Origin of the sequence: Microbacterium sp. NPDC064978 (genome assembly GCF_044543605.1) — a bacterium.
Classification (GTDB): Bacteria; Actinomycetota; Actinomycetes; order Actinomycetales; family Microbacteriaceae; genus Microbacterium; species Microbacterium meiriae.
Window position 1 is genome coordinate 112,195 of the sequence record NZ_JBITWF010000001.1, and the last position, 56,548, is coordinate 168,742.

At 69.7% G+C, this 56,548-nt stretch carries 49 protein-coding genes and 1 other RNA gene (2 of these 50 running past the window's edge); 26 read left to right on the forward strand and 24 right to left on the reverse strand.

Going from position 1 to position 56,548, the window contains the following annotated elements:
* Together ACIGJI_RS00565 and rnpB are read left to right on the forward strand one after the other, a co-directional pair.
* Positions 1-1,636 carry the 3' portion of a bifunctional 3'-5' exonuclease/DNA polymerase gene (locus ACIGJI_RS00565; protein ID WP_363443746.1) on the forward strand. Its footprint begins 65 nt before the window's first position, so only the last 1,636 of its 1,701 coding nucleotides appear in the window; its start codon lies beyond the left edge, outside the window; its stop codon occupies positions 1,634-1,636.
* A gap of 24 nt (positions 1,637-1,660) precedes the next feature.
* Positions 1,661-2,017, forward strand: an RNA gene (gene rnpB, locus ACIGJI_RS00570) — RNase P RNA component class A.
* 133 nt (positions 2,018-2,150) lie between these two features.
* Here rnpB and ppgK read toward each other — a convergent pair.
* Positions 2,151-2,897, reverse strand: coding sequence for a polyphosphate--glucose phosphotransferase (gene ppgK, locus ACIGJI_RS00575; RefSeq protein ID WP_025103605.1), 747 nt, complete (start codon positions 2,895-2,897; stop codon positions 2,151-2,153).
* Between the two features lie 81 nt (positions 2,898-2,978).
* Here ppgK and ACIGJI_RS00580 point away from each other — a divergent pair, with 81 nt between their 5' ends.
* Genes ACIGJI_RS00580 through ACIGJI_RS00595 form a run of 4 tightly spaced genes read left to right on the forward strand, consistent with a single transcriptional unit; the run spans position 2,979 to position 8,510 of the window.
* Entirely contained in the window at positions 2,979-3,218 is a 240-nt protein-coding gene (locus ACIGJI_RS00580; protein ID WP_363443749.1) for an SPOR domain-containing protein, read from the forward strand.
* Positions 3,219-3,220: 2 nt separating this feature from the next.
* Positions 3,221-4,558, forward strand: a complete 1,338-nt coding sequence (gene glnA / locus ACIGJI_RS00585) for a type I glutamate--ammonia ligase (RefSeq protein ID WP_025103603.1) — start codon at positions 3,221-3,223, stop codon at positions 4,556-4,558.
* A gap of 7 nt (positions 4,559-4,565) precedes the next feature.
* Positions 4,566-7,541: a bifunctional [glutamine synthetase] adenylyltransferase/[glutamine synthetase]-adenylyl-L-tyrosine phosphorylase gene (locus tag ACIGJI_RS00590; protein WP_363443752.1), complete on the forward strand. Its 2,976-nt coding sequence runs from the start codon at positions 4,566-4,568 to the stop codon at positions 7,539-7,541.
* A gap of 48 nt (positions 7,542-7,589) precedes the next feature.
* Positions 7,590-8,510 carry a diacylglycerol kinase family protein gene (locus tag ACIGJI_RS00595; protein WP_187661590.1) on the forward strand — a complete coding sequence of 307 codons (921 nt, stop codon included), beginning with the start codon at positions 7,590-7,592 and terminating at the stop codon, positions 8,508-8,510.
* On the opposite strand, the gene ACIGJI_RS00600 is transcribed toward ACIGJI_RS00595, so the two are convergent.
* Both ACIGJI_RS00600 and ACIGJI_RS00605 read right to left on the reverse strand, forming a co-directional pair.
* Entirely contained in the window at positions 8,511-9,659 is a 1,149-nt protein-coding gene (locus tag ACIGJI_RS00600) for an AI-2E family transporter (protein ID WP_363443755.1), read from the reverse strand. It abuts the gene before it with no gap.
* Between the two features lie 103 nt (positions 9,660-9,762).
* The gene (locus tag ACIGJI_RS00605; RefSeq protein ID WP_363443758.1) at positions 9,763-11,118 is read right to left on the reverse strand and encodes a serine/threonine-protein kinase; all 1,356 of its coding nucleotides are present in this window, start codon (positions 11,116-11,118) and stop codon (positions 9,763-9,765) included.
* A 136-nt stretch (positions 11,119-11,254) separates the two neighbouring features.
* Between ACIGJI_RS00605 and ACIGJI_RS00610 the strand changes: the two genes are divergently transcribed.
* Positions 11,255-11,647 carry a VOC family protein gene (locus ACIGJI_RS00610; RefSeq protein WP_363443761.1) on the forward strand — a complete coding sequence of 131 codons (393 nt, stop codon included), beginning with the start codon at positions 11,255-11,257 and terminating at the stop codon, positions 11,645-11,647.
* 65 nt (positions 11,648-11,712) lie between these two features.
* Here the strand turns inward: ACIGJI_RS00610 and ACIGJI_RS00615 are convergent, their stop codons facing one another.
* The 7 genes from ACIGJI_RS00615 to glnA (ACIGJI_RS00645) all read right to left on the reverse strand — a co-directional run bounded on the left by ACIGJI_RS00615 (position 11,713) and on the right by glnA (ACIGJI_RS00645) (position 16,831).
* Complete coding sequence (locus tag ACIGJI_RS00615; RefSeq protein ID WP_363443764.1) at positions 11,713-12,198, reverse strand: hypothetical protein; 486 nt, start codon at positions 12,196-12,198, stop codon at positions 11,713-11,715.
* A gap of 90 nt (positions 12,199-12,288) precedes the next feature.
* A complete protein-coding gene (locus tag ACIGJI_RS00620) occupies positions 12,289-12,573 on the reverse strand; it encodes a WXG100 family type VII secretion target (protein ID WP_363443767.1) in 285 nt (94 codons plus the stop codon).
* Positions 12,570-13,055 (reverse strand): hypothetical protein, encoded by a 486-nt coding sequence (locus ACIGJI_RS00625; protein WP_366243615.1) that lies wholly within the window; start codon positions 13,053-13,055, stop codon positions 12,570-12,572. Before ACIGJI_RS00625 ends, ACIGJI_RS00620 begins: the two co-directional genes overlap by 4 nt.
* Positions 13,056-13,132: 77 nt before the next feature.
* Complete coding sequence (locus ACIGJI_RS00630; RefSeq protein WP_363443773.1) at positions 13,133-13,630, reverse strand: hypothetical protein; 498 nt, start codon at positions 13,628-13,630, stop codon at positions 13,133-13,135.
* 76 nt (positions 13,631-13,706) lie between these two features.
* Positions 13,707-14,912 (reverse strand): putative T7SS-secreted protein, encoded by a 1,206-nt coding sequence (locus ACIGJI_RS00635; RefSeq protein WP_363443775.1) that lies wholly within the window; start codon positions 14,910-14,912, stop codon positions 13,707-13,709.
* Positions 14,912-15,202 carry a hypothetical protein gene (locus tag ACIGJI_RS00640; protein ID WP_363443778.1) on the reverse strand — a complete coding sequence of 97 codons (291 nt, stop codon included), beginning with the start codon at positions 15,200-15,202 and terminating at the stop codon, positions 14,912-14,914. Before ACIGJI_RS00640 ends, ACIGJI_RS00635 begins: the two co-directional genes overlap by 1 nt.
* Positions 15,203-15,406: 204 nt before the next feature.
* The gene (glnA, locus tag ACIGJI_RS00645; RefSeq protein ID WP_187661580.1) at positions 15,407-16,831 is read right to left on the reverse strand and encodes a type I glutamate--ammonia ligase; all 1,425 of its coding nucleotides are present in this window, start codon (positions 16,829-16,831) and stop codon (positions 15,407-15,409) included.
* A gap of 147 nt (positions 16,832-16,978) precedes the next feature.
* Here glnA (ACIGJI_RS00645) and ACIGJI_RS00650 point away from each other — a divergent pair, with 147 nt between their 5' ends.
* Complete coding sequence (locus ACIGJI_RS00650; RefSeq protein ID WP_232089029.1) at positions 16,979-17,374, forward strand: RDD family protein; 396 nt, start codon at positions 16,979-16,981, stop codon at positions 17,372-17,374.
* Positions 17,375-17,377: 3 nt separating this feature from the next.
* Here ACIGJI_RS00650 and ACIGJI_RS00655 read toward each other — a convergent pair whose 3' ends face one another.
* Positions 17,378-17,866, reverse strand: a complete 489-nt coding sequence (locus tag ACIGJI_RS00655; RefSeq protein ID WP_363443781.1) for an ATP-dependent zinc protease — start codon at positions 17,864-17,866, stop codon at positions 17,378-17,380.
* Positions 17,867-17,884: 18 nt separating this feature from the next.
* Between ACIGJI_RS00655 and ACIGJI_RS00660 the strand changes: the two genes are divergently transcribed.
* On the forward strand, positions 17,885-19,072 hold the full coding sequence (locus ACIGJI_RS00660; protein WP_060923121.1) for a RimK family alpha-L-glutamate ligase: 1,188 nt from the start codon (positions 17,885-17,887) through the stop codon (positions 19,070-19,072).
* A 57-nt stretch (positions 19,073-19,129) separates the two neighbouring features.
* Here ACIGJI_RS00660 and ACIGJI_RS00665 read toward each other — a convergent pair whose 3' ends face one another.
* On the reverse strand, positions 19,130-19,840 hold the full coding sequence (locus ACIGJI_RS00665) for a DUF4191 family protein (RefSeq protein ID WP_187661578.1): 711 nt from the start codon (positions 19,838-19,840) through the stop codon (positions 19,130-19,132).
* 294 nt (positions 19,841-20,134) lie between these two features.
* Here ACIGJI_RS00665 and ACIGJI_RS00670 point away from each other — a divergent pair, with 294 nt between their 5' ends.
* The gene (locus ACIGJI_RS00670; RefSeq protein WP_366243618.1) at positions 20,135-21,424 is read left to right on the forward strand and encodes a hypothetical protein; all 1,290 of its coding nucleotides are present in this window, start codon (positions 20,135-20,137) and stop codon (positions 21,422-21,424) included.
* Positions 21,425-21,437: 13 nt separating this feature from the next.
* On the opposite strand, the gene sucB is transcribed toward ACIGJI_RS00670, so the two are convergent.
* From sucB to ACIGJI_RS00685, 3 genes are all read right to left on the reverse strand, one after another.
* Positions 21,438-23,213, reverse strand: a complete 1,776-nt coding sequence (gene sucB / locus ACIGJI_RS00675) for a 2-oxoglutarate dehydrogenase, E2 component, dihydrolipoamide succinyltransferase (protein WP_363443787.1) — start codon at positions 23,211-23,213, stop codon at positions 21,438-21,440.
* A gap of 66 nt (positions 23,214-23,279) precedes the next feature.
* Positions 23,280-24,653: a dihydrolipoyl dehydrogenase gene (gene lpdA / locus ACIGJI_RS00680; RefSeq protein ID WP_363443790.1), complete on the reverse strand. Its 1,374-nt coding sequence runs from the start codon at positions 24,651-24,653 to the stop codon at positions 23,280-23,282.
* Positions 24,654-24,658: 5 nt separating this feature from the next.
* Entirely contained in the window at positions 24,659-26,137 is a 1,479-nt protein-coding gene (locus ACIGJI_RS00685) for a leucyl aminopeptidase (RefSeq protein WP_363443793.1), read from the reverse strand.
* 114 nt (positions 26,138-26,251) lie between these two features.
* Between ACIGJI_RS00685 and ACIGJI_RS00690 the strand changes: the two genes are divergently transcribed.
* The 3 genes from ACIGJI_RS00690 to ACIGJI_RS00700 all read left to right on the forward strand — a co-directional run bounded on the left by ACIGJI_RS00690 (position 26,252) and on the right by ACIGJI_RS00700 (position 29,291).
* The gene (locus tag ACIGJI_RS00690; protein ID WP_187661573.1) at positions 26,252-27,193 is read left to right on the forward strand and encodes a proteasome assembly chaperone family protein; all 942 of its coding nucleotides are present in this window, start codon (positions 26,252-26,254) and stop codon (positions 27,191-27,193) included.
* 215 nt (positions 27,194-27,408) lie between these two features.
* Positions 27,409-28,599, forward strand: a complete 1,191-nt coding sequence (locus ACIGJI_RS00695; RefSeq protein ID WP_363444569.1) for an RNA polymerase sigma factor — start codon at positions 27,409-27,411, stop codon at positions 28,597-28,599.
* Positions 28,599-29,291: a coenzyme F420-0:L-glutamate ligase gene (locus tag ACIGJI_RS00700; protein WP_187661571.1), complete on the forward strand. Its 693-nt coding sequence runs from the start codon at positions 28,599-28,601 to the stop codon at positions 29,289-29,291. Before ACIGJI_RS00695 ends, ACIGJI_RS00700 begins: the two co-directional genes overlap by 1 nt.
* Before the next feature lie 151 nt (positions 29,292-29,442).
* Here the strand turns inward: ACIGJI_RS00700 and ACIGJI_RS00705 are convergent, their stop codons facing one another.
* Positions 29,443-30,459 (reverse strand): sugar-transfer associated ATP-grasp domain-containing protein, encoded by a 1,017-nt coding sequence (locus ACIGJI_RS00705; protein WP_025103580.1) that lies wholly within the window; start codon positions 30,457-30,459, stop codon positions 29,443-29,445.
* An 84-nt stretch (positions 30,460-30,543) separates the two neighbouring features.
* On the opposite strand from ACIGJI_RS00705, the gene ACIGJI_RS00710 reads away from it, so the two are divergent.
* Both ACIGJI_RS00710 and ACIGJI_RS00715 read left to right on the forward strand, forming a co-directional pair.
* Complete coding sequence (locus tag ACIGJI_RS00710; RefSeq protein WP_232089028.1) at positions 30,544-31,248, forward strand: alanine racemase; 705 nt, start codon at positions 30,544-30,546, stop codon at positions 31,246-31,248.
* A gap of 11 nt (positions 31,249-31,259) precedes the next feature.
* Positions 31,260-32,297 carry an alanine racemase gene (locus tag ACIGJI_RS00715; RefSeq protein ID WP_363443798.1) on the forward strand — a complete coding sequence of 346 codons (1,038 nt, stop codon included), beginning with the start codon at positions 31,260-31,262 and terminating at the stop codon, positions 32,295-32,297.
* Between the two features lie 26 nt (positions 32,298-32,323).
* On the opposite strand, the gene ACIGJI_RS00720 is transcribed toward ACIGJI_RS00715, so the two are convergent.
* Entirely contained in the window at positions 32,324-32,542 is a 219-nt protein-coding gene (locus ACIGJI_RS00720) for a hypothetical protein (protein WP_187661569.1), read from the reverse strand.
* 181 nt (positions 32,543-32,723) lie between these two features.
* Here ACIGJI_RS00720 and ACIGJI_RS00725 point away from each other — a divergent pair, with 181 nt between their 5' ends.
* Positions 32,724-34,835, forward strand: coding sequence for a type IIA DNA topoisomerase subunit B (locus ACIGJI_RS00725; RefSeq protein ID WP_396667006.1), 2,112 nt, complete (start codon positions 32,724-32,726; stop codon positions 34,833-34,835).
* Between the two features lie 60 nt (positions 34,836-34,895).
* Here the strand turns inward: ACIGJI_RS00725 and ACIGJI_RS00730 are convergent, their stop codons facing one another.
* Positions 34,896-37,337 (reverse strand): DNA topoisomerase (ATP-hydrolyzing) subunit A, encoded by a 2,442-nt coding sequence (locus ACIGJI_RS00730; RefSeq protein WP_268776260.1) that lies wholly within the window; start codon positions 37,335-37,337, stop codon positions 34,896-34,898.
* A gap of 44 nt (positions 37,338-37,381) precedes the next feature.
* Between ACIGJI_RS00730 and ACIGJI_RS00735 the strand changes: the two genes are divergently transcribed.
* Positions 37,382-38,503 carry an alkaline phosphatase family protein gene (locus ACIGJI_RS00735; protein ID WP_187661567.1) on the forward strand — a complete coding sequence of 374 codons (1,122 nt, stop codon included), beginning with the start codon at positions 37,382-37,384 and terminating at the stop codon, positions 38,501-38,503.
* A gap of 16 nt (positions 38,504-38,519) precedes the next feature.
* Here the strand turns inward: ACIGJI_RS00735 and sepH are convergent, their stop codons facing one another.
* Positions 38,520-39,566: a septation protein SepH gene (gene sepH, locus ACIGJI_RS00740; protein ID WP_187661566.1), complete on the reverse strand. Its 1,047-nt coding sequence runs from the start codon at positions 39,564-39,566 to the stop codon at positions 38,520-38,522.
* Positions 39,567-39,765: 199 nt separating this feature from the next.
* Between sepH and ACIGJI_RS00745 the strand changes: the two genes are divergently transcribed.
* A complete protein-coding gene (locus tag ACIGJI_RS00745; RefSeq protein ID WP_060921810.1) occupies positions 39,766-40,059 on the forward strand; it encodes a DUF4193 domain-containing protein in 294 nt (97 codons plus the stop codon).
* Positions 40,060-40,131: 72 nt separating this feature from the next.
* Here ACIGJI_RS00745 and ACIGJI_RS00750 read toward each other — a convergent pair whose 3' ends face one another.
* Positions 40,132-40,596: a DUF3093 family protein gene (locus tag ACIGJI_RS00750; RefSeq protein ID WP_187661565.1), complete on the reverse strand. Its 465-nt coding sequence runs from the start codon at positions 40,594-40,596 to the stop codon at positions 40,132-40,134.
* A 12-nt stretch (positions 40,597-40,608) separates the two neighbouring features.
* Here ACIGJI_RS00750 and dut point away from each other — a divergent pair, with 12 nt between their 5' ends.
* From dut to dxs, 5 genes are all read left to right on the forward strand, one after another.
* On the forward strand, positions 40,609-41,079 hold the full coding sequence (gene dut, locus ACIGJI_RS00755; RefSeq protein WP_187661564.1) for a dUTP diphosphatase: 471 nt from the start codon (positions 40,609-40,611) through the stop codon (positions 41,077-41,079).
* The gene (locus ACIGJI_RS00760; protein WP_060921813.1) at positions 41,076-41,663 is read left to right on the forward strand and encodes a DUF3710 domain-containing protein; all 588 of its coding nucleotides are present in this window, start codon (positions 41,076-41,078) and stop codon (positions 41,661-41,663) included. The genes dut and ACIGJI_RS00760 overlap by 4 nt, the downstream gene beginning before the upstream one ends.
* Positions 41,660-42,394 carry a DUF3159 domain-containing protein gene (locus tag ACIGJI_RS00765; protein ID WP_187661562.1) on the forward strand — a complete coding sequence of 245 codons (735 nt, stop codon included), beginning with the start codon at positions 41,660-41,662 and terminating at the stop codon, positions 42,392-42,394. The genes ACIGJI_RS00760 and ACIGJI_RS00765 overlap by 4 nt, the downstream gene beginning before the upstream one ends.
* Before the next feature lie 108 nt (positions 42,395-42,502).
* Positions 42,503-45,382, forward strand: coding sequence for an aconitate hydratase (locus tag ACIGJI_RS00770; protein ID WP_363443803.1), 2,880 nt, complete (start codon positions 42,503-42,505; stop codon positions 45,380-45,382).
* A 155-nt stretch (positions 45,383-45,537) separates the two neighbouring features.
* Positions 45,538-47,478: a 1-deoxy-D-xylulose-5-phosphate synthase gene (gene dxs / locus ACIGJI_RS00775; protein ID WP_366243623.1), complete on the forward strand. Its 1,941-nt coding sequence runs from the start codon at positions 45,538-45,540 to the stop codon at positions 47,476-47,478.
* 30 nt (positions 47,479-47,508) lie between these two features.
* Here dxs and ACIGJI_RS00780 read toward each other — a convergent pair whose 3' ends face one another.
* Complete coding sequence (locus ACIGJI_RS00780) at positions 47,509-48,966, reverse strand: glycerol-3-phosphate dehydrogenase/oxidase (protein ID WP_363443809.1); 1,458 nt, start codon at positions 48,964-48,966, stop codon at positions 47,509-47,511.
* The gene (locus ACIGJI_RS00785; RefSeq protein WP_363443812.1) at positions 48,963-49,571 is read right to left on the reverse strand and encodes a TetR/AcrR family transcriptional regulator; all 609 of its coding nucleotides are present in this window, start codon (positions 49,569-49,571) and stop codon (positions 48,963-48,965) included. Before ACIGJI_RS00785 ends, ACIGJI_RS00780 begins: the two co-directional genes overlap by 4 nt.
* Positions 49,572-49,591: 20 nt before the next feature.
* Between ACIGJI_RS00785 and ACIGJI_RS00790 the strand changes: the two genes are divergently transcribed.
* The 3 genes from ACIGJI_RS00790 to ACIGJI_RS00800 are packed head-to-tail and all read left to right on the forward strand — an operon-like array spanning position 49,592 to position 53,793.
* Positions 49,592-51,223, forward strand: coding sequence for an FAD-binding oxidoreductase (locus ACIGJI_RS00790; RefSeq protein WP_363443815.1), 1,632 nt, complete (start codon positions 49,592-49,594; stop codon positions 51,221-51,223).
* 1 nt (position 51,224) lies between these two features.
* Positions 51,225-52,139 (forward strand): YegS/Rv2252/BmrU family lipid kinase, encoded by a 915-nt coding sequence (locus tag ACIGJI_RS00795; RefSeq protein WP_363443818.1) that lies wholly within the window; start codon positions 51,225-51,227, stop codon positions 52,137-52,139.
* On the forward strand, positions 52,129-53,793 hold the full coding sequence (locus ACIGJI_RS00800; protein ID WP_363443821.1) for a GMC family oxidoreductase: 1,665 nt from the start codon (positions 52,129-52,131) through the stop codon (positions 53,791-53,793). The genes ACIGJI_RS00795 and ACIGJI_RS00800 overlap by 11 nt, the downstream gene beginning before the upstream one ends.
* Here the strand turns inward: ACIGJI_RS00800 and ACIGJI_RS00805 are convergent, their stop codons facing one another.
* The gene (locus ACIGJI_RS00805; protein WP_366243627.1) at positions 53,794-55,935 is read right to left on the reverse strand and encodes a 3-hydroxyacyl-CoA dehydrogenase NAD-binding domain-containing protein; all 2,142 of its coding nucleotides are present in this window, start codon (positions 55,933-55,935) and stop codon (positions 53,794-53,796) included.
* Positions 55,932-56,548: the 3' portion of a thiolase family protein gene (locus ACIGJI_RS00810; RefSeq protein WP_363443827.1), read on the reverse strand. 589 nt of this gene lie beyond the right edge of the window; only the last 617 of its 1,206 coding nucleotides appear in the window; its start codon lies beyond the right edge, outside the window; the stop codon is at positions 55,932-55,934. Before ACIGJI_RS00810 ends, ACIGJI_RS00805 begins: the two co-directional genes overlap by 4 nt.

The following is a 56,548-nucleotide window of genomic DNA, read 5'->3' on the forward strand; positions in this document are numbered from 1 at the left end:
CGCCGCGATCGAGCTGGACGAGCATGACGAGGAGCAGCAGCGCACCCTCCTCCCCGCGTCCGAACTCGCCGGCTGGGTGGCTGAGGTCGAAGCCGCCGACACGCCGCGATGGATCATCCGCAGTGCGGCGGAGATCTACGCGCTGCTGCTGAACGCCGGGGTCCGGATCACGCGCAGCCACGACCTCGTCCTCTGCCATGCGATCCTGCGCGACACCGCCATGGTGAACACCCCGCTGCCCCCGGCCGCGGGCTGGGAGCGTCGCGACCCGGTCGACACCACCCCCTCCCTGTTCGACGTCCTCGATGAGGAGTCGGGCGAAGACGCGATCACGGCGGCGCTCGAGCAGTACCGCGCGCAGCGGAACGTGATGGCGGAGGCAACGGACGGCCGCCTGACGTTGCTCTGCGCTGCGGAGTCGGCCGGCGGGCTGATCGCCGAGGAGATGCGCGTCGCGGGGCTGCCCTGGGACGCGGGGGTGCATGACGCGATCCTCACCGAGACGCTGGGTGCGCGTCCGGCAGCGGGCGGGCTGCCCCGACGGATGGTGGAACGCGGCGACGAGGTGCGGGCCCTGCTCGACGACCCCACGCTGCATCTGGACAGTCAGCCGAAGCTGCTGCGGGCCCTGCACCGTGTCGGCGTGTCGGTGGAGTCCACGAGCAAGTGGGAGCTGTCCGCCCACGAGCACCCGGTGATCGAACCGCTCCTCGCCTACAAGAAGCTGTCTCGCCTGCTCAGCGCGAACGGCTGGACCTGGTTGTCGGAATGGGTCCAGGACGGCCGCTTCCGTCCGGTGTACATCCCCGGGGGCGTCGTCACCGGACGGTGGGCGTCGGCCGGCGGCGGTGCGCTGCAGCTGCCGCGCAACCTCCGCCCCGCCGTACGCGCGGATCCGGGCTGGGCACTCGTCGTCGCGGACGTCGCCCAGCTCGAGCCGCGGATGCTCGCGGCCATGGCGTCCGATGAGGCGATGGCGGACGCGGCGCGTGGCGGCGACATCTACGCCGGCGTCGTCGCGTCCGGTGCCGTCGCGACGCGCGAGGAGGCGAAGTACGCGGTGCTGGGAGCGATGTACGGCGCCACCAGCGGCGACAGCGGGCGGCTGGTGCCGCGGCTGCGGAAGGTCTATCCGCGCGCGATGGCGCTCGTCGACGACGCGGCGCGCGTGGGGGAGGACGGCGGCATCGTCTCGACCTGGCTCGGTCGCTCCTCGCCGCGGCCGTCCACGGAGTGGATGCGGCTGCAGGCCGACGCCACCGGCGCCGATGCCGACCCCGCCGTGGTCTCCCTCGCCCGCCGCCGCGCGCGGGAGTGGGGGCGCTTCACCCGGAACTTCATCGTCCAGGGCACCGCGGCCGAGTGGTCGCTCATCTGGCTCGCGGAGATCCGCCACCGCCTGGCGCAGCTCCCCGAGGTCTTCGGCGCCGCGGAGGCGTCAGGGCCGTTCGCCCGGGAACCGCACCTGGCGTTCTTCCTGCACGACGAGGTGATCCTGCACACGCCGCAGGAGCACGCGGAGGCCGCCGCCGACGCCGTGCGCGATGCCGCCGCCGTCGCGACGACCCGCCTGTTCGGCACCTTCCCGATCGACGTGCCCCTCGACCTGCGCATCGCGGACTCCGCGGAGAAGTGAGGCCCCGTAGACTGGACGGGCGAATGGGTCGACTGGACGGTCGCGTGGCGGGCAACCGCACCGAGGAACGTCCGGGCTCCACAGGGCAGGGCGGTGGGTAACACCCACCCGGAGTGATCCGCGAGATAGTGCCACAGAGAGCAGACCGCCCCGCGAGGGGTAAGGGTGAAAGGGTGGTGTAAGAGACCACCGGGGGCCGTGGTGACACGGCCCGCCAGGTAAACCTCGCCCGGAGCAAGGTCAGACAGAGGATGATGACGCGGCTCGCCGAGTCCTCGGGTAGACCGCTGGAGCGGCACGGCAACGTGTCGCCGAGAGAGATGGCCGTCGAAGGGGCGAAGAACCCCGGAACAGAACCCGGCGTACAGGTCGGCCCATTCGTCCCGAACGCAGAAGGCCCCGATGACTCCCGTCATCGGGGCCTTCTCTCGTTGGGTCCCTGAGCCCGTCGAAGGGCCCTGAGCGTCTCGTTGGGTCCCTGAGCCCGTCGAAGGGCCCTGAGGCCGTCGAAGGGTCAGTCGCCGGCGAGCGAGGCCGCGCCGATGATGCCGGAGTTGTTGCGGTGGATCGCGGGGACGATCGGCGTCTTCAGGTCGAGCAGCGGCAGGAAGTCGCCCGCGTTCTTCGACACGCCGCCGCCGACCACGAACAGGTCGGGGCTGAACAGGAACTCGATGTGGGAGTAGAACGCCTGCAGGCGCTCGGCCCACTCCTCCCAGCTCAGGCCCTCGCGCTCGCGCGCCGAGGTGGCCGCATAGGTCTCGACGGACTCGTACTCGCGGAAGTTCAGGTGCCCGAGCTCCGTGTTCGGCAGCAGGACGCCGTCATACAGGAACGCGGAGCCGATCCCGGTGCCGAGCGTGGTCAGCAGCGTGAAGCCGAGCACGTCGCGGGCGGCTCCGTGGCGGGCCTCCGCGACGCCGGCGGCGTCCGCGTCATTCACGAAGACGATGTTCCGGCCGAGACCGTCGCGGAAGAAGCGCTCGGCATCGAAGTCGATCCACTCCTTCGAGACGTTGGCGGCGGAGAGCGTCTTTCCCCGCTTGACGATCGCGGGGAACGCCACGCCGAGCGGAAGGGTCGACTCGTGCACGTCCAGCGTCTTCAGGACGGTCTGGACCGCGACCAGGACGTCTTCCGGCGCCGCGCCGGCCGGAGTGGGTACCCGCACCCGATCCGAGGCCATGGTGCCGTGTTCGAGGTCGACGATTCCCGCTTTGATGCCCGTGCCGCCGATGTCGACGCCGATCGCTTTTGCCATGGCCGATAGCTTAGCGACCGCGGTGCGCGCCAGTAGGATCGATGACATCACCCCAACCGCTCGCGGGAAGAAGGAGCAGCCATGACCGACGGCGATCACAAGTACTGGTACAACTCCGCCACGGGCGAGGTCGAGTTCGGCATGCTCTCGCCGTCCATCGACCGCATCGGTCCGTTCGACACGGAAGCCGAGGCGCACCGCGCCCCCGAGGTGCTCAAGGAGCGGTCGCGCGCCTGGGCCGAGGAAGAGGCCGCGGAGCAGGGCTGGGACGCGAAGCCCTCCAGCGGCTTCGGTGCGGAGAATGGCCAGGGCGCAGAGTAGCCATGGACAAGCAGAGGGACTTCGTCCTCCGGACGATCGAGGAGCGCGGCGTCAAGTTCGTGCGCCTGTGGTTCACCGACGTGATCGGCACGCTCAAGTCCGTCGCCATCGCGCCGGCCGAGGTCGAGGGTGCCTTCGCCGAGGGCATCGGTTTCGACGGCTCCGCCATCGAGGGGCTGACCCGCACCTACGAGTCCGATCTGCTCGCCCAGCCCGACCCGACGACCTTCCAGACGCTGCCGTGGCGGGGGGAGATCGACCCGACCGCCCGCATGTTCTGCGACCTCACCACGCCCGACGGGCAGCCCGCGGTGGCCGACCCCCGTCATGTGCTGAAGCGCACGCTCGCGAAGGCCGCCGATGCGGGCTTCACGTTCTACACGCACCCCGAGATCGAGTTCTACCTGCTCAAGTCGTCGTCCTTCGGCCCCGAGGGACCCGTGCCCGTCGACTCCGCCGGCTACTTCGACAACGTCCCCGGCGGCACCGCGCACGACTTCCGTCGGCGCTCCGTCCGCATGCTGGAGGACCTCGGCATCTCCGTGGAGTTCAGCCACCACGAAGGCGGCCCCGGCCAGAACGAGATCGACCTGCGCTACGCCGACGCCCTCACCACCGCGGACAACGTGATGACCTTCCGGACGGTCATCAAGGAGGTCGCGATCGAGCAGGGCGTGTACGCCACGTTCATGCCGAAGCCGCTCAGCGGTCAGCCCGGCAGCGGCATGCACACGCACATGTCGCTGTTCGAGGGCGATCAGAACGCGTTCTACGAGGAGGGTGCGAAGTACCAGCTCTCCAAGACGGGCCGTCACTTCATCGCGGGCCTGCTCAAGCACGCCAACGAGATCTCCGCCGTGACGAATCAGTTCGTCAACTCGTACAAGAGGCTCTGGGGCGGCGACGAGGCCCCGAGCTTCATCACGTGGGGCCACAACAACCGGTCCGCTCTCGTCCGCGTCCCGATGTACAAGCCGAACAAGGGGCAGTCCTCGCGCGTCGAGTACCGCGCGCTCGATTCCGCGGCGAACCCCTACCTCGCGTACGCGCTCATGCTCGCCGCCGGTCTCAAGGGCATCGAGGAGGAGTACGAGCTTCCGCCGGAGGCGGAGGACAACGTCTGGGCGCTGAGCGACGCCGAGCGCCGGGCGCTGGGCTACTCCGCCCTGCCCGCCAGCCTCGACCACGCCCTGGAGTACATGGAGGCCTCCGAGCTCGTCGCGGAGACGCTGGGGGAGCAGGTGTTCAACTACGTGCTGCTCAATAAGCGCAAGGAGTGGGAGGCGTACCGCGGCCAGGTCACCCCGCTGGAGCTGAAGAACAACCTCGAGCTCCTCTGAGCACGGCATGGCTCGCCCCGACGCCTCCGTTTCGCTCTCGGCCCTCGCCCGGCTCGGGTTCGCTGAGCTGAGCGAGGCCGCGGCGTCGCTGGCGGAGCTCGAGAGCCTGCTCGGCGTGCCGCGCGCGATGCTGCTCGAGGCGGCCGTCGCGGCGGACCCGGATGCGGCCGTTCGCGGGATGCTGCGGGTCGCTCGACGAGACCCTGCCCCGCTGCGGGCGCTCGCGGACGACGAGGAGACGCGCCGGCGGGTCTGGCGCGTCTTCGGTGCCTCCGTGGGACTGGCGGAGTTCTTCCTGCGGCATCCCGGCGAGCTGGACGTGCTGGCCGCACCGATCGACGTGCTCCCCACGGCGGATGTGTGGCGCGATCGCCTCCTCGCTGCCGTTGGGGCGGAGGACGGGTTCGCCGACGCGGCGGACGACGAGACGGTCGTGGCGCTCCGCGTCGCGTATCGGCGGAACCTCGCGGAGATCGCCGCCTTCGATCTCGGTCACTCGCGCCCCGAAGAGGTCGTCGCCGCGGTCGCCGCTTCCCTCGCGGATCTCGCCGGCGCCGCCCTCGAGGCCTCGCTCGCGATCGCCCGCACCCGCCAGGCCCCGTCCGCCGGTCGCGATGCCGTCGCTGCCACCCAACTGGCCGTGATCGGCATGGGGAAGGCCGGCGCGAGGGAACTCAACTACGTCAGCGACGTCGACGTCATCTTCGTCGGCGGCACGGCGGATGAAGAGGCGCTTTCCGAGCCGCAGGCGATCGACATCGCCACGCGTCTGGCCAGGGACACCATGCGCAACCTCAGCGCCATCGAGGTCGAGCCGCCGCTCTGGGAGGTCGACGCGGCGCTGCGCCCGGAGGGCAAGCAGGGCGCCCTCGTGCGCTCCCTCGCGTCGCACGTCGCGTACTACGACCGGTGGGCGAAGAGCTGGGAGTTCCAGGCTCTGCTGAAGGCTCGTCCGCTGGCGGGCGACCCCGACCTGGGCGCTGCATACATCGAGGCGGTGCAGCCGCGCGTGTGGTCGAGTGCCGCCAGAGAGGAGTTCGTCGAGAGCGTCCAGCGCATGCGCGAGCGGGTCATGGAGCACATCGACCCGGAGGACGCCCCGTACCAGCTCAAGCTCGGCGCGGGCGGGCTGCGCGACATCGAGTTCACGGTGCAGCTCCTGCAGCTCGTACACGGTCTCACCGACGAGTCGCTGCGCACGCGTGGCACGCTGGAGAGCCTGGACGCGCTGGTCGCCGGCGGCTACATCGGTCGCGCTGATGCGGGCACCTTCGCGGACGACTACCGCGTGCTGCGGCTCATGGAGCACCGTCTGCAGTTGCGCGACCTCAGCCGCACCCACCTCATGCCCAAGACGCCCGCTGGTCTGCGCATCCTGGCGCGCAGCACGAAGCTGGCGGACACGGGGGAGGGCGTCTGGGCCCGGTGGGAGAGTGTCCGGCGCGAGGTGCGCGACATCCACACCCGCCTCTTCTACCGCCCGCTGCTGAGCGCGGTGGCCGGGCTGCCCGAGGAAGAGCGCACCCTTTCCGCGGAGCAGGCCCATGACCGGCTCGCGGCCATCGGCTTCCGCGATCCCGCCGGAGCCCTCCGGCACATCGGGGCACTGACGCGCGGGATCAGTCGCAAGGCGACGATCCAGCGACACCTGATGCCCGTGATGGTGCGCTGGTTCGCCGATGGCAGCGACCCCGACTACGGTCTCCTGGCCTTCCGCCGCATCAGCGAGCGGCTGGGCGACACATCGTGGTTCCTGCGCATGCTGCGGGATTCGTCCGGCGCCGCAGAGAGCCTCACCCGGCTGCTGTCGTCGTCGCGCTACATCGGCGAGCTGCTGGAGTGGATCCCGGAGTCGGTGGCCTGGCTGGACAGCGCCGAGCGGCTGCGTCCGCGGAGCGCGCAGGCGCTGGACGAGGAGGCGCGGGCGATCCAGACGCGTCACGAGACGGTCGCCGACGCGCTGCGGGCCGTCCGCGCCCTGCGGCGTCGCGAGCTCCTGCGCACCGCCATGGCCGCGGTGCTCGACGTCGTCACCATCGAGGAGGTGGCCACCGCGCTCACCGACATCACGGATGCGACGATCCAGGCCGGCCTCCGCGCCGTTCTCCGAGAGGTCGTCCCGCCGGAGGACGCAGCGCTCGACTTCGCCGTCATCGGCATGGGGAGGTTCGGCGGTGCGGAGCTCGGCTTCGGGTCCGACGCGGACGTCCTGTACGTGTACGACGCGAACGGTGTCGACTCGGGCAGGGCGGAGAAGCTGGCGACGAGAATCGTGGCGGGGCTCCGCGAGCATCTGACCGACCATCGCCTCCCGCTCGACCTGGATGCGGGTCTGCGGCCGGAGGGGCGCAACGGTCCGATCGTGCGGTCCATCGACGCCTACGCGGCCTACTACCGTCGCTGGTCGCTGTCGTGGGAGGCTCAGGCGCTGCTGCGGGCTCGCGGTGTCGCCGGCAGCGCGAAGCTCATCGGGCGGTTCATGGAACTCGCGGACAGCATCCGGTACCCGGAGGCGGTCGATCTCCAGGGGCTCCGGGAGATCAAGCGGATCAAGGCCAGGGTCGAGGGGGAGCGGCTGCCGCAGGGGACCGACCCGCGTCGTCATCTCAAGCTCGGACCGGGGACTCTCAGCGACGTGGAGTGGCTCGTGCAGCTTCTCCAGCTGCAGCACGCGACCGATGTCCCCGGCCTGCGCACCACGTCGACTCTGCAGGCACTCGACGCCGCGGTCGGCGCCGGGCTCGTCGAGGAGGACGACGCGGAGCGCCTCCGGGCGGCGTGGCTGCTGTCGAGCCGACTCCGTTCAGGCATCACGTTGCTCACGGGTCAGACGAGCGACGTCCTGCCCGCTGACCGCCGTCAGCTGGATGCCCTGGCCCGTCTGCTCGGCTATCCACCCCGGTCGGCGACACCGCTCGAAGAGGACTATCTCGCCGTCACCCGGCGTGCCCGGAGAACCTTCGAGCAGCTCTTCTACGGCTAGACGGCCGGTCGAGTTGCACGATCGTCGTCCGTCGCTCAGAGTGAGCGTATGACCTCTCCTCGCATCGGCGTGATCTGGAACCCGACGAAGTCCGACCGGGATGTCCTCGGCGAGGCCGTCACCATCGCCTTCGGTGAGGAAGCCGACGTGCGCTGGGGCGAGACGACTCCGGATGACCCCGGCCGTGGCGTCGCGGCGAAAGCGGTGGAGGAGGGCTGTGCCCTCGTCATCGCGGTCGGCGGTGACGGCACGATCCGCGCGGTCGCGGAGGCTCTGGTCGGCACCGATGTCGCTCTCGGGATCGTCCCGCAGGGCACAGGCAATCTGCTCGCGCGCAACCTCGGCGTGCCGCTCGAGGGCGTGCTACCGGCGCTCGAGCACATCCGCGATTCCGAGCCGCACCGCATCGACCTCGGCTGGGTGGAGTTCGACGGCGAGGAGCATGCCTTCTCCGTCATGGTCGGCTTCGGGGTCGACGCGCAGATGCTCGTGGAGACCAACGACGACCTCAAGGATCGCGCCGGCTGGCTCGCCTACGTCGAGGCGATGGGGCGCGCACTGGCCGGTACCGAGATGACGGACATCACGCTGCAGCTCGACGACCACGAGCCGGAGGAGGTGCGCGGTCACACGCTGCTCGTCGGCAACTGCGGCATGCTCCAGGGTGGCATCCGTCTGCTGCCCGATGCCGTCCTCGACGACGGGCTCCTCGACATGTTGCTCATCAGCTCCGACGGCGCGCTGCAGTGGCTCGACACCGTCCGCTCGGTCGTCTGGGACAACGGCATCCGTCGCATGATCGGGAACGTCGATCAGGCGGTCAGCACGGACTCCACCACCCACGTCTCGGCGGAGCGGATCCGCGTGCAGCTCTCCGCGCCGCAGATGTTCGAGATCGACGGCGAGGAGATCGGCGAGATCGACGCGTTCACCGTGCGGGTGCAGCCGGGCGCCGTCCTGGTCCGCTGATCAGGCGACGGTCACCGCCGGCGGCGTCCTCTTCCTGTCCTGATTGGGGAAGACGACCTTCTGCACGATGATGATGATGCTCGCGGCCACCGGGATGGCGACGAGAGCGCCCAGGATTCCGCCGAGCGCTCCACCGGCCACCGCGGCGATGACCACCAGTGCGCCGGGGACGGCGACGGCCTTGTTCATGATCCGCGGGGAGAGCACGTACGCCTCGATCTGCATGTAGATCAGGTAGTAGATGATCGCGATCAGTGCGGTCGTCGGCGAGACGAACAGGCAGATGAGCGAGATGATGATCGATGCCGAGAGCGTTCCGACGAGCGGGATCATCGAGCCGATGAACGCGATCAGTGCGAGCAGCGCCGGCACCGGCGCTCCGATGATGGTGAGGAAGATGAGGCTCAGGACGCCGTTGGTGAGCGCGAGGCTCGCCTGACCGATGACGTAGCGCCCGACAGCACTGGAGACGTCCTCCAGGAGCTCGCTGAAGGTGTCGCGCTGGTAGGCGGGGACGAAGCGCGCGGCCACCCGCTTCATGCTGCGCAGCGATGCCATGAAGTAGAGGGTGAGGATGAGCACGATCGTGACGCCCGTCAGGCCACCGGCGATCCCTGCGCCGACGGCGAAGACGCCGCCGCCGATGTCGAGGAAGTTGTCCGGGTTCTGCACGAAGCCGAGCACGCCGTCGACCGCGTCCTTGATCGTGCCGCCGAACTGTCCGCTCACGTCCTGGAACCAGGCGCTGTTCGTGAAGTCCTCGATCATCTTCGGACCGTCTTTGATGAGGTTCCCGATCTGCTCCACGAGGGTGGGGACGATCGCGAGGATGATCCCGGCGAAGGCGAGGAGGACCCCGATCACGACCACGGCGACCGCGGCCGGACGGGGGAGCTTGCGCTCGATGAAGCGCACGATCGGGTCAAGCCCGAGCGCCAGGAAGAGCGCGACGCCGATGTAGACCAGCACGGTGGCGAGCTGGCCGACGATGCCGCCGATCATGAGCGCGACGAGCACCCCGAGGGCACCGAGGAGACCGAACATGAAGGGGTTCGCCCTGGCGCCGGCGACCACGCTCGACGGCGACCGTCGCTGCGCGGCCACACTCGGTGCCGGATCCGGCGGTGCGATCAACTTCCTGCGACGCATGGTCCCCTCCCTCTGTCGATAGTCGACACTCGATCTTCCTCCACCAGGTCCCGTGCGCTGCTCAGCGACACCCGCCGGCTCGGCGGGCGTCGGGGGCGTCGGGTCAGTGGCCGCTGTTGCCCTTGCCGTTGTTGCCGTCGCGGCCAGGGCTCTTGCCTCGGTTCTCCTGCGCCTGCGGTGCGGCGTTCTCGGGCAGGCTCGTATGCGGCGCCGACTCGGTGACCGATGACGCCGGTGCCACCGGGGTCGCGGCCACCGGCTCCACCGCGACGGTCTCTGCCGGCGCCAGGTCGGGGGCGGTGTCGGTGGGAGCCGGTTCGAAAGGCACGACGTCCTCGACGATCCTCGACGCGCCGTCGGAGACGGCACCCGAGCTGGCGAGGGCCTGCTCGCCGTGTCCGACCAGTGCTGCGGAGGCGGTGGTCACCGCGCCGAGCACGACCACCGCGGCGATGAGGAGAGACTCGCGACGACGGCGCGTGCGCCGGGCCGGGGACGCCGCGGGGTGCGCCGACGCGACGCGACGACGGGCGCGGGCCTCGGCGCGGGTGCGGGGGAGGGCGCCTGCCGTCAGCGCCGGAAGCGGTACGGTGACGTCCGTGGCGACCTCTCCGGTCGAAGGCAGATCGACGAGCCGGCGCAGCTCGCCCTCGACCTCCAGAGCATGCGGCCGTGCTTCGGGCTCGATCGCGGTCATCGCGGTGAGCAGCCCGACCCACTCCGACCCCAGCTCCGCGGGGATCTCGGGGGCGATGTGGAGGCGGGCGAGGGCGGATTCGACGCTGAGGGTGGGCGCGAAGCCGGGCTTACCGGTGAGCGCCTCCAACAGGACGAGCCCGAGCGCGTAGACGTCGACCGTGGGACGGATGTCGCCGTTGCGCAACTGCTCCGGTGCCATGTAGGTCAGCGTCCCGAGGACGATGCCGGGAGTGGTGACACGGGACATGTCGATGGCGCAGGCGATCCCGAAGTCGGCGAGTTTCGCGCTCCACCGGCCGTTCGTGTCGAGAGGCGGGGTGAGCAGGACGTTCGAGGGCTTGATGTCGCGGTGCACGATGCCGGCGCTGTGCACGGCGTGGAGGGCGGAGGCGATATCCGCCCCGATCGTGGCGATCTCGCGCGCTGGGACCGTCGCGCGTGCCATGCGCTTGCTCAGAGTCGGTCCGGGCACGTACTCCATCACGAGGTACTTCGGTCGTCCGGGCTCGAGGTGCGCGTCGAGGAGGGTGACCAGGCCAGGGTGGTTGAGACCCGCGAGGAGCGCCTTCTCCGAGTGCACCCGCTCCACCGGCACGACGGCGTCGTCGGACTCGCGGAACATCTTCACCGCGACGGTGCGTTCGAGGGCGATGTCCTCCGCGCGGTACACGGTCGCCATCCCGCCCATGCCGACGGCCTCTGCCAGACGGTAGCGGCCGTCCAGAAGCGCGGCGGTCGGCGGGGCTTCCTGGGTGATCACGGCGTCCTCCACTGGCGGGACCGGGTATCCCGACGATGTCTTCACCGTATCCGCGCAGAGAAAACGCTGCGTTGGGGTTGACGTGGAGGCCGACACCTGCAACGGGGGATCCATAGGGAGCTGGGAGACTGGACGGATGGCAGGGATTCACCACGTGGAGGTCTGGGTCGCCGACCTCGTGTCGTCGCGAGCTGAGTGGGGGTGGCTGCTCGGTGCGGTCGGTTTCGTCCGGGCCGGCGCATGGCCCGAGGGCGAGTCCTGGGAGGCGGGCGGCGCGTATATCACCCTCACGACATCCCCGAACCTCAGCGGCAGCGCACACGATCGTCGCGCTCCGGGCGTGAACCATCTCGCCTTCGCTGCGGGCACGCCGAGCCGAGTGGACGCGATCATCGCGGCGGCACCCGAGCACGGCTGGCGGCCTTTGTACGCGGAGCGCTACCCGCACGCCGGTGGGCCGGATCACTACGCCGGATGGCTGGAGAACTCCGCGGGGTTCAAGGCCGAGATCGTCGCCGACGAGTTCTGACGCGGGCCATGCCCAGCGCCGTTACCGCCAGAGGCGAGCGGCGGTGCTGGCGGTCTCCAAGACTCTCATCGTTCCTCCGACAGCTCCTGGCTGAGGTCGAGCTCGCGGAGGACGTACGGCTGCGCGACGGCTTCGGTGAGGTAGTAGGTGTAGAAGATGACCGCGGCTTCGTCAGCCGTGAACACCTCGTTCGAGAACACGCGCACCGCACGGGTCTGGCTGATCGGGATCAGCGTCGTCGTCCCGTCGACGGGCTCAGGGCGCCCGATCGTATAGAGGTGGCTCTTGCCGTCAGGTCCAAGAAGTCGGACCTCGACAGTAATGCCATCTGCTGATCCCGCCGCCTGGATGAAGAAGCCGGTCAGGTCTTCCGGCGTGACGAATCCGTTCTCAGGGTTCTCCGCTCGCCAGATGCTGCACGTGAACTTCGTTTCCCCGTCGAGGCGTCCCAACATGAAGCGGAGCTCGTCAGGGATGGGACGGTAGGCGTCGGTGACGAATCCGTAGAGTCCCGAGGGAGAGACCGAGGCGTGGGTGGGCTTGAACGTCAAGGCGCAACCTGCGTTTCTGCTCGTGTGACGACGATGTCTTCGCCGTCCAGTTTGACGCGGGCGGGGGTTCCATCCCGAACCGTATGAGCGTCACTTCCAGAGGCGGGCGGCGGTGCTGGCGGTTGCCCTGGAGATGGCATTGGCGGTGATGAGTCGGCGGTTGGCTTCGGCGAGCGCGGCCTTCATGCCGCGGATGGCGGTGTCCCAGTCGTGGTGGGCGCGGTCGTATGCCGCCTGTGCCTCACCGGACCATGAGGATCGAAGTCGAGCGGCCTCCGCGTCGAGGGTGTCGAGCTGCTCCTGGAACTGCCGGACGGTGAGGGCGAGACGCGCGACTGTGTCGCTGATGGCGTCGTGACGGACCGCGACTCTCATCGTTCCTCCGACAGCTCCTGGCTGAGGTCGAGCTCGCGGAGGACGTACGGCTGAGCGACGGCGTCGGTGAGATAGTACGTGTAGAAGATGACTGCGGCTTCGTCAGCAGTGAACACCTCGTTCGAGAACACGCGCACGGCGCGGGTCTGGCTGATCGGGATTAGCATCGTCGTCCCGTCGGCAGGCTCGGGACGCCCGACCGTGTACAGGTGGGTCTCGCCGTCAGGCGCGGGGAGGCGGACTTCCACGGTCATCTGATCGGCTGAACCGGTCGCCTGAATGAAGGAGTCGGTCAGAGGCTTCTGGAATCCGATGATGCTAGACGGCTCCGCGCCACGCCAGATGCTGTACGTGAACTCGCTCACGCCGTCCAAGCGGCCGAGCATGAGGCGCAAGTGATCTGCGACGGGGCGCCTGTTCTCTGTGATCCACCCCATCTGACCGCTCGTGAACTGCTGGCCGTGCGTCCTGCTTGAGGTCACCGCAGTCTCCTCTCTCCCCGAGAACGCAGCGAGCTGTGCGACCGTGTCGGCGATCGCGTCGTGACGGACCGCGACTCTCATGGCGCCTCGTCCTCGGTGGGGTCGGGGACGCTCATGTCAATCTCGCGGAGCGTGTAGGGCTGGGCGACTTCATCGGTGAGGAAGTAGGTGTAGAAGATCACCGCTGCTTCGTCGGCCGTGAACACCTCGTTGGGATACACGGTGGTGGAATGGCGTCCGTCATCCCAGTGGATGACCTCGGTGGGCTCGCCGGACATGTCCGCGCCCGGACGCCCGACGACATACTGATGCGCGGTGCCGTCCGGGTCGACATAGCGGACCTCGATCACAAGGGCTTCCGCTGTCCCGGCACACTGGATGTACTCCTCGCTGAAGGGGATGCTGTCCAGAAGGTCCGCGCCCTCCGGGGCGCGCCACAGGCTCCATGCCCATGTTGAGGACCCGTTGAGCTGACGCAGCGAGAACTGGATCTGTTCCTGGTACGGCCGGAAGTAATCGACCAGTGCGCCGCGAGTATCGTCATTGATCTGACGGATATGTGTCGGTTGACTCATTTCACGGTCTCCAGAATTACTCGAGTGATTGTGATTCTCTCCCCATTCAGGGTGGCGGTCGCTGGTCGTTCGGGGCTCACGGTGGCATCGAAGCCACGTTGGGCTGCATCGCGGCTGCCCGTGCCGCCCTTGATCTCGATGCCGGTGTACGTCCCGTCGGCGTTCTCGATGAAGCCATCGTAATAGCGAACTTGGTCTGAGGTCGCTTGGGGATTGTGGTGATACCCCTGGATGGTCGCGCGGATCTTGTTGCGGATAACGTCCTTGCCGGTGTCCTCGGCGACACGATCGAGTCCGATCTTTTCTGTGTCGACCCAGGGGCGTTGGCCGTCGCCGTTGTACTGGCCGAGCACGTTCCGTCCGCCGTGCGTGGGGTGTGGGGCGGGGCGCTCAGGAGCATTCTGAGCGGACTCGTTCGCCCACCGGCAGCGTGTCCGGCTGCGGTCAGGCCGGCCGCGGCTACGCCGGCGCCAGCCCAGGCCAGACCACCCCCAGGGACGGTGCCGACGCCGGTTACGGCGACCGCTCCGCCGCCGCCCATCATGGCCCCGCCGCCGATGACCAGGGCGGCTCCGCCGAGGAGTTCGAGGATGATGTCCGGGTGCTCCCGCAGCGTCCGCGCGGAGACGGCGAGCATGTCCATCGTGGCCTGGAACGGCAGCACGACAGCAAGGGTGAACACCGCCTCGGTGACGGCATGTTGGGCTGCGGTCGCGGCCTCAGCCTCGGTGAGCGGCATGCGCGCTGCCTCTGCGGCCTGGTCCAACCGGACAGCGCAGTCTCGGGCGAAGACCTCCAGCGTCGCCCGGGCGTTGAACAGCACCTCTCTGGCCTGTTCATGCGCGGGACCGGACGGGTCGACGAATGGCACCTCCACCTCCGGGTGCCGAAGGCCCTGCCCGACCCGAAGCTCGCGGACGTAAGCGCGGTGCGCGGCCAGTGCCGTGGCAGCCTGCTGCTCGGCCTCGTCCCACAGGGTGATGGCGCGCGCGGCTTCCTCCTGCGCCCACTCCAGCGCATCCGCCCAGGTGAACAGGGCGTGAGCGCCCTCGCGGAGCCCGTCGCCGGCGTTCGACCAGTGCAGCAACTGACGGTCGAAGCGCGTCAGGTAGGCGTCGTAGGCCTCGCCCGTCCAGGTGCCCTCATCGTCGAGCGTCGCGAGCTGGTCGTGCACCTGTGCTGCAGTCGTGCCGTGCGCCTTCCACCCCTCGGCTGTCTGCCTGACCGCGCCGGGGGAGCCAGGGATGAGGGCGGTGGCGGAGCGGGTCTGCCCGAGCTCCATCACTCTTCCCAGATCATCGCGTCGACCTCGGCCTTCGCGGCATCCGTCCCCTCATCGAAGACCCGGGCCGTCGTCGCCAGACGTTCGGTGAAATCGTCGGAGACCGTCACCCGCGCTGCGAGGCCCGCAGACCAGGTTTCGGCGAACCGCTCAGAGGCTGCGACCACCCACTCGTGGCCGGCGCTCGTCGGCGGGGTGAGGTCGGTCGCCCCGACGTCTGCGATGATGCGCCGCGTCTTCGCCGCCATCGCCCGCAACACATCCGTGTCGACCTCATAATCCTGCGACATGCCGCCCTCTTCCTGCGAGCCCCCCGGCTGCGGGATCGAGCATAGGTGAAGACAGGGTCAGAGGACAGCGAAATGTCTGAATATGCGTAGGAAGTAACCCCAAATGAGTACGTGGGGGTAGGGCTGCCGTAGCCTCACGGTTCCCATGCAGCGAAAGAGCCCGCCCCCGGATGGGGACGGACTCTTTCGCGATCTGCGTTCGGCTCAGACTCCGAAGTACAGCTCGTACTCGAACGGGTGCGGGCGCTGAGCGATCGGCAGGATCTCGTTCTCGTACTTGTAGGAGATCCAGGTCTCGATGAGCTCCTCGGTGAACACGCCGCCCTCGAGGAGGAACTGGTGGTCGGCACGGAGCGCCTCGAGCGAGTCCAGCAGGGAGTTCGGCACCTGCGGGATGTTCTTGGCCTCCTCAGGCGGAAGCTCGTAGAGGTCCTTGTCGACGGGCTCGTGCGGCTCGATCCGGTTCTTGATGCCGTCGAGGCCCGCCATGAGCTGCGCGGCGAAGGCGAGGTACGGGTTGCCGGAGGCGTCGGGGGCGCGGAACTCGATGCGCTTGGCCTTCGGGTTCGAGCCCGTGATCGGGATGCGGATCGCGGCGGAGCGGTTGCCGGCCGAGTAGACCAGGTTGACCGGCGCCTCGAAGCCCTTGACCAGACGGTGGTAGCTGTTCAGCGTCGGGTTGGTGAAGGCGAGCAGCGCCGGCGCGTGGGCCAGGATGCCGCCGATGTACCACCGCGCGATGTCGCTGAGCTGACCGTAGCCGGCCTCGTCGTAGAAGAGCGGCTTGCCGTCGCTCCACAGCGACTGGTGGGTGTGCATGCCCGAGCCGTTGTCGCCGTACAGCGGCTTCGGCATGAAGGTGGCGACCTTGCCCCACTCCTCGGCGGTGTTCTTGACGATGTACTTGAACTTCAGGATGTCGTCGGCCGCGTGCACCATGGTGTCGAAGCGGTAGTTGATCTCCTGCTGGCCGGCCGTTCCCACCTCGTGGTGGGAGCGCTCGAGGATGAAGCCCGCATCGATGAGCTTGAGGGTGATGTCGTCGCGCAGGTCGGCCGTCTTGTCGACCGGGCTGACGGGGAAGTAGCCGCCCTTGTACGGGGTCTTGTTGGCGAGGTTCCCGCCCTCCTCCTCGCGGCCGGTGTTCCACGCGGCCTCCTCGGAGTCGACCTTGTAGAAGCTCTCGCCGGCAGTGACGGAGTAGCGCACGTCGTCGAAGATGTAGAACTCGGCCTCGGGGGCGAAGAACGCGGTGTCGGCGATGCCGGTGGAGGTGAGGTACTTCTCCGCCTTCTTCGCGACCTGACGCGGGTCCTTCGAGTAGATCTCGCCGGTGCGCGGGTTGTAGATGTCGAAGATCATCACGAGGGTGCTCGCCTCGCGGAAGGGGTCGATGTACGCCGTCGTCACATCCGGGATCAGCTGCATGTCCGACTCGTGGATGCTGGCGAAGCCACGGATGGAGGAGCCGTCGAACAGCTGTCCGTCCGTGAAGAAGGCCTCGTCGACCGTCGCCGCAGGGATGTTGAAGTGCTGCTGCACACCAGGGAGGTCGGTGAAACGGATGTCAAGGAATTTGACGTCGTTCTCCTTGATGTAGGCCAGTACCTCGGACGAATCTTTGAACATGTACGACTCCTGTGATGCGGATCGATGGCTTCGGGGCCACTTTGCACAGTACGGACGGGGGATTTCTCCACGGTATCCGCTTTGTTTCGTCCGTGTTACAGCGTGAGCAGGATCGGAGGGCATCCACAGCCTCGGTAGGCTGGAGGGGTGACGGATGCTGTGAACACGTACCCCGGTGAGCGACTCGGACTCCCGGAGTCCGGACCGGGGAGCATCGGTCGCCCTGGACGTCGCATCGGGGCCCTCGCGATCGACTGGACGGCAGCCGTCATCCTCTCCGTCGCGTTCTTCCAGTACGACCCGTTCGCCACGCTGCTCATCTTCGGCGTCGTGCAGATCCTCTTCATCCCGACCGCCGGCGGCAGCCCAGGGCACCGCATCCTCGGCATGCGCGTCGTCCGTCTCGACGGCGGATGGGTCGGTCTGTGGCGCCCGATCGTGCGTACGCTGCTTCTCCTCGTCGTGATCCCGGCCGTCGTGTGGGACCCGGATCAGCGCGGTCTCCACGACAAGGCTGTGGGCACGGTCCTCATCCGCGCCTGAGGCTCAGTCGCGGCCGCGGTTGCGACGGCGTGCTTCGCGGGGTGCTCTGCCGCCGAGGAACGAGCGCGCGGGGTCGACGACGTACCCGCGACGCAACGCTTCGCGGCCGATCAGCATCCGGAAACCCATCTCGTCCCGGTTGCTCAGCGTGACCTCGGCGAGCACCTCTCGGTCGACGAGACGGATCATCAGCTGCACGACGAGACGTTCCTGCGCGTGGCCGGAGGAGCTCCGGACGGCCCGCCGGTCGTGGATGGGAGACTCGACGACGACGGCATCCTCCTGGCTGTCCTGCCAGGGCTTCACACGGAACCGCACCCAGGACTCGTCATCGCGCTCGAACTCCTGGATGTCGAACGCGTGCAGGGACGAAGTGCGGGCGCCGGTGTCGATCTTGGCTTTGATCCAGTCGACCCCGAGATCGGGCAGGCTCACCCACTCGCGCCACCCCGTAAGGGTGTTTGAATGGGTAGACCTACTCACCTGATACATCCTGGCAGGAAATCCCCCGTGAAGATCGCAGTGCTGTCCCGTGCGCCGCAGGCGTACTCCACCCAACGCCTCCGCGCGGCCGCACTGCAGCGAGGGCACAACGTGAAGGTGCTGAATACCCTGCGCTTCGCGATCGACCTGACCTCCGACGAACCCGACCTGCACTACCGTGGTCGGCAGCTCAGCGACTACGACGCGATCCTGCCACGCATCGGCAACTCGATCACGTACTTCGGTACCGCGGTGGTGCGACAGTTCGAGCAGATGGATGTCTACACCCCGAACACGGCGAACGGCATCTCGAGCGCGCGCGACAAGCTCCGGGCGAACCAGATCCTCTCCCGGCACAACATCGCGATGCCGCCGACGGCCTTCGTCCGCAACCGCGCGGACGTGCGGCCGGCGATCGAGCGCGTCGGCGGCGCTCCCGTGGTGATCAAGCTGCTCGAGGGCACCCAGGGAATCGGCGTCATCCTCGCGCCGCAGGTGAAGGTCGCTGAGGCCATCATCGAGACGCTCCACTCGACCAAGCAGAACGTGCTCATCCAGAAGTTCATCGCCGAGAGCCGGGGCCGCGACATCCGCGCGCTCGTCGTCGGGGACCGCGTCGTCGCCGCGATGCGCCGATCGGCAGCGGGGGACGAGTTCCGTTCCAACGTGCACCGTGGCGGCTCGGTCGAGGCGATCGAGCTCGACCCGGTCTACGAACGGGCTGCCGTGCGGTCGGCCCAGATCATGGGACTCCGCGTCGCCGGCGTGGACATGCTGGAGGGGGACGAGGGACCCCTGGTGATGGAGGTCAACTCCTCCCCGGGCCTGCAGGGTATCGAGACCGCGACCAAGCTCGACGTCGCGGGCGCGATCATCGACTACATCGCCGGTCAGGTCGCCTTCCCGGAGATCGACGTCCGGCAGCGCCTCACCGTCTCCACCGGCTACGGCGTCGCCGAACTCATGGTCCACGGCGCCGCCGACCTGGTCGGCAAGACGCTGGGGGAGGCGGGCCTGTGGGAGCGCGACATCACGGTGCTCACCCTGCACCGGGGGGTCAGTGTCATCCCGAACCCGCGCAAGCATGTGGTGCTCGAGCCCGACGACCGCCTGTTCTGCTTCGGAAAGCTCGATGAGATGCGCTCGATGATCCCCGAACGTCGTCGTCGCCGCGCGAAGGTGCGCCGCCTGCCCAAGCAGCCGCTCTCGGAATGAGAGAAGCGCGGCCGCCCTCGGTGAGGGCGGCCGCGCTTCGCGGTCCGGGGGAGCGGGTCAGCGCGGACGCTGCGCGCGCACCTTCGTCGGGTCGATCCCCTTCGGGATGGGAAGCGACGACAGCGACTGCGAGACCGAGTCGATGCGGCGGATGACGGCCGCCATCGTGGCCTTGTCGATGGCCTTCGGGAGCTTCTTGATGGTCTTCGCGAGGTCGGCGATGGGCACCTCGTCCTCGCCGTGCCCGACGTAGAGCACCGTGATCGGCACGCCGTGAGCGACGCGCTGCGCACGGCTGCGCTCCTCGTTCACGAGTCGCGTGAGTCGTCCGCGGGCGCCCTCGCCGACGACGACGATGCCGCCGCGGCCGACCGTCCGGTACACCGCCTCCTGCGTCTTCGGGTTGATGCCCACCGGGGTCTCGGAGGCCTGCCACCGGCGACCGAGGCTCGTGCTGAGCACGTGGCCGGTCGCACCGGGCATGCCGTCGATCTTCGTGTACATGGCCGAGGTCGACAGCCGGGTCATGAGGAACAGCGCGCCGAGGACGCCGAGCATCAAGCCCGTGATGGCCCAGAGGACGAGCGTCCACACCTGGAACGGCGGAATCAGGTAGCCGGCCAGGAGGCCGAGCAGCACGCCGCCGATGAGGATCGCGGCCTGCGCCCAGGGGAGCCAGGCATAGGCCTCGCGCGTGAACCGGAAGAGGGACTTGATCTGGGAGAAGAACCCAGGACGCTTCTCGGGTTCAGGAGCACGCTTTGCCATGGAGACCAGCCTACCGAGTCCGAAGGCCGTGCGATGCCGCCGTTCGCGTGCAGCGGAGAGCGTGTGCGCGATCTCTCCTGCACAATCCGACCCGCCACGGGATCTCGTCCCCGAGCAACGAGTTCGGACGGAGCGTCCCGCGGGTCGGGTGGGATGGATCGCATGACACCAGCGCGTGAGAGTGCCCCCCGCGAGCAGGCCGTGCTTCCCCAGGCACACCGTACGATCCGACTCCTCGGCTCTGCTGAGGGGCCCTTTCGCGGTGCGCTCGTCACCTCGCCGGACGGTCCGGGCGTGCGCGTCGAGGCCGAGAGCCTCGCCGGTTGGGCGGGCTGCCGATATGCGGGCACCCAGCACATCGCCGCGCCGGTGGACATGATCCGCCGCGCGGACGGACACGACGTCCTTCTGCCCTGGTGCACCGAGCGCCTGGAGGCCTACGTGGATCGGCGGCTCCGGCGGGGCGGGTTGCCATCGGGGGAGGTCAGCACGGTGGTCGTGAGTCTTCTGCGTGGACTGGCGGAGCTGGGGCCCGCGTCGGCGGTGGACATGCACGGGACATGGTGGCTCACCGATGGGGGCCGGCCGGTCTTCGTGCTGGGGCCCGGTCAGGACGCATCGACCGCCGTCCTGGTGATCGTGGACCGGCTACGCGCGGAGTGCACCGACAAGACGATGGCCCGGGTCCTCGACCGCACCCGCGATCGCGTTCGCTCGGCCGCAGCACAGCGCCGGGTGCCCCGGCGATTGCTCGAGGACGCAGAGAGCGACCTCTTGGAGATCGCAGCACCACGACCACTGGAAGAGGCTGCCGAGGACCGGGCGGCGCCCACGGAAGCCGGTGTCTCCGGTGCGGTGCGACGAGTCCGCACCGAACCCGTCACCCGCGCACGGCTGCGGGAGCGTCGGATGCGGGAAGAGAGTCCGGTCAAAGGGGGCTCGGTACGGGCGTTCGCCGGCCTGCTCGCCCTCCGCGATCGAGTCGTCAGCGGGGCGCGACCTCTCCTCGATCGGCGGACCATCAGGGTACGGCCGCCGGCGGGCGGAGGGGAGACGCGGTCCCGGCGCAGGCGGGTGCTCATCGTGGCCGGCGCGTGCGCGGCGGCGGTGCTCCTCGCGGGGCTGCTGTGGCCGAGCGACGGAGACGATCCCGCGGTCGGGGCAGCGGGGACCACTCCTCGGTCCGCTGACCGTCCTGAGCGAGCGGGCCCTGCCAGGAGGACTGCGCCGACACCTGCTCCTTCACCGTCCGCGTCCGCGGCGCCGCCGAAGGCCGACGATCCGACAGGCGCTCTCCCGGCACTCCTCGCGCAGATCGTCGAGTGCGAGGCACGCGACGACGCGGTGTGCGCCGCTGCCGTCGCGGCCGGTTCCGCGGGGATCACGCCCGTCGCTGCCGAGATGGCCGGTCGGAAGGATGCGGTTCTCGTGGATCGCTATGGAGACATGGCCGTGATGGAGCTGCCGTCATCGCCCGAGAGCGGCGAAGCGAAGACCGAGGAGGCAGCCATCCTCGTGCTGGTGTGGGCAGATGAAAAATGGCTGGTCCGCGACGCATATCGCGTCGCGGACCAGCCGAAGTGAGGCGAGCCGTCGGTCAGGCGCCGAGCTGGCCGCTGAACTGCGCAGCCTCGAGGCGAGCCTTCACCGCACCGAGGAAGCGTGCCGCGTCGGCACCGTCGATGATGCGGTGGTCGTACGACAGAGCCAGGTACACGTAGGAGCGGACCGCGATCGCGTCCGTGCCGCCGACCTTGACCAGACCCGGGCGCTTGACGACCGTGCCCGTGCCGAGGATCGCCGACTGCGGCAGGAACACCACGGGCGTGTCGAACAGCGCGCCGCGCGAACCGGTGTTGGTCAGCGTGAACGTCCCGCCGGCGAGCTCGTCGGGCTTCAGCTTGTTGTCGCGGGTGCGCGCAGCGAGATCGGCGATCTCGTGGGCGATCTCGGCGATGTTCTTCGACGCAGCGTCGCGGAGCACCGGCGTGAGCAGACCGCGCTCGGTGTCGACCGCGATCGAGACGTTCTCGGACGCCGGGTAGACGATCTGCTCGCCGTCGACCGTCGCGTTGATGATCGGGAAGGCCTGCAGGGCCTCCGCCGCGGCGAGGGCGAAGAACGGCAGGAAGGACAGCTTGTCGCCGGTCTTCTCGAGGAACGACGCCTTGACGCTGTCGCGGTACTCGGCGAGAGCGGTGACGTCCACCTCGACCACCGTGGTGAGCTGGGCCGTCTGCTGCATCGACTCGACCGCACGCTTGGCGAGGACCTTGCGCAGGCGCGACATCGGCTGGGTGGTCCCGCGCAGCGGCGACACCTCCAGGGGGGCCGGAGCCGGCGTTGCAGCGGCTGCCGGTGCGGCGGTGGCGGTCTCTGCGGCCTTGAGGACGTCCTCCTTGCGGATTCGGCCTCCGACGCCGGTGCCCTTGACCGTGGCCAGGTCCACACCCTGCTGCGCAGCCAGACGGCGCACGAGCGGGGTCACGTAGAGGTTGTCGCTCTCGGTCGGCAGCGACAGCTTGGGGGCCTCCGCCTGCGCGGGCTGTGCCGGAGCAGCGGCCTGCGTGGGCGCTGCGGGGGCCTCGGCCTGCGGAGCGGGAGCAGCGGGAGCCTCGGGCTGTGCAGCCGGAGCCTCGGCCTGCGGAGCCGGAGCGGCGGGCGCCTCGGCCTGCGGAGCGGCAGGGGCTTCGGCCTGCGGAGCAGCGGGAGCCTCGGGCTGGGCTGCGGGAGCAGCACCGGAACCCACGCGTGCCAGCACGGCGCCGACCTCGACGGTCTCGTCCTCGCCGGCGACGATCTCCTGCAGCACCCCGGCGACCGGCGACGGGATCTCGGTGTCGACCTTGTCGGTGGAGATCTCGAGGAGCGCCTCGTCGACCTCGACCGAGTCGCCGACCTGCTTGAGCCAGCGGGTGACCGTGCCCTCGGTGACGCTCTCACCGAGCTCGGGGAGCACGATGTCGGTGGCGTCGCCGGAGGGAGCCGCAGGCGCGGACTCGGCGGGGGCGGAGTCGGCGGGTGCCTGCTGCTCGGCCGCGGGAGCCGCGGCGGGCTCCGGAGCGGCGGGGGCGGCGGCCTCAGCCGGGGCGGCTTCAGCCGCAGCAGGGGCATCGTCGGCCGGTGCCGCACCGCTGCCGTCGCCGATGCGGGCCAGCAGAGCACCGACCTCGACGGTCTCGTCCTCGGCCACGAGGATCTCCTCGATCACGCCGGTGACGGGGGAGGGGATCTCGGTGTCGACCTTGTCGGTCGAGATCTCGAGCAGGCCCTCGTCCGCCTGGACGGTGTCTCCCACCTGCTTGAGCCAGCGGGTGACCGTACCCTCTGTGACGCTCTCACCGAGAGCGGGGAGGACCACGGATGTGCTCATGACTGAGTCTCCTTCAGAAGTTGTATGACGCTTGTCTAGCTTAGTGACTCGGGCACCGGTTGGTGCTCAGAGGGCGTGCAGGGGCTTTCCGGCCAGCGCGAGGAAGGCTTCGCCGAGGGCCTCGCTCTGGGTCGGGTGGGCATGGATGAGCGGCGCGATGTCCTCGGGATGGGCCTCCCACGCGACCGCGAGCTGGCCCTCGGTGATGAGCTCGCCGACGCGATCGCCGAGGAGATGCACACCGAGGACGGGACCGTCCTTGAGGCGGACGACCTTGACGAGGCCGCCCGTTCCGATGATCTCGCTCTTCCCGTTCCCCGCGAGGTTGTACTCGTAGGAGTGGATCGCGTCGGCGCCGTGCGCGGTGACCGCCGCCTCCTCCGTGAGACCGACCGAGGCGACCTCCGGGCTCGAGTAGGTGACCTTCGGGATCTGCACGTCAGGGACGTTCACGGGGGAGAGGCCCGCGATGCGCTCGGCGACCGCGATGCCCTGCTGGAACCCGCGGTGGGCGAGCTGGAGGCCGGGGACGATGTCGCCGACCGCCCACACGCCGGGGACGCCGGTGCGGAGGTCGCCGTCCACCGTCACGAACCCGCGGTCCAGGCGCACGCCGGCTTCCTCGAATCCCAGGTCGGCGGTGGCGGGGCCGCGGCCGACGGCGACGAGGAGGTAGTCGGCGGTGAACTCCTTGCCGTCCTCCAGCGTGACCGTGACGGACGAGTCGTCCTGGGTGGCGGTCTGGAAGCGCACGCCCAGGGAGTACTGGATGCCGCGGCGGCGGAACGCACGCTCGAGGCCCTTGCTCATCGCGATGTCCTCGTTCGGGACGAGGTGGGGCAGCGCCTCCACGATCGTCACCTCGGCTCCGAAGGAGCGCCACACGCTCGCGAACTCGACGCCGATCACGCCGCCGCCCAGGATGAGCACCCGCTCCGGGATCACGTCCAGGGCGAGCGCCTGCTCGCTGGTCAGGATCCGTCCGCCGATCTCCAGACCAGGCAGGGAGCGGCTGTACGAGCCGGTGGCGAGGATGACGTCGGTGCCGACATAGACATCGTCGCCGACGGTGACGCTCCGGTCCGCATTCAGGCTTCCGAGCCCGGTGACCGTGGTGATCCCGCGCGCCTTGACGAGCCCCTCGAGGCCCTTGTACTTCTTCGCGACGATGCCCTCGCGATACGTGCGCACGCCCGCCGGGTCGATCCCGCCGAACGAAGCCGTGACGCCGACCGAGGCGGCGTCACGCACGTGGTCCGCCACCTCGGCGGCGTGCAGCAGCGCCTTCGTCGGGATGCACCCGCGGTGGAGGCACGTGCCTCCCACCTTGTCCTTCTCGATCAGTGCGACGGACTTGCCGAGCTCGCTGGCTCGCAGTGCCGCGGCGTACCCGCCGCTGCCGCCGCCCAGGACGACGATGTCGAAGGTGTGGGTTGTCATGGGTGTCATGCCTCCGGGTGGGATGCTGCTTCGGCGAAGGCGATGATCGATCGGACCATCGCCCCCGTGGGGCCCTTCTCTGTGAAGCCGTAGGGGGCGCCGGCGTGTTCACCGGATCCCGCGATGTCGAGGTGCACCCAGGGGATGCGCGGCGCGTCGTCCGCGTCCGAGGTGCGGCCGACGAAGCGCCGGAGGAAGAGACCGGCGAAGGACGCGCCGCCCATCCGATCTCCCATGTTGGCGTTGATCATGTCGGCGATGGGGGAGTCGAGCGTCTCCTCCATGTAGGCGGGCAGCGGCATGTGCCACGCGGGCTCTCCCGTGCGGGCGGCCGCGGCGAGGAACTCCGCGACAGTCTCGTCGTCGCCGAAGACGCCGGTGTGACGGTGGCCGAGGGCTGCGACGATCGCGCCGGTCAGAGTCGCGACGTCGATGATGACGTCGGGGTTCTCCCGGCTCGCGGCGACCAGACCGTCGGCGAGGACGAGGCGCCCCTCCGCGTCGGTGTTCAGCACCTCGACGGTGGTGCCGTCGAGGATGCGGATGACGTCCCCGGGGCGGAGAGCGCGACCGGACGGCATGTTGTCGGTGATGCAGAGCCAGGCGGTCACGTGCACGGGGAGGCGGAGGGCCGCGATGGCGCGGAGGGCGGCGAGGGAGGTCGCGGCACCGGCCATGTCGAACTTCATGCCGACCATCGAAGCCGCCGGCTTCAGGGAGAGTCCGCCGGTGTCGAAGGTGATGCCCTTGCCGACGAGGGCGATGTGCCGCTGCGCGTCCGCCGGCGCGTAGTCGAGGCGGACGAGGCGCGGCGGCCGGTCGGATCCCTGGCCGACGCCGAGGATGCCACCGAAACCCTGTTCCGCGAGAGCGGTCTCGTCGAGGATCTCCACGGTGACGTCGAGGTCCGCGACGCTGTCGGCGGCGCTCTGTGCCAGCTGCGCGGGGCTCTGCCACTCGGCGGGCACGTTCACGAGGTCCTTGATGAGAGCGACGGCCTCACCCGTGGCGTGGGCGCGGGCGATCGTCTCGTCGTCGAGCGGGGCGTGGACGACCACCGCCGTCGCCCGCTTCTTCCTGCCGTTCTCGGCGCGGTAGTCGTCGAAGCGGTAGCCGCCGAGGACGGCACCCTCCGCGGCCGCGGCGGCGTGCTCCTCGAGACCGGCGGCGAGGCCGAGCGCGACGGTGTCGAAGCCGGTCAGGGAGCGGAGAGCCGCGCCGGCTGCGCTCCGTACGGAGGCATCGTCGACGGTGGAGCCGACGCCGACGACGGCGAACGGGAGTGGCGTCACCTCGGGGGCGTAGACCCGAGCGAACGCACCGGCGGCGCCGGTGAAGCCGATGCCCGCCAGAGCGTCGGCGAGACCGGGGTGAGCCGCCAGCGACTCGGCCGACTCGGAGAGATCGGGGACGACGAGCACTGCGGCATCGGCAGCGCTTCCGGGGAACTGATCGGTGGTGTGCGAGAGCACGGGAAGCGTCATGCTCTCCATCCTAGGATCTCCGCCCCGGGGTCGTCGGTCCGCCGGCCGGGGTGTGTTCGCTCTCAGCGAGACACGTCAGAGCCCGGCTCCGGGTGCGGCTCGTAGCATGGAGACATGCCCTTCTCCGGAGAGATCCACGAACGCGTCGCGAACGCCCCCACGGTGCCCCACGGCCTGCCTCTCGTGATGCTGCTCACCGGTTTCACCGACGCGGGCAGTGCGGTGTCGGGACTCATCGATCATCTGCGGGAGACGACGTCGCCGCAGCCGCTCGCGGTCTTCGACAACGATGTGCTCCTGGACTACCGCGCACGCCGCCCGGTCATCTCCTTCGACCAGGACCACCTTGCCGAGTTCCGCCCGCCCCGTCTGGAGCTCTCCCTCGCCACGGACGCGCTGGGACGCCCGTTCCTGCTGCTCACGGGCTACGAGCCCGACTTCGCGTGGAACGCCTTCGCGGAGACCGTCCTGGATCTCGCTGCGGAGTTCGAGGCCTCGGGACTGCACTGGGTCCACTCGATCGCGATGCCCGTGCCGCACACGCGCCCCATCGGGACGACGGTGAGCGGGAACCGGCGCGACCTCGTCGTGTCGCACTCCGTGTGGCGTCCGCGCACGCAGGTCCCGGCGACCGCGGGTCACCTGCTCGAGTACCGGTTCGCGGAGCGCGGGGAGCGCGTCGTCGGCTTCGTGCTCCTCGTGCCGCACTACCTCGCGGAGACGGAGAATCCGGAGGCGGTCAGTGCAGCGGCGGAGAAGCTCATGGCCTCGACCGGCCTCGTGCTCATGCTCGACGCAGTCCAGGAGCGCCGTGAGGACTACCTCGCCCGAGTCGACGAGCAGGTCGCAGCGAACGACGAACTGCAGCAGATGGTGCACAACCTCGAGCGCCGGTACGACGCCTACATGGCCGGTCGTGACCCCGAGGACGATTCGTACGACGAGGGCGGATTCAGCGAACGCGACCTGCCCAGCGCCGACGAACTCGCGGCCGAGCTCGAGCGCTACCTCGCATCTCGGCCGTCGGGTGACGAGGACAAGCCGGGACGCGGCTGAATCTCTCGCAGCGGATCGGGCGGGAATGCGTCCTCATCGCCATACGTGTGCGATACTAGGAGTCCGACCCGTTGTCAATCAGTGTTTTCGAGCACTGGACTTGACAAGGGTCTTACTAGTGTCCGAAATGTCCCGGGGTCTCCCAGCGGCCCCGTGAAAGGCGAAACGTGACTCCTGCCACGACGAAGAACACGCGGACGAAGAAGGCCGATCAGATCACCGCGGATCCCGAGGTCGAGGACGTCGAAACGACCGAAGCGGCTCCTGCGCCCAAGCGCGCCGCGGCCAAGCGCGCCCCCGCGAAGAAGAAGTCGGATGACGTCGTCGAGGAAGACGACGCCGCCGCAGCCGAGGGCTCCGAGGACGCCGCGGGCGACGAGGAGGAGGACGACGCGAAGCCGGCCTTCACCGAGCCGCTGCCGACCGGCGCTATCGTCATCTCCTCCAAGGACGACGAAGAGGTCCCGGTCTACTCGACCCAGATCACCGGTGCCACGGCCGACCCGGTCAAGGACTACCTGAAGCAGATCGGAAAGGTCGCGCTGCTGAACGCGGCCGAAGAGGTCGAGCTCGCGATGCGCATCGAGGCGGGTCTGTTCGCGGAGGAGAAGCTCTCCGCGATGTCCCCCGCCGAGAAGACGAGCCAGCTCGGACTCGACCTGCAGTGGGTCGCCCGCGACGGCCAGCGCGCGAAGAGCCACCTCCTCGGCGCGAACCTCCGTCTCGTCGTCTCCCTCGCCAAGCGCTATACCGGTCGCGGCATGCAGTTCCTGGATCTGATCCAGGAGGGCAACCTCGGTCTCATCCGCGCGGTGGAGAAGTTCGACTACACCAAGGGCTTCAAGTTCTCGACCTACGCGACCTGGTGGATCCGTCAGGCCATCACCCGCGCCATGGCCGACCAGGCCCGCACCATCCGCATCCCGGTGCACATGGTCGAGGTCATCAACAAGCTCGCCCGCGTGCAGCGGCAGATGCTGCAGGACCTCGGTCGCGAACCCACCCCGGAAGAGCTGAGCCGCGAGCTCGACATGACTCCGGAGAAGGTCGTCGAGGTGCAGAAGTACGGTCGCGAGCCGATCTCCCTGCACACCCCGCTCGGCGAAGACGGAGACAGCGAGTTCGGTGACCTCATCGAGGACACCGAGGCCGTGGTCCCCGCCGACGCCGTGGGCTTCACGATGCTGCAGCGTCAGCTCGAGCAGCTCCTCGACTCCCTCTCCGAGCGCGAAGCCGGCGTGATCCGGATGCGCTTCGGTCTGGGCGACGGTCAGCCGAAGACGCTCGACCAGATCGGTGACACGTTCGGCGTGACGCGTGAGCGCATCCGTCAGATCGAGTCCAAGACGATGGCCAAGCTGCGCCACCCGAGCCGCTCGCAGTCGCTGCGGGACTACCTCGAGTGATGCAGGCGAACGAGGGCAAGGCGCTCGAGACGAGCGTCGACGGAAAGAGCTACGCGCGGATCCCGCTGCGCACCCGCGTCGTGATGCCGGATGACGACCTCGACGCCATCATCACGGAGTATGCGAAGGATGCCGTCCAGCCGGGCGACCTGCTCTTCGTGACCGAGAAGATCGTCGCGATCACCCAGGGCCGGTCGTACCGCTTGGACGAGATCCAGCCGCGGAAGCTCGCGCTGTTCCTGTCGAAGTACGTCACCCGCACGCCGTACGGCATCGGTCTCGGCATGCCCGAGACGATGGAGATGGCGTTGCGGGAGTGCGGTACGCCGCGCATCCTCTTCGCTGCCGCCGTCTCGGCGGTCACCAAGGCCTTCGGGCGCAAGGGCGACTTCTACCGCATCGCGGGGGACAAGGCCCGCGCGATCGACGGACCGACGAAGCACACCATCCCGCCGTACAACGAGGCTGTGGTGCTCGGCCCGAAGGACCCGGACCGCGTCGCGGCGCACCTGAAGACGCTGATCGGAGGCCAGGCCGAGGTGGCGGTGGTCGACATCAACGATCTCGGCGGCAACATCCTCGGCTCCACGCTCGACAAGGCGGGGGAGCTGCGGCTGGTGAAGATCCTCGGTGACAACCCGCTCGGTCAGGGCCTCGAGTCCACGCCGCTCGGCATCGTCCGCGCGGTCTGAACAGCTCGACCCACCCCTTCACGACCGAACCGGCCCCTTGCGTGTGAACGCAAGGGGCCGGTTCGCATGTAAAGGGGTGGCCCGGCGCTTCGACGCGCTCAGCGACCCATGCGGGGTCCCTGAGCCTGTCGAAGGGTGAGCTGTCGAAAGGTCAGAAGCCGATGACCTCGCGGTAGCGCGGCTTGTGCCCGGTACGGATGCCGGTGACGCTGGGCTTGTTCTCGTAGACGCCCGCGCCCCAGTTCCCCTCGACGAGCACGGGGCCGTCCGGGGTCACGACGACGTCCCATCCGACGTACTGCACCTGCGGCACGACCCGGGCGACCTGATCGATGAAGGCGCGCACCTCGTCCATGTAGGGCAGCTGGAAGTCGGCGATGCGGAAGCCCGAGTCCGGGTGGGTCTCGTGCACGTGCCCGTGCGAGTCATAGCCGGCCCCCACGGCGTGCCCGTTCTCGTCGAGCATCGTGTAGAAGCCGCCGAAGGTCATCTGATCGCTCACCGCGCCGCGGCCGAACTTCTGCGCCATTGCGAGGATGTGCGCCTTCTCCCCGTCGAAGAAGGCGGTGATGCGGGTGGTGTTCACGGTCCCGGGGCACACGGCCGCCAGGTCGTCATGCTGGCGGATGACCTCTTCGATCAGCAGCTCGCCGCGGTCGAGGAGACCGCGGTGGAACTCGGTCCAGTCCGTGATGTCGGCGGCGTGATATCGGTGCACACCGGTCCCGGCCTGGCCGACCGGCTCCTTCGTGACGATCGTTCCGAGGCGCTCCGTGAGGGCACGGACCTCGTCGGCGTTGCCCTCCTCGACCACCATCCACTCGCGATGCAGATGTGCGGAGAACTTCCGGTTGAACTCGATCTTGTCCTGGAAGATCCAGCGGAAGTCGGGGTGGTCGTACTTCTGCGAGAGCTGGTTGGACACCGGATGCGTCATGTACGTCTCGCGCTCGGCACGGTTGAGCATCGCGAAGTCGTAGTCGATGTAGTCCTGGAAGCCCACGTTGTGGCGGGCCGCCGACCAGAGCATGTCGGCGACGATCGTGGGAACGGGACGGTGGTGCTGTGCCGAGGCCTCCTTCGCCCGTTCGAACACCGAACCGACGTCGATGCGGCGGGCACGGCCGAGGAGATAGCGGATGCGGGGCGCGAGAGAAAGACGAGACATGGAGCTCCGGGTCTAGGGATCGACGTCCCAGTCTACGCGGGGAGCCCCCAGGCTCCTGGGAGCGCGGAAGCTAGGCTGGAGGACGTGTGTGACACGAGTTCGAGTGCGCTTCCGCAGGCGATGATCTCGCGTTCGGCCCTTGCTGCCGGCGCGTCCGCGGCGATCCGGGCCGGGGGCCGCCGTGCCGATCTCCGCCGCGACGCATGGGGGCATGGACTGCTCGCCGTGGCCCACGCGGTGACAGCCGCGGGCGTCGAGGAGGTCCTCGTGGACTCGCCAGGCGAAGTCGAGGCCCTGCGCCTCGAAGGCATCAGCGCCACGACCGTCGGTACGCCCGACGTCGACCCCGTCCTCCTCTACGGGCTGCCGTCCGCGGAGGGAATCCCGGCGACACCTCCGGTCATGCGCCTGGTCGGCCGGGTCATGTCCACCAAGCGCCTGCGCGCGGGGGAGGCTGTCTCCTACGGCTACACCTTCCGGGCCGCAGCGGACACGGAGGTCGCGCTCGTGACGGGCGGCTACGCGCAGGGTGTCGTCCGCTCTCTCGGCAATCACGCCGACGTGGAGATCGCCGGCGCGCTGCGTCCCATCGTCGGACGAGTCGCCATGGACGTCTGTGTGATCGACCTCCAGGGCGCCGCGGCCGAGGTGGGAGACACGGTGACGTTCTTCGGCGGGACCGGCCCCGCATCCGATGCGATCGCCCGCTGGGCCGAGGTCACCGGGATGACGCCCGCGGAACTCGTGGCCGTCCCCGGTGCTCACGCCGTGCGCGGATGGGAGGCATGATGGGTGGGCCGATGCGACCCGAACTCCGCTTGGACAGCGCCGTCTTCCGCGCGAACATCGCGGCCGTGCGCGACCGACTGGGCGACTCCACGTTGATGCTGGTGCTCAAGGACGACGCGTACGGCCACGGACTCCGGTGGGCGGTGGAGACCGCGCTCGAGGCGGGGGTGACGACGTTCGGCAGCTACGACGTGCGCGGGGGCCTCGACGTACGGCGCCTCGCAGGCGGGACCGCGTCCGTGTTCGCCTGGGCGACCTCGACCGACGAGGAGATCGACGAGGCGCTCCTGCAGGACATCGAGCTCGGCGTCGGCACGATCGAGTACCTGCGCCGCATCGTCACGCGGGCCGACGTGCTCGGTGTGCGTGCCCGGGTGCATCTCAAGATCGACACCGGCCTCCATCGCAATGGCGTGCGTCCGGAGGACTGGGCGGCGGCCGTTGCCGAGGCGAGGGCGGCCGAGAGCGCGGGCACCCTCGCGCTCGTGGGCGTGTGGAGTCACATCGCGGAGGCGAGCGACGCCGAGGACGACGAGGCTCAGTCCGTGTTCCTCGATGCCGTGCAGCACACCGGCCTGTCCGGAGCTGTGCCGGCGGCCCTGCACCTCACGGCGTCGGCGGCATCCTGGTGGCGTCCGGAACTGCGCGGCACGGTGTCACGGATCGGGGCGTTCTGCTACGGCATCCGTTCGGCGGACGGCCCGGATCTCGACGGTGTGCAGCCGGCGGCACGTCTCGTGGCCCCGGTCGTCCGGGTCGACGGCGACGCCGCGGTCGTGGCCGTCGGCAGTCTCGACGGCCTGCCCTCGACGCTGGCCGGCATGACGGTCGGTACCCCGGCCGGCCCCCGCGTGGCGCCCGAGGTCGACCTGGCGACGACGACCGTCGAGGGCTGGCCGGGGATGGCTATCGGCGACGAGGTGACGATCTTCGGGCCGGGCACGCAGGGCGAGGAGACAGCGACGACCCTCGCCGAGCGGATCGAGACGGTGGGCGAGGAGATCCTCACCCGCCTCGGTCCGCGGATTCGGCGGAGGGTCGTGGAGTGAACCGGCTCGGCCGGTTCAGGCGCTGATCAGACCGTCTCGACGAGACGAGCGGTCTCGTCGTGCCAGCTCGTGGCCACGCTGCGCAGCTTCTCTTCGTACTTGCGGCCGTGGTGGGCGCAGAAGAGCAGCTCGGAGCCGTTGACCTCGGCGGCGATGTAGGCCTGCGCTCCACACGAGTCACAGCGGTCCATCGCAGTCAGGCGGTACTCGACAGCGGAGGTCTCACGTTCGGTCGTTGCATTCATCTCGGGGCCTCCTCGGGTGTCGGCGTCCTTGTTGGTCGTGCTCAATACAACCACGCTGCACCTGGGGGCATGCCCGGTCGACGGCGTGTTTCGCTCAGCGCGTACGCGCACACGCGCGAAGGCGGTGCCGCGGGGAGTGTCTGCGAGGGGCGGGACCGTCCCGCGAATAGACTCGGAGATTGTGAATGCCGAGTACTCCGCCCATCATCTCCAGGTGCTCGAAGGACTCGAAGCGGTCCGCAAGCGCCCCGGCATGTACATCGGCTCGAACGGTTCGCCCGGGCTCATGCACTGCCTCTGGGAGATCATCGACAACTCCGTCGACGAGGCGGTCGCCGGCAACGGCTCCCGCATCGACGTCATCCTCCACGATGACGGCAGCGTCGAGGTGCACGACCGCGGTCGCGGCATCCCCGTCGACGTGGAGCCCCGGACCGGTCTGACCGGCGTCGAGGTCGTCTACACCAAGCTGCACGCCGGAGGGAAGTTCGGCGGCGGCTCCTACGCGGCGTCGGGCGGTCTCCACGGCGTCGGCGCCTCGGTGGTGAACGCGCTCTCCGAGCGCCTCGACGTCGAGGTCGACCGCGGCGGCAAGACCTACGCGATGTCCTTCCACCGCGGCGAGCCCGGCATCTTCCAGGACTCGGGGGAGAAGCGGCCCGATGCGCCCTTCACCCCGTTCGAGGAGAACAGTGAGCTGCGCGTCGTCGGCAAGGCGCCGCGCGGGGTCACCGGTACGCGTGTGCGCTACTGGGCCGACCGTCAGATCTTCACCAAGGACGCCGCCTTCCAGCTCGCCGAGCTCGAGACCCGCGCGCGGCAGACCGCCTTCCTGGTCCCCGGCCTCGAGATCGTGGTCCGCGACGAGCGCGCCTCGAGCGCAGTGGTGGGGGAGGACGGCACCCCGGCCGGCCCCGTGGAGACCTCGTACCTCTACGAGGGCGGCATCTCCGAGTTCGTGGAGTACCTGGCGGTCGACCCGCCGGTGACCGACACCTGGCGCATCCAGGGAGAGGGCACGTTCACCGAGACCGTCCCGGTCCTGCAGCCCGACGGCCACATGGTGGCGACCGAGGTCGAGCGCGTATGCGCCGTCGACATCGCCCTGCGCTGGGGCACCGGCTATGACACCCGCATCCGCTCCTTCGTGAACATCATCTCCACGCCGAAGGGCGGCACGCATCAGCAGGGCTTCGAGCAGGAGCTGCTGAAGGTGCTCCGCAGCCAGGTCGAGCAGAACGCGCGTCGGCTCAAGGTCGGCAACGACAAGCTCGAGAAGGACGACGTCCTCGCCGGCCTCACCGCCGTCCTCACGGTCAACGTGCCGGAGCCGCAGTTCGAGGGTCAGACGAAGGAGGTGCTCGGCACGCCCGCGGTCCGCCAGATCGTCGCGCAGGTGATGCGCAAGGACCTCCAGCAGCGTTTCACCTCCACCAAGCGCGACGACAAGAGCCAGGCCACGCAGCTGCTCGACAAGATCGTCTCCGAGATGAAGGCTCGTGTGTCCGCACGCGCCCACAAGGAGACGCAGCGCCGCAAGAACGCGCTCGAATCGTCCACCCTGCCGACCAAGCTCGTCGACTGCAGGACGAACGACGTGGAGCGCAGCGAGCTCTTCATCGTCGAGGGCGACTCGGCGCTGGGCACGGCCAAGAACGCCCGCAACAGCGAGTTCCAGGCGCTGCTGCCCATCCGCGGGAAGATCCTCAACGTGCAGAAGGCGTCGGTCGGCGACATGCTGTCCAACGCCGAGTGTGCGTCCATCATCCAGGTGATCGGCGCGGGCTCCGGGCGGACCTTCGACATCGACGCGGCGCGCTACGGGAAGATCATCCTCATGAGCGACGCCGATGTCGACGGAGCGCACATCCGCACGCTCCTGCTCACGCTGTTCTTCCGCTACATGCGGCCGCTCATCGAGCATGGACGCGTGTTCGCCGCCGTGCCGCCACTGCACCGGATCATCGTCATCAACCCTGGCTCGAAGCCGAACGAGACCATCTACACCTACAGCGAGCAGGAGCTGCACGCCCTGCTCGCCAAGCTCCGCAAGGCCGGCAAGCGCTGGCACGAGCCGATCCAGCGGTACAAGGGTCTCGGGGAGATGGACGCGGAGCAGCTCGCGAACACGACGATGGACCGTTCCGGTCGCCTGCTCCGCCGGGTACGGATGGAGGATGCCGAGGCCGCGGGCCGCGTCTTCGAGCTGCTCATGGGCAACGAGGTCGCCCCGCGGCGGGAGTTCATCATCGACTCCGCGGACCAGCTCTCGCGCGAAGCCATCGACGCCTGAGGGCGGCGGGGACGAAGAAGGGGACCCGGCGAGGCCGGGTCCCCTTTCTTGGCGGACGGGTCAGACGAGGGTCCGGCCGATGCTGCCGATGACGCCGTCGATCGGCTGGCCGGAGGCATCGCGGCGCGCTCCGGGCTCGGGGAGCTTGCGCACCGCGCCGGTGGGGTCTACGGCCAGAGCCGGGCGGGGGCCGACCCAGGCGACCGTGAGGCGGTCCTCGCCCTTCAGGAAGGCGTGGGCGCGGACGCCACCGGTCGCGCGGCCCTTGGACGGGTACTCGGTGAACGCCGAGACCTTCGCGCGGCCCGGATCGGTGCCGGGCAGGATGCTCTCCGCGCCGGAGACCGTGGCGACGACGGCGTCGGTGTCCGGGCTGACGGCACCGAAGAAGAGGACCGCGGCGCCGGAGCCGAGCTTGATGCCCGCCATCCCGCCGGCGGGTGCTCCTTGCGGGCGGACCGCCGAGGCCGCGAACCGCAGAAGCTGGGCGTCGGTCGTCAGGAACACGAGGTCGGCGTCGTCCGCCGCGTCGGCCGCACCGACGACCGAGTCTCCGCTCTTGAGGCCGATGACCTCCAGGTCCGGACGCACCGGCAGGGTCGACGGCACGATCCGCTTGACGATGCCCTGCGCGGTGCCGAGGGCGACCGGGGTGTCGCTGTCGAATCGGATGAACCCGACGATGCGCTCGCCCTTGGTCGTGACCCCCAGGTAGTCGCGCAGCGGAGTCCCCGCGGCGAGCTGTACGGAGGTGCCGGGCACCGAGGGCAGATCGACGGGGGAGAAGCGGACGACGCGTCCCGTGCTCGTGAGCGCACCGACCTCACCGCGGACCGTCGTCTCGACGGTCGCGAGGATGGCGTCGTGCTTGCTCCGCCGGGCAGGGGCGGTGAGCTCCTGTCCTTCGCCGAGGTCCACGCGCACGGCGCGCCCCGTCGTCGAGAGGACCACGGTGGTCGGAGCGTCGGCGATCTGCAGATCCACCGCGCCCTTCGTCGCGCGGGGCTTCGGCGGGGCCGCGTTCATCAGCAGGGTGCGACGCGGCGTCCCGTAGGCCTCGGCCACGGCGTCCAGCTCCTGGGCGACGGCGGCACGCAGCAGCGCCGGGCTGGCGAGCAGCTCCCGTAGCGACGCGATCTCCGCGAGGAGGGCGTCCCGCTCCGCCTCGAGCTCGATGCGCGAGAACTTCGTCAGGCGGCGCAGCCGCAGCTCGAGGATGTACTCGGCCTGCGGCTCGCTGAGGTCGAACACGGACCGGAGCCGGGTGCGTGCCTGCTCGGTGTCGTCGGACGACCGGATGACCTGGATGACCTCGTCGATGTCGAGGATCGCGATGAGAAGCCCCTCCACCAGGTGCAGGCGCTCCTCCCGACGGGCGAGACGGTACCGGCTGCGGCGCGTGATGACCTCGATGCGGTGGCCGACGTAGACGCTGAGCATCTCCTTGAGGCCGAGCGTTCGGGGCTGGCCGTCGACGAGCGCGACGTTGTTGATGCTGAAGGAATCCTCCAGCGGCGTGAGCCGGTAGAGCTGCTCCAGGACGGCGTTGGGGTCGAATCCGGTCTTGATGCCGATGGCGACGCGGAGGCCATGGTTGCGGTCGGTGAGGTCGGTGACGTCGCTGATGCCCTGGAGCTTCTTCGCCTGCACCGCGTCGCGGATCTTCTCGATCAGACGCTCCGGGCCGACCATGTACGGGAGCTCGGAGACGATGATGCCCGTACGTCGGGGACCCAGCGGCTCGATCGACGTGCGTCCGCGGACCTTGAGGGCGCCGCGACCGGTCGTGTAGGCGTCCTTGACGCCGTCGAGTCCCATGAGGATCCCGCCCGACGGGAAGTCGGGGCCGGGGACGTACTCCATGAGGTCCTCGGTGGTGGCGTCCGGGTGCTCGAGGAGGTGGGTCGCCGCGGCGACGACCTCGATGAGGTTGTGCGGCGCCATGTTGGTCGCCATGCCCACGGCGATGCCGCTGGCGCCGTTGACGAGCAGGTTCGGGAAGGCCGCAGGCAGCACTGCGGGCTGCTGGAACTGTCCGTCGTAGTTCGGGATGAAGTCGACGACGTCCTCGTCGAGGTTCTCGGTGAGCGACAGCGCGGGGGCGGCGAGGCGCGCCTCCGTGTATCGCGCGGCAGCCGGACCGTCGTCCAGGGATCCGAAGTTGCCGTGACCGTCGACGAGCGGCACCCGCAGCGCCCACTCCTGGGCGAGGCGGACGAGGGCATCGTAGATCGCGGAGTCGCCGTGCGGATGCAGCTTCCCCATGACCTCGCCCACAACGCGGGCGCTCTTGACGTGGCCGCGGTCCGGTCGCAATCCCATCTCCGCCATCTGGAAGAGGATGCGGCGCTGCACCGGCTTCAGGCCGTCCCTGGCATCGGGGAGCGCACGCGAGTAGATGACGGAATACGCGTACTCGAGGAAGGAGCCCTGCATCTCGTGGGAGAGATCGATGTCCTGGATGCGTTCCTCGACAGGCTCGGGCGGCGGGGTTTTCGGCATGGACTTCCTGAGGGCGTACGGGAGCCTGTGTCAGACTGGCTCGGATGTCCTTCATGCTACCGTCCGCGCCGCCGGGCGCCCGGAGCGTCGTCGGGGTGGCGGACGACCTGTGCGCCGCTCTCCGCGGCGAATCCGCCACGCTGCCCCGCGCCGACGCGGTGGTGCTGGTCGTGATCGACGGCCTCGGTGCGATCAGCCTCCGCGGGCATGCCGGTCACGCGCGGTCGCTGACCGCGTCGATGACGAAGAAGGACATCGCGCAAACGGTCTTCCCGACGACGACGGCCGCCGCGCTGACGAGCCTCACCACCGGCGTGTGGCCGGGAGAACACGGCCTCGTCGGGTACCGGGTCAGGGACCCGAAACGGGATGTCCTCGTGAACCAGCTCAGCGGGTGGGAGACGGACGGCCTCGACCCGCTCACCTGGCAGGCGGCGCCCACCGTCTTCGAGCGCGCGGCAGTCGCCGGGCGGGAGACCTTCGCGGTCGGACTCGCGACCTACGCGCACAGCGGCTTCACCCGCGCCACGCTGAGGGGGGCGACGTTCGTGCCCGCTGCGACGCCGGAGGAACGCGTCGAGGTCGCGTACACGCTGGCCGAGGAGCATCCGGGATCGCTCGTCTACTGCTACCTCCCCGAGGTCGACAAGGCGGGGCACAAGCACGGTGTCGCCTCTGCCGAGTGGGTGGCGGCGCTGGAGCGGATCGACGGCGCGCTGTCGCTTCGCGTCCCCCCGCGGGTCGGCGTGGTCGTGACCTCTGACCACGGCATGGTCGACGTCCCGTTCCACCGGCAGGTGGTGCTCGAGGAGCAGCATCTCGGGGGCATCCGTCATGTCGGTGGGGAACCCCGCATGCTGCACCTCTACCGCGAGCCGGACGCCGATGCGGCGCTGGTGACGACGCGTCTGCGCAGCGATCTCGAGGGCGCGGCCGATGTCGTCACCCGAGAGGAGGCGGTCCGGGCGGGCCTCTTCGGTCCGGTCGTGCGCGATGAGGTCCTCGATCGCATCGGCGACGTGCTGGTCATCGCCACCGGAGTGCGCGCGCTCTACGACGGCACCGCCGAGGACCAGCGCAACCGAGGGATGGTGGGACAGCACGGAGCGCTCACGCCTGACGAGACCCGGGTACCGTTCCTGCGGTTCGGGGCCTTCGCCTCCTGACGGGGCCCCGGAACGATCACTCGTCGGTGCGCGCTCCGAAGACGATCTCGTCCCACGACGGCATCGCGTTGCGGCGCCGTCGGCGTCCGCTGCCCTCGCTGTCGCCCGACCCGGGCTGACGCGGTGCGGGTTCCGGAGCCTCGGGCTCGTCGTCCGGCTCCTCGAGCGCGGCGAACAGGGCGATCGGGTCGGAATCCTCCTGGATCTCCTCGACCTCGTGCTCGATCGGCGACGGCTCCCGCTGTCCGCGGCGACGACGCAGGGCCTCGAGGAGGTCCGCGGTCTCCGGGCTCGTCGAGGCGGAGTCGGGAGCGCGGTTGATCGCCGCGTCCTGGACCGCCGGTGCCGAACGCTCGGGCTGCGCCGGCTCCTCCGCCTCCGCGGCGGGCGTCGGCACGAGGCGGGGACCGAAGGCACCCGAATCGAAACGGCTGTCGTCCTTATAGGGCGAGGCGGCACGGTCGGCCTCCACCGCGCGCAGGCGGGGGATGAGTCCCTCCGGGAGTGAACCCTGGCGGGAGAGCTGCGTGGCATCGGCGTTCAGGGGCGAGAGGGCGCTGCGTCGCGGGTCGAAGCTCCAGCGCGCGTCGTGCTCGACGTCGTTGGCGGAGAACTCGAGCTTGATGATCCAGCCGGACTCCTCCTTCCAGCTGGCCCAGCGCTCGGACGATGCGGACACCTCGGCGAGCTTGGCGCGGACCGCAGCTCCGAAGGTGGGCTGCGCGTCCGGCTCGACCTCGCTGCCGATGAGGACGGGCACGGCGAGGGCCTGGCCGATGATGTGCTCGCGCTCGGCGAGGACGGGGCCCTCGAACCGGGCGACGTCGTCGACGCTGATCCCGAGGAGCTCGGCGACCTCCGCGGCGGTGAGACCGGCGCGGATCTGCGCCTGGATATCCCGCGGGCTCGCGGCGAGTTTCTGTGCGGCCGGCTCGGCCTGGCGGGTCGCGCGGCGGATCTCCCGCTGCAGCACCGCGTCGATGGGCAGCGCGAACCGCTCGCCCGCCTCGGTCGCGAGGACGAGCACTCCTGCTTCTGTGCCGACGATGGTGACGTTTTCCATGCGAATGCCCCTCTGATGGGTGTGCGTTCATGGTGTCACGCCGGACGGGCCGGGACAGGGAATACGGCGGGCGTGCCGTGAGTTTGCCCTGTCGCATGGGAGGGCATTTGCGAAACGCCCGCCGGTCATGCAAACTATGGCCGCCGATTACCCGACGGCGCACCCGCCCACTCGCACCATGAAAGTGGAGATTCACCGCATGGCAACCGATTACGACGCTCCCCGAAAGAGTGAAGACGACTCCGAGTCGATCGAAGCCCTCAAGGAGCGTGTGCCGGACAAGCTGTCCGGCACGACCGGAGACGAGGACTCCGACAACCCGTCGAGCTTCGACCTCCCTGGCGCGGACCTCTCCGACCTCGAGCTGGATGTCGTCGTGCTGCCCGCGCAGCAGGACGAGTTCACCTGCATGAGCTGCTTCCTCGTGAAGCACCGCTCGCAGCTCGACCACGAGGGACCCGACGGCCCCATCTGCAAGGAGTGCGCTGCCTGAGCAGCCCTCCGAGCGACGCCCCACGCGCCCCCGACCATCCCGGTCAGGGGCGCGCTGTCGTCTGCGGGGCGGTCAGTCCCGTGCGGCGCGGATGGCCGCGGCGAGGCGGTCGGGGGTGCGGGTCGAGATCGTCCAGGCCACGACGGGGTCGGCCTCATCGGTGTTCGGCACCACGACGACTCCGTCGATGCCGCCGCGGATGAGGTGCCACCCGCGAGCCGGGAGCTCGGGTCCTCTGGCGCTGCGCGCCTCCTCGCCGGTCAGTGCCGTCGGCTCGCCGAGATAGCGCACGTCGATGTGGGCGCGTCCGGCTCGGAGGACGCCGTCCTGCACCGACACCACCGGAGCGAGGGCGAGGGCCGCCACCACGAGGAGCGCCGAGACCGCCGCTCCGAGGAGCAGCGCGAAGGTCGAGCCGACCGGCACGAAGATCAGGGACACCATCGGTCCCGCCAGGGCGATCGTGACCAGCAGCCACAGGCTGGGGGCCAGTCGTTCGTGGTAGCGGGGACGTGCGTCCGTTGCGGGGTTCTGCATTAGCCTCATGGGGTGACCGATTCCGTTGATGTCCCCATTATCGCCGCAGTGGTCCCCGGCTATGCGCATCCGGGCGACGCCGGAGCCGATCTCGTCGCCGCCGAGGCCGTGCGGTTGGAGCCGGGGGATCGGGCTCTCGTGCCCACGGGCGTGCGCATCGCGCTGCCCGACGGCTATGCGGCCTTCGTGGTGCCCCGCAGCGGTCTCGCGGCGAAGCACGGCATCTCGATCGTGAACTCGCCCGGCACCGTCGACGCCGGCTACCGGGGAGAGATCAAGGTGAGCCTGATCAACACGGACATCCACAGCGCGTACGATGTCGCCGTCGGCGATCGCATCGCGCAGCTCATCGTGATGCCCGTCACTCGGGCCCGGTTCCTTCCGGTGGACGAGCTGCCGGACAGCGTTCGCGGCGCCGGCGGGTTCGGATCGACCGGCTATCAGGCACAGACCCCCGAGAACGAAGCAGGACAGGCGAAATGACCGACAGCAACGACACCCCCTCCAAGTCGGCGCCGGAGAACCGCGCCACCGAGGGCCCGTTCGACGACTCCGAGGCGAACCCCGTCCGCCCCTACATCGACCTCGGCGGGATCAAGATCCTGCCGCGCGAGGGCCTGAACCTGCGGCTCGAGGTGGAGGAGCAGAGCAAGCGCATCGTGGCGGTCGGGCTCGACTACGCCGAGTCCTCTCTCCAGGTGCAGCCGTTCGCGGCTCCGCGCAGCGGCGGTCTCTGGGATGAGACGCGGGTCCAGCTGCGCGACCAGGTCAAGGCGCAGGGCGGCCGCGTCGAGGAGCGGGAAGGACCGCTCGGCAAGGAGCTCCTCGCCGAGGTCCCCGCGACGGCCAGCGAGGGCTCCGGCCTGCGTCTCGCGCGCTTCATCGGCATCGACGGTCCCCGTTGGTTCCTGCGCGGCGTGATCGGCGGCGCGGCGGCGTCCGACCCCGAGGCCGCGGCGAAGGTCGAGGACCTGTTCCGCTCGATCGTCGTCGTGCGCGGGGGAGCGCCCATGCCGCCGCGCGACCTCATCCCGCTGAAGATGCCGGCGACGCCGGGCTCCGCGTGACCACGCCGGACCCCGAGGAGCCGCGCACGCAGAGCGCGTCGGAGATCCTCGGAGCAGCCCTCGGCGGTGCGGCGCGCAAGGCTGGGCTCGATCCGTCCGAGAACGCGCAGACGCACAAGGTCGTCTGGTCGGCCATGGGCGGCTGGCGCGGGATCCTGGAGTCGGTGCTGCCGAGCCTCGCGTTCGTGATCCTGTTCACCCTCCGGCCGGAACCCCTGCTGCTGCCCCTCGGAGTGTCGGTCGGTCTGGCCGCCGTGTTCACCCTCGTCCGGCTGGTGCAGAAGTCGCCGCCGTCGGCCGCCCTCGGCGGACTGATCGCCGCCGTGGCCGCCGCCGGGCTCGCGCTTTGGACCGGGCGCGCACAGGACAACTTCGTGCCCGGCTTGATAACGAACGCTGCCTACGGCACTGCGATCCTCGTGTCTGCGCTCATCGGCTGGTCTTTGATCGGTCTTGCCGTCGGATTCCTCATGGGGGAGGGGACGGCATGGCGCGCAGACAGGCGGAAGCGCCGCGCGTTCTTCTGGCTCGCAATTGCTTGGGCCGCCTTGTTCTTCGCCCGTCTTGCGGTGCAGCTTCCGTTGTACCTGGCCGAGCAGACGACGGCGCTCGGAACCCTCAAGCTCGTTATGGGGCTGCCGTTGTTCGCGCCGCTGATCGCCGTGACCTGGCTGGTCGTCCGTGCGCTCTATCCCCGCGAGTCGTCGCACGACGACCCCGCGGCGGCGTGATAGATTTATCTCGACATCAAGATAAATCACGGGCTTTCGCCGGTGACCTGCGCGGAGCAGACTGGTTAGGTCCCCCTTGCTAGCCGCGCGGCCGCACCGGCGAGCAAGATGGAGGCGCCTGTCGCTCCCATCCGAATAGAAGGAGACGGATTCGTGTCCACGGTGAACAGCTTCGGTGCCAAGAGCACCCTGACGGTCGGCAGCACCGACTACGAGATCTTCCGCATCGACACGGTGCCCGGTTTCGACAAGCTCCCCTTCAGCCTCAAGGTCCTCCTGGAGAACCTGCTTCGCACCGAGGACGGCGCGAACGTCACGAAGGCGCAGATCGAGGCGCTCGGGTCGTGGGACGCCAACGCGGAGCCCAACACCGAGATCCAGTTCACGCCGGCGCGCGTGGTCATGCAGGACTTCACCGGTGTGCCCTGCATCGTCGACCTCGCCACCATGCGCGAGGCCGTGACGGCGCTCGGGGGAGACCCGAACAAGATCAACCCGCTCTCGCCGGCCGAGATGGTCATCGACCACTCCGTCATCGCCGACCTGTTCGGCACCGAGAACGCGCTCGAGCGCAACGTCGAGATCGAGTACGAGCGCAACGGCGAGCGGTACCAGTTCCTCCGCTGGGGCCAGACCGCGTTCCAGGACTTCAAGGTCGTACCCCCCGGCACCGGCATCGTCCACCAGGTGAACATCGAGCACCTCGCGAAGGTCATCTACGACCGCACCAACGGCGGCGTCCTCCAGGCCTACCCCGACACCTGTGTCGGCACCGACTCGCACACCACGATGGTCAACGGCCTGGGCGTGCTCGGCTGGGGCGTCGGCGGCATCGAGGCCGAGGCCGCGATGCTCGGCCAGCCCGTGTCGATGCTCATCCCGCGCGTCGTCGGCTTCAAGCTCTCCGGTGAGATCCCCGCCGGTGTGACGGCGACCGACGTCGTGCTCACCATCACCGACATGCTGCGCAAGCACGGCGTCGTCGGCAAGTTCGTCGAGTTCTACGGCGAGGGCGTCGCCTCCGTGCCGCTCGCGAACCGCGCGACGATCGGCAACATGTCGCCCGAATTCGGCTCGACCGCCGCGATCTTCCCGATCGACGACGTCACCCTCGACTACCTGCGTCTCACCGGCCGCAGCGACGAGGCCGTCGCGCTCGTCGAGGCCTACGCCAAGGAGCAGAAGCTCTGGCACGACGCCTCTCACGAGCCCGTCTTCAGCGAGTACATGGAGCTCGACCTCAGCACGGTCGTCCCGTCCATCGCCGGTCCGAAGCGCCCGCAGGACCGCATCCTCCTCTCCGAGGCGAAGACGCAGTTCGAGCAGGACATCCTGAACTACGCCACGGCCTCGACCAGCGACGACATCGTCGACCTCGAGTCCAAGCACTCCTTCCCGGCGTCCGACCCCGGACAGGTCCCGGGGGAGGAGGAGCCGACCACGCGTCCGGTGCACATCAGCAGCGGTGCGCCGGCCAACGTGTCGAACCCCGTGCCGGTCACGACTCCCGAGGGCGAGCAGTACACCCTCGACAACGGCGCCGTCACGCTGGCCGCCATCACGTCGTGCACCAACACGTCCAACCCGTCGGTCATGATCGCCGCCGGTCTCCTCGCCCGCAAGGCGCGGGAGAAGGGCCTCAAGCAGAAGCCGTGGGTGAAGACCACGCTCGGCCCGGGGTCGAAGGTCGTCACGGACTACTACGAGAAGTCCGGCCTGGACAAGGACCTCGAGGGCCTCGGCTTCTACACGGTCGGCTACGGCTGCACCATCTGCATCGGAAACTCCGGTCCGCTGATCGAAGAGGTCTCCGAGGCGATCAACTCGCACGACCTCGCCGTGACGGCCGTCCTCTCGGGCAACCGCAACTTCGAGGGCCGCATCAGCCCGGACGTGAAGATGAACTACCTGGCGAGCCCGCCGCTGGTCATCGCGTACGCCCTCGCCGGCTCGATGCACTTCGACTTCGAGACCGACGCGCTCGGCACGGACGCGGACGGCAACGACGTGTTCCTCAAGGACATCTGGCCCTCGCCGGACGAGGTGCAGGAGATCGTCGACTCGTCGATCTCGCGCGACCAGTTCATCAGGCAGTACGCCACCGTGTTCGACGGTGACGAGCGCTGGCGCAACCTGCCCACGCCGGACGACGACACGTTCCAGTGGGACGAGGACTCGACCTACGTGCGCAAGGCCCCGTACTTCGACGGCATGACGATGGAGCTCACCCCGGTGAAGGACATCGAGGGTGCGCGCGTCATGGCGACGCTGGGCGACTCGGTCACCACCGACCACATCTCGCCCGCCGGAAACATCAAGCCGGGCACGCCCGCGGCCCAGTACCTCACGGAGCACGGCGTCGACCGCAAGGACTTCAACTCCTTCGGCTCGCGTCGCGGCAACCACGAGGTCATGATCCGCGGCACCTTCGCGAACATCCGCCTGAAGAACCTCATGGTCTCGGCCGTGAACGACGGACAGGTCGTCGAGGGCGGTTACACCCGCGACTTCACCCAGCCGGACGGCCCGCAGTCGTACATCTACGACGCGTGCATGAACTACGCCGAGCAGGGCACCCCGCTCGTCGTGTTCGGCGGCAAGGAGTACGGCTCCGGCTCGTCGCGCGACTGGGCGGCCAAGGGCACCAGCCTCCTGGGCGTCAAGGCCGTGATCACGGAGAGCTTCGAGCGCATCCACCGCTCCAACCTCATCGGCATGGGCGTCGTCCCGCTGCAGTTCCCCGCCGGCGAGAGCTGGGAGTCGCTGGGCCTCGACGGCACCGAGATCGTCTCGATCACGGGGCTCGAGGAGCTCAACAACGGCGTCACCCCGAAGACGGTCAAGGTCACCGCCACCCCGAGCGAGCACTCGCCCGAGGGCAAGCAGCCGGTCGAGTTCGACGCGGTCGTCCGCATCGACACCCCCGGTGAGGCGGACTACTACCGCAACGGCGGCATCCTGCAGTACGTGCTGCGCTCGCTCGTCTGAGGCGCATCGATGAAGGGGCCCGTGTCCACCGACACGGGCCCCTTCGGCATGTCAAGGGTCCCCCGCCCTCGGGGGATTCCCGGCTCCGAGCGGTAGGATCGGGAAGACGTCCGCACCCGTTCGGACGCTCCGTCGAGGCCTGTGAGGAGGCGCAGATGCCCATTCTTCCGAGCATCTCTGGACCGCGCGATCTTGATCGGCTCTCTCCGGAGCAACTGGAAGAACTCGCCTCGGAGATCCGCGCGTTCCTCGTCGAGAACGTCTCGCAGACGGGCGGTCACCTCGGGCCGAACCTCGGCGTGGTGGAGCTGACGATCGCCCTGCACCGCGTGTTCTCCTCTCCGGACGACCCCTTCATCTTCGACACCGGCCACCAGTCGTACGTCCACAAGATCCTCACCGGTCGCCAGGACTTCTCGAAGCTGCGCGTCCGGGAGGGGCTTGCGGGCTACCCGCAGCGCGCGGAGAGCCCGCACGACGTCGTCGAGTCGTCCCACGCCTCCAGCTCCCTGAGCTGGGCCGACGGCGTGTCGCGGGCACTCACCGCCACCGGCCGGGCGGACCGACACGTCGTCGCGGTCGTCGGCGACGGCGCGCTGACCGGCGGTATGACATGGGAGGCGCTGAACAACATCTCCGACGACAACGACCGCAACCTCGTCATCGTCGTGAACGACAACGGCCGCTCGTACGCGCCGACCATCGGCGGCATGTCGCGCTTCCTCAACCGGGTCCGCACCGCCGCGGCCTACAAGGACCTCCACCACAAGTCCGATCGCCTCTTCCGCGCGTTCGGGCCGGTGGGACGCGCAGTGTTCCGCGGCGTGCGCGGCGGCACGCACGGCTTCCTCTCGCGGTTCACGAACAACGAGGCGCTGTACTCCAACCTCGACATCAAGTACCTCGGCCCGGTCGACGGTCACGATCTGCCGGCGCTGCTGGAGACGCTGGAACTCGCGAAGTCCTACGGCGCGCCGGTCATCGTGCACGCGATCACCGAGAAGGGTCGCGGCTACCAGCCGGCCCGTGACGACGAGGCCGACCAGTTCCACGCGGTCGGCAAGATCGATCCGACGACGGGGGAGACCCTGTCCTCAGGCGGCCGAGGGTGGACCGATGTCTTCTCCGACGCTCTCGTGAAGGTCGGGGAGCGACGCTCGGACGTGATCGCCATCACCGCCGCCATGCTCCGGCCCACCGGCCTCGCCCCCTTCGCGGAGCGCTTCCCCGACCGGGTCTACGACGTCGGCATCGCCGAGCAGCACGCGGTGGCCTCGGCTGCCGGACTCGCGTACGGCGGGCTGCACCCGGTCGTCGCCGTCTACGCCACGTTCATGGGACGCGCGTTCGACCAGGTGCTCATGGACGTCGCGTTGCACCGGGCGGGCGTCACGTTCGTGCTCGATCGCGCCGGTGTCACCGGCCCGGACGGACCGAGTCACCACGGCATGTGGGATCTGGCGATGCTGCAGATCGTGCCGCACATCCGCATCGCCGCACCCCGTGATGGTGCGCGACTGACGGAGGCGCTCGACGAAGCGGTCGCCGTCGAGGACGCTCCGACCGTCATCCGCTTCCCGAAGGGCGATGTCTCCGCCGATCTGCCGGCGCTCGAGCGCCTCGAGGACGGCGTGGACGTGCTCGCACGGGGCGAGGGCGAGGACGTCCTCATCGTCGCGATCGGACCCTTCGCCGTCCTTGCCGTCGACGTGGCTGACCGGCTGCGCGCCCAGGGCATCGGCGCCACTGTGATCGACCCGCGCTGGGCGATCCCCGTGCAACCGTCGGTCGTCGAGCTCGCTGCGCAGCATCGACTGGTGATCACGCTGGAGGACGGCATCCGCGTGGGCGGCATCGGCACGCGCGTGCGGCAGGTGCTCCGCGAGGCGGGCATCGACACGGCCGTCGACGAGCTGGGTCTTCCCGACGAGTTCGTCGACCACGCGTCGCGCGACCAGATCCTCGCCGATGCCGGTCTCACGGCCTCGAAGATCGCTCAGGACGTCGTGGCGCAGGTGCTCGGTACGCGCATCCCGAAGGCGCGCCACGCCGGGGAGACCGGAGCGATCGAGCTCCCACTCCACGAGCGCCACTGACGGACGTTCCCTGGAGCGGGCTTCCGTCGGTCAGGGGACGTCGGCGAGAGTCTCGGCGACGATCCGTTCCACGGTCGGGAGAGCTCTGGCGCGTTCGTCGGGGACCAGCCCGATCCGAGTGCGACGATCGAGCACATCGGCCGCGGTGAGAGCGCCCTGCGACCGGACAGCGTGCTCGACGACCGGTCGGGAGAGGGCGATGCCGTCCGCAACGGCGTCCTGCGAGCCGTTGTCCGGGGCGGGATCGTCGATAAGTCGCAGGGTCGCGGTGCCGCTGGGTCCGACCCGGAGGCCGCGCTGTCGCACCGCCAGATCCACCGCGTCCTCCGCCATGCGTCGGTAGGTCGTGAGCTTGCCGCCGAGCACGGAGACCACCCCGGACTCGGAGGTGCGGACGAGATGCCGGCGGGAGACGTCCGCCGTCTCGGCCGCTCCGGTGTCGACCAGTGGACGCAGCCCCGCGAACGCGCCGCGGACGCGGTTCCGCGCCAGCGGCACCGCGAGCAGGCGGTTCAGTGTCTCCAGGAGGAAGTCGATCTCGGTGTCGGTGGGCTCGGCGACGGAGGGGATGGGTCCGGGCGCGTCCACGTCGGTGAGTCCGACGATGACACGCCCACCGCGCTGCGGCAGGGCGAACACGTAGCGGCTGATGGAGCCTTCGAGCGGGATGGTGAGCGCAGCGGTCGGATGCCCGAGGTCGGCGGCGTCGAGGACGATGTGGGTGCCGCGGCTCGGGCGTAGCGTGAGGCCGTCGTCCAGAGTCGCCGCCCAGACTCCGGTGGCGTTGACGACCGCCCGTGCACGGATCTCGATGCGTTCCCCGGTGAGCATGTCCGTCGTCGTGGCCCCGTCGGCATGCAGCCGCTCGGCGCGCACCCTGGTCAGGATCCGCGCGCCGAGACCGGCAGCCGTCCGGGCGACGGCCACGACGAGGGCGGCGTCATCGGACAGCTGGCCGTCATACGTGACCATGCCGCCGCGGAGGCCCCAAGGGTTGAGCGCGGGGAACAGGCGCAGCGCCCTCGCCGTCCCGACGGCGTGCGGTCCCGGCAGCACCTTCCCGCTCGTGCGCGCTTGCAGGCGGAGGAGGTCACCCATTGCCATCCCCGCCGCTCCGGCCCCGCGCTGGCGGCCGCTGACGCCGGGCGCGAAAGGGAGCAGCTGTCCGAGCGGACGGATCAGATGGGGCGCGATCACCGTCATCAGCAGATGCCGTTCGCGTGCGCTCTCGCGTGCCGTCGCCACGTCCCCCGTCGCGAGATACCGCAGGCCGCCGTGGACGAGTTTCGAGCTGAACCGGCTCGTCCCGAACGCGAGGTCCTCCGCCTCGATCAGGGTCACGCGGAGCCGGCGCGATGCGGCGTCCAGGGCCACGCCCGTTCCGGTGATCCCTCCGCCGACGACGAGGAGGTCGCAGATGTCATCGGCCGCGGCGTCGAGTTCGCGTCGACGGCGGCCCGCGTGGAGGGCGGTCGAGGCAGGGGTCATGGCCGCAGGTGGCCGTCCAGCGCGGCGCGGAGCTCGCGCTCCCAGGCCCGCTCGTCGATGAGGTCGGCCACCGTCGCGTGCGACAGCACAGCGGACTGGGCGATCAGGAGCAGCATGACGGCGATCTCGCCGGGGGCGCCCCCGCGCACCGATCCGTCGGCCTGGCCGGCCGCGATAGCGTCGGACAGCCACCGCAGGATGAGTCGCTGGCTGGACCCCACGCGGTGCAGGGTGTAGCGGGTGAACGCTTCGGGCTCCTCGTCGAGGAGATGGGCGTACACCGGGTCGGCGCGGAACAGCGAGGTGAACCGCAGCACGTCCTCGACGAGAGCGTCTCGCGAGTTGGCTCGCTCGGGGAACCCGACGAGGAGGTCGGCGACCCGCCGCAGGAGCGCGGAACGGACGACGTCGTCGGCATCCCGCCACGTCCGGTAGATGGTGGGCCGGCTGAGGCCGGAACGCCGTGCGAGGGCGGCGATCGTCACCCCGTGCACGCCGCCGCGGACGAGCAGCTCATCGGCCGCGTCGAGCACGCGCCGCTGCGTGGCGTCCCACGCCGGGGCGAGGGAGTCCGAGGGAAGAGTGGAAGATTGACGTTCTTCCATGATGTGTCACACTGTAACGCATGGAGCAGCGGAACGGCAGCGGAGCCGACAGACCCGAGATGCGCTGGAACGGGTGGGGCGACCCGAGTCGGGCGAAGGATCTCCCGCTCGCCGTCCGCGGGCTGCTGCCGTTGCTGTTGGGCCGCGTGCGGCGCCCTCCGCAGCCGCCCGCGCTGGAGGACGTGCGCGTCCGGCCCTCCCGGCTGACGGCGGACGATGTCGCTGCACTCGAAGATTCCGTGGGCGCCGATGCGGTCGACGTCTCGACCGCGGGACGGCTCCGGCATGCGGGAGGGCGTTCCACGCCCGATCTCCTGCGTCGACGGGCTCTCGAGCAGGATGCGCCCGATGCCGTCGTGTCTCCTGCCGACCATGACACCGTCCGTGCGTGTCTCGCTCTGGCGGGGGAGCGGGGGCTCGCCGTGATCCCCTTCGGCGGGGGAACGAGCGTCGTGGGGGCGCTGGACCCGGAGCCCGGCCCGCATCGCGCCGTGCTCAGCCTGGATCTGCGCCGGCTCTCCGGCCTGCTCCACCTCGACACGCTCAGCGGCGAGGCGACCCTTGCGGCGGGGACGACCGGACCCGATGCCGAAGCGCAGCTCTCCGCACACGGCTTGGAGTTGGGCCACTTCCCGCAGAGCTTCCGGTACGCCACGATCGGAGGGTTCGCGGCTGCACGGTCGTCCGGACAGAACTCCGCGGGCAACGGGCGGTTCGAGGCGATGGTGACGGGGATCCGGGTCGCGACACCGACGGGAGACCTCGACCTCGGACGCGCGCCGGGGTCGGCGGCCGGCCCCGATCTCCTCCGCCTCTTCCTCGGCTCCGAGGGGATCTTCGGCGTCATCACCGAGGTCCGGGTCCGCGTGCACCCGGTGCCGACGGTGCGAATCTTCGAGTCGTGGACCTTCCCCGACTTCGCCGGCGGTGCCGATGCGCTCCGCCGCGTCGTGCAGCAGGGGGCGGGTCCCACGGTCATCCGTCTCTCCGACGAGGCCGAGACCGCCGTGAGCCTCGCCCAGGTCGGCCGGATCGGGAAGGCCCTCGCGAAGGGGGCGAGCGTCGTGACGGTGTTCGAGGGCGACGAGGCCGCGGCGCGCCGGGACCGGACCGCGGCGATCCTCGCCGCGGCGGGCGGTCGCTCTGCGGGCACCGGCGATGCGGAGGAGTGGGCGGCGGGACGATTCGACGGACCCTACCTGCGCGATGCGCTGCTCGACGCCGGGGTGTTCTGCGAGACGCTGGAGACGGCGACGACCTGGTCGAACCTCCGCACTCTGAAGGAGGCCGTCGAGGCGGCGCTGCGGGACGGTTTCGACGCGGTCGACGCGCGTTCGTACGTCATGTGCCACGTCTCGCACGTGTATCCGACGGGCGCCTCCCTCTACTTCACGGTGCTCGCCGGACTGCGACGCGAACCGTTGGGCGCGTGGGCCGAGGTGAAGGGCAGGGTGAACGACGCGATCCTCGCGAACGGCGGGACGATCAGCCATCATCACGCCGTGGGTCGCGATCACGCCCCCTGGCTCGCGCAGGAGATCGGTGAGACCGGCGTGCGGATCCTCACCGCCGTCAAGCGGGAGCTGGACCCTCGCGGCATCATGAATCCAGGTGCCGTGCTCGTCGATGTCCCGACGAGGGCGACCGTCTGAGATGGGGCACATCGCGGTGCTGTCGAATCCGCTCTCCGGCAAGGGCCGCGGGCAGCGGGCCACCGAGGAGGCGCTCGATCACCTGCGACAGCGGGGCGCGGATGTCCGCGTCTACGCCGGAGGGTCGCCCGCGGAGACGAGGCGGCTCGCGATGCTCGCGCTGGACGCGGCACCGGACGGGCTCGTCCTGGTGGGCGGCGACGGCACCCTCTCGGGCATCCTCGACGTGGTGTGCGCCGCAGGCGTCCCGGTCACGGTGGTCCCCGCCGGCACCGGGAACGACCTGGCGCGAGCGCTCGGGCTGCCGCGCACGGACGTGGCGGCGGCTGTCGAGCTCGCCCTGACCGGCCTGCCCCGGCCCATCGACATCGGCGAGGTGCGGACATCGACGGGCACGTCGCTGTTCCTCACCGTGGCGGCGCTGGGGTTCGACGCCCGCGTGAGCGATCGCACCAATCGCCTCCGCTGGCCGTCCGGCGCACTGCGGTACTACCTCGCGCTGCTCATCGAGCTCGTCCGGCTGCGTCCGCTCGACTTCACGATCCGCGCCGATGACGGCCCGGCGATCCCCGCCCGCGGCACTCTGGTGGCGGTCGGGAACACGGCCAGCTACGGCGGAGGGATGCCGGTCTGCGTGGGCGCCGTTCCGGATGACGGCACCCTCGACGTCGTCGCCGTGGGGCCCCTGGGCCGCCTCCGCCTCGTCCGCCTGTTCCCCGTGCTCCTGCGCGGGAGGCATCTCGCGCGCCCGGAGGTGCACCACCTCCGGGCGCGCACGGTCACCGTCGCCGCGCCCGGTCTCGTGGCCTACGCGGACGGCGAGCGCGTGGGGGAGGAGACCTGCACGATCTCGGTCCGCGCGGCGGCGCTGACCGTCATGACCGACGCGGAGAGGAGGGACGCACATGTTCGATGAGGACGTCGTGATCGTCGGGTCGGGGTTCGGCGGCTCCGTCGCCGCACTCCGGCTCACCGAGAAGGGCTACCGCGTCCGCGTGTTCGAGGCCGGGCGACGATTCGCCGACGAGGACTTCGCGAAGACGAGCTGGGACGTGCGTCGCTATCTCTGGGCCCCGGCGCTCCGGTGCTTCGGAGTGCAGCGCATCCATCGGCTTCCGCACGTGATGATCCTCGCCGGCGCCGGCGTCGGCGGCGGGTCGCTCAACTACGCGAACACGCTGTACGAGCCGGGCGCGGCGTTCTTCGCCGACCCGCAGTGGTCGTCGATCCGGGACTGGAGCGCGGCTCTGGCCCCGCACTACGCCACGGCCACGCGCATGCTCGGCGTGGTGGAGCACTATCCTCACGACGGACCCGTCGAGCGGATCATGGCCGGTGCCGCCGAGGACCTCGGGGTGGGCGCCACCTTCCGCCGGGCACCCGTCGGCGTGTGGTTCGGCGTACCCGGTGAGCGAGTCGCTGACCCGTTCTTCGGCGGTGAGGGCCCCGAGCGCACGGGCTGTACGCTCTGCGGCAACTGCATGGTCGGCTGCCGCGTCGGTGCCAAGAACACCCTGATGAAGAACTACCTCGCCCTCGCCGAGCGCCGCGGAGCGGTCATCGAGCCGCTGCGTACCGTGACCGAGGTGCGGGAGCTCCCGAACGGCGGATTCTCCGTCACGACGCGCCGCAGCGGCTCCTGGTTCCGACGGCGTCCTCAGACCGTCACGGCACGGGAGGTCGTCCTGGCGGCGGGCACCTGGGGCACCCAGCAGCTCCTCCATCGGATGAAGGCCGCCGGCGCGCTGCCGCACGTCTCCGACGCCGTGGGCCGGCTCACCCGCACCAACTCAGAGGCCCTGGACGGCGCCGTCGCCGTCCGGGTGCCCGAGCGGGTGGAGCTGGCGCGGGGCGTGGCGATCACCACCTCGTTCCACGTGGATGACCGCACCCATGTCGAGAACGTCCGCTACGGTCCGGGGTCGAACCTCATGGGAGCACTCGCCACCGTGCTGGTCCCGGGCGACCGCGCGCTTCCGGGCCGCCTGGTCGCGCTCGTGGGCCAGGTGCTGCGCCGCCCCGCCCGGGCCCTGCGCCTCGCGTCCCTCCGGCGCTGGAGCGAGCGCGGGATCATCGCACTCGTCATGCAGACCGCCGACAACTCGCTCACGCTGTCGCTGCGGCGCCGCTTCGGACGGACGAGACTGACGAGCGCGCAGGGTCACGGCGCGCCGAACCCCAGCCACCTCCCCGAGGCGCATCGCGCGGCCCGTGCCATCGCCGCGCGTCTGGAGCGCGAGGGTGGGGTTCCCGCCGAGGCGCGCGGTTCGTGGCCGGAGGTCTTCGGGATCCCGCTCACGGCACACTTCCTCGGCGGAGCCGTGATCTCCGGATCACCGGAGGAGGGTGTCGTGGACGAGTACCAGCGCGTCTGGGGACACCCGGGGTTGCACGTCGTCGACGGGGCCGCTGTGCCCGCAAATCCGGGGGTGAACCCGTCCCTGACCATCACCGCGCTCGCGGAGCATGCCCTGTCGCACTGGCCGCGCCGCGGCGAGCCGGATGCCCGTCCGGCACCGGGGACGACACAGGGGGCCACGCCTACGGCGCGACCCCCTGCGGAGACGTGATCAGCGGCTTTCGATGCCGCGGATCTGCGGGGTGTGGAAGGAACCGCCGAACGCGCGCTCGGACGCCCCCTCGCGATCGAGATACGGCGAGGCCCCACCGTCGATGAACGGCCAGCCTGCCCCGAGGATGAGGCACAGGTCGATGTCCTCGACCTCCGGGACCACGCCCTCGTCGAGCATCAGCTTGATCTCGGTCGCGAGCCCGTCCTGCACGCGCTGCAGGATCGTGGCCGCCGATGCCGGGTTCTTGCCGACGGCGGGCGCCAGGACCTTCTCGGCCTGCTTCGTCCAGCCGACCACACGGCCGCCCTTGTCCTTCTCGACGACCTGGTCGAGCTCGGCGAGGGCGTGGAAGTTCTCGTTGGCGTAGAACCGGTCGGGGAATGCGCGCACCATCGTGTCCTGCACGTGCGCGGCCACCTTCCAGCCGACGAGGTCGATGAGCTGGAAGGGCCCCATCGGCAGGCCGAGCGGCGCGAACGCCTTCTCGACGTCGGCGATCGGAGTGCCCTCGTAGACGGCGCGCGCCGCCTCGCCCATGACCTTCGCGAGCAGGCGGTTCACCACGAAGCCCGGGGCGTCGGCGGTGAGCACCGCGTTCTTGCCCAGGTTCTTGGCGACGACGAATGCGGTGGACAGTGCGGTGTCCGCGGTCGTCGGCGTCTTCACGATCTCGATCAGCGGCATGACCGCGACCGGGTTGAAGAAGTGGAAGCCGACGAGCCGTTCGGGGTGGGCGAGCTTCGTGCCGATCTCCTCGACCGACAGCGACGAGGTGTTCGTGGCGAGCACCGCGTCCTCCGCGATGATCTTCTCGATCTCACCGAAGACCTGCTGCTTGACGCCGACCTCCTCGAAGACCGCCTCGATCACGAAGTCGCAGTCCGCGTAGAGAGCCTTGTCGGTGGTGCCAGTGACGAGCCCGCGCAGCTTGTTCGCGGTGTCCGCGTCCACGCGGCCCTTGGCCTCCAGCTTGCCGATCTCCTCGTGGATGTAGGCGACGCCCTTGTCCACGCGTGCCTGGTCCAGGTCGGTGATCAGCACCGGCACCTGGAGATTGCGCACGAACAGCAGCGCGAACTGGCTGGCCATGAGACCCGCGCCGATGATGCCGACCTTGGTGACCTTCTTCGCGAGCTGCTTGTCCGGTGCGCCGACCGGACGCTTCGCACGCTTCTGCACGAGGTCGAAGGCGTACATCGACGCGGCGAACTGGTCCCCGGTCACCAGTTCCGCCAGCGCCTCGTCCTCGCGGGCGAAACCCTCCGCCTTGGTGCCGCTCTTCGCCTTGTCGAGCAGCTCGAGAGCCGCGTAGGGCGACTTCGGCACGGTGCCGATCTTGGACTCCAGCATGCCGCGCGCCATCTTGATGGCGATCGGCCACTTGGTGAGCCGCTCGATCTTGCCCGGCTCGTTCTTGCGCACGACCTTCTTGCCGCCGAGGACCGCGTCCGCCCAGGCGAGCGAGTTCTCGAGGTAGTTCGCAGCGGGGAAGATGGCGTCGAAGATGCCGAGGTCGAAGGCCTGCTGCGGCTTCAGCATGCGGTTCTGCTTGAGGGGGTTGGAGATGACCACCTCGAGGGCGTTCTCGATGCCGATGAGGTTCGGCAGCAGGTACGCCCCGCCCCAGCCGGGGATGATGCCGAGGAAGACCTCGGGGAGCGCCACGGCCGCCGCCGATGCGTCGACCGTGCGGTAAGTGGAGTTCAGCGCGATCTCCAGGCCACCGCCCAGTGCGAGTCCGTTCACGAACGCGAACGACGGCACGCCGAGCTCGCTCAGCTTCCCGAGCACCTTGTGGCCGAGCTGGGCGATCAGACGCGCGTTGTCCCGGGAGCCGACCTTGCTGATGTCCGAGAGGTCGGCACCGGCGGCCATGATGTACTGCTTGCCGGTGATGCCGACCGCCTGGATCTCGCCGGCCGCCGCGCGGCTCTTCAGGCCGTCGAGTGTCGCGCCGAGTTCGGTGAGGGTGGCCGGACCGAGGGTGTTCGGGCGGGTGTGGTCCCGACCGTTGTCCAGCGTGATCAGGGCGAGGACCTTGCCCGACGCGAGGCGGATGTCACGCACGGGGGAGTGCGTGATGACCTCTCCCTCGGTGAGCGCCTGGATGGGCGAGAAGTCGACGTCGTCGTAGCTCACTTCTTCTTCTTTCCGTCGTAGTGCGGGTTCTCCCAGATGACCGATCCGCCCTGACCGAGACCGACGCACATCGCCGTCAGGCCGTAGCGCACGTCGGGGCGCTCGGCGAACTGCGCCGCGAGCTGGATCATGAGGCGGACGCCGGATGCGGCCAGCGGGTGGCCCACGGCGATCGCGCCGCCCCACGGGTTCACGCGGGGGTCGTCGTCGTCGATGCCGAAGTGGTCGAGCAGGGAGATGACCTGGATGGCGAACGCCTCGTTGAGCTCGAAGAGTCCGATGTCGGAGATGTCGAGACCGGCCTTCTTGAGCGCCTTCTCGGTCGACGGGATCGGGCCGATGCCCATGATCTCGGGCTGCACGCCGGCGAAGGCGAACGAGACCATGCGCATCTTGGGCGCGAGTCCGAGCTCCTTGACGGCGCCGCCGCCGGCGAGCAGCGACATCGTCGCGCCGTCGGTGAGCGGCGAGGACGTCCCTGCGGTGACGCGGCCGTGCGGACGGAACGGCGTCTTGAGGCCGGCGAGGTCCTCCATCGTGGTCTGCGGACGGCGGCCCTCGTCCTCGGTGGCCAGGCCCCAGGCGCCGTCGGCGCCCTTGATCGCGACCGGCA

Excerpts from the sequence above, each read along its gene's own strand:
- ppgK (WP_025103605.1), bottom strand. The coding sequence starts at position 2,897 with ATGGCAAAAGCGATCGGCGTCGACATCGGCGGCACGGGCATCAAAGCG.
- ACIGJI_RS00580 (WP_363443749.1), top strand. The coding sequence starts at position 2,979 with ATGACCGACGGCGATCACAAGTACTGGTACAACTCCGCCACGGGCGAG.
- glnA (WP_025103603.1), top strand. The coding sequence starts at position 3,221 with ATGGACAAGCAGAGGGACTTCGTCCTCCGGACGATCGAGGAGCGCGGC.
- ACIGJI_RS00590 (WP_363443752.1), top strand. The coding sequence starts at position 4,566 with ATGGCTCGCCCCGACGCCTCCGTTTCGCTCTCGGCCCTCGCCCGGCTC.
- ACIGJI_RS00595 (WP_187661590.1), top strand. The coding sequence starts at position 7,590 with ATGACCTCTCCTCGCATCGGCGTGATCTGGAACCCGACGAAGTCCGAC.
- ACIGJI_RS00600 (WP_363443755.1), bottom strand. The coding sequence starts at position 9,659 with ATGCGTCGCAGGAAGTTGATCGCACCGCCGGATCCGGCACCGAGTGTG.
- ACIGJI_RS00610 (WP_363443761.1), top strand. The coding sequence starts at position 11,255 with ATGGCAGGGATTCACCACGTGGAGGTCTGGGTCGCCGACCTCGTGTCG.
- ACIGJI_RS00620 (WP_363443767.1), bottom strand. The coding sequence starts at position 12,573 with ATGAGAGTCGCGGTCCGTCACGACGCCATCAGCGACACAGTCGCGCGT.
- ACIGJI_RS00630 (WP_363443773.1), bottom strand. The coding sequence starts at position 13,630 with ATGAGTCAACCGACACATATCCGTCAGATCAATGACGATACTCGCGGC.
- ACIGJI_RS00635 (WP_363443775.1), bottom strand. The coding sequence starts at position 14,912 with ATGGAGCTCGGGCAGACCCGCTCCGCCACCGCCCTCATCCCTGGCTCC.
- ACIGJI_RS00640 (WP_363443778.1), bottom strand. The coding sequence starts at position 15,202 with ATGTCGCAGGATTATGAGGTCGACACGGATGTGTTGCGGGCGATGGCG.
- glnA (WP_187661580.1), bottom strand. The coding sequence starts at position 16,831 with ATGTTCAAAGATTCGTCCGAGGTACTGGCCTACATCAAGGAGAACGAC.
- ACIGJI_RS00655 (WP_363443781.1), bottom strand. The coding sequence starts at position 17,866 with ATGTATCAGGTGAGTAGGTCTACCCATTCAAACACCCTTACGGGGTGG.
- ACIGJI_RS00665 (WP_187661578.1), bottom strand. The coding sequence starts at position 19,840 with ATGGCAAAGCGTGCTCCTGAACCCGAGAAGCGTCCTGGGTTCTTCTCC.
- sucB (WP_363443787.1), bottom strand. The coding sequence starts at position 23,213 with ATGAGCACATCCGTGGTCCTCCCCGCTCTCGGTGAGAGCGTCACAGAG.
- lpdA (WP_363443790.1), bottom strand. The coding sequence starts at position 24,653 with ATGACAACCCACACCTTCGACATCGTCGTCCTGGGCGGCGGCAGCGGC.
- ACIGJI_RS00685 (WP_363443793.1), bottom strand. The coding sequence starts at position 26,137 with ATGACGCTTCCCGTGCTCTCGCACACCACCGATCAGTTCCCCGGAAGC.
- ACIGJI_RS00690 (WP_187661573.1), top strand. The coding sequence starts at position 26,252 with ATGCCCTTCTCCGGAGAGATCCACGAACGCGTCGCGAACGCCCCCACG.
- ACIGJI_RS00700 (WP_187661571.1), top strand. The coding sequence starts at position 28,599 with ATGCAGGCGAACGAGGGCAAGGCGCTCGAGACGAGCGTCGACGGAAAG.
- ACIGJI_RS00705 (WP_025103580.1), bottom strand. The coding sequence starts at position 30,459 with ATGTCTCGTCTTTCTCTCGCGCCCCGCATCCGCTATCTCCTCGGCCGT.
- ACIGJI_RS00715 (WP_363443798.1), top strand. The coding sequence starts at position 31,260 with ATGCGACCCGAACTCCGCTTGGACAGCGCCGTCTTCCGCGCGAACATC.
- ACIGJI_RS00720 (WP_187661569.1), bottom strand. The coding sequence starts at position 32,542 with ATGAATGCAACGACCGAACGTGAGACCTCCGCTGTCGAGTACCGCCTG.
- ACIGJI_RS00730 (WP_268776260.1), bottom strand. The coding sequence starts at position 37,337 with ATGCCGAAAACCCCGCCGCCCGAGCCTGTCGAGGAACGCATCCAGGAC.
- ACIGJI_RS00735 (WP_187661567.1), top strand. The coding sequence starts at position 37,382 with ATGTCCTTCATGCTACCGTCCGCGCCGCCGGGCGCCCGGAGCGTCGTC.
- sepH (WP_187661566.1), bottom strand. The coding sequence starts at position 39,566 with ATGGAAAACGTCACCATCGTCGGCACAGAAGCAGGAGTGCTCGTCCTC.
- ACIGJI_RS00745 (WP_060921810.1), top strand. The coding sequence starts at position 39,766 with ATGGCAACCGATTACGACGCTCCCCGAAAGAGTGAAGACGACTCCGAG.
- ACIGJI_RS00750 (WP_187661565.1), bottom strand. The coding sequence starts at position 40,596 with ATGCAGAACCCCGCAACGGACGCACGTCCCCGCTACCACGAACGACTG.
- ACIGJI_RS00760 (WP_060921813.1), top strand. The coding sequence starts at position 41,076 with ATGACCGACAGCAACGACACCCCCTCCAAGTCGGCGCCGGAGAACCGC.
- ACIGJI_RS00770 (WP_363443803.1), top strand. The coding sequence starts at position 42,503 with ATGGAGGCGCCTGTCGCTCCCATCCGAATAGAAGGAGACGGATTCGTG.
- dxs (WP_366243623.1), top strand. The coding sequence starts at position 45,538 with ATGCCCATTCTTCCGAGCATCTCTGGACCGCGCGATCTTGATCGGCTC.
- ACIGJI_RS00780 (WP_363443809.1), bottom strand. The coding sequence starts at position 48,966 with ATGACCCCTGCCTCGACCGCCCTCCACGCGGGCCGCCGTCGACGCGAA.
- ACIGJI_RS00785 (WP_363443812.1), bottom strand. The coding sequence starts at position 49,571 with ATGGAAGAACGTCAATCTTCCACTCTTCCCTCGGACTCCCTCGCCCCG.
- ACIGJI_RS00790 (WP_363443815.1), top strand. The coding sequence starts at position 49,592 with ATGGAGCAGCGGAACGGCAGCGGAGCCGACAGACCCGAGATGCGCTGG.
- ACIGJI_RS00795 (WP_363443818.1), top strand. The coding sequence starts at position 51,225 with ATGGGGCACATCGCGGTGCTGTCGAATCCGCTCTCCGGCAAGGGCCGC.
- ACIGJI_RS00800 (WP_363443821.1), top strand. The coding sequence starts at position 52,129 with ATGTTCGATGAGGACGTCGTGATCGTCGGGTCGGGGTTCGGCGGCTCC.